Genomic DNA, 55898 nt, shown 5'->3' with positions numbered 1-55898 from the left:
TTCCATTCCGCCACCGGCCCGTCGCCGACGCCGGTGAAGCGCGTGTTCGGCAGGCGGTAATGGAAGGCGGGCCGGGCATTCACCCGATCGTCCTTCACGGCCCGGCGCACGCGTGGACCGTCGATTTGCGCGAAGATCGGCAGCATGTCCAACTCCCGGTTCCGCGTCGCGTTATCGGCCAGATAATCGTCGATCAACGTCGTCATGTCGGGTTTGTAGTCCGGATCGACGATACGCCGCGCATAGCCCCGCGGGAAGGGATCGATGAAGGGCAGAACGCGGCGTGTGAAATCAATGTCGATCGACCGGCGTAGCCAGGCGCTCATCATCACATAGGCGCGCAGCACACGCGCGATCCAATCGGCCTCCAGCGTCGCCGCCTCCGGGTTGAGATGCAGGCCGAGAGCATAGAGCATGCCTTCGTCGGAGCCCGTCGCACCCGCTTCCCGGATCGACCGGAACAACGGCGAAAGCTCGTCCAGCGTCGACCAGGCCATGGGCGGGCTGACGATCTCCATCGGGACGAAATCCTCGCTCAACTGCCCGATCCACTGGCTCGTCGTGGCATCCAACTCGCGCAGCAGGTCGACCAGCCCGGAGAGCCACTCCCCCGTCACCTCCACCCTGTTCCAGCGGGGGGAGGGGTGGGCGAACTGGGTGTCCAGTTCCACCGTGAAGGTGCCGTGACGCGCGCCGCGCAGGCGCAGCCGGTAGGGGTCATCCTCCTCGCGAATGCCGCCGAACAGCGCCTCCACCAGATCGGCGGCGGTCCGCACATCCAGCGCGATGCACTCAATCTCCACGCCGCAACGGCGCGGGGCCCCATCCTCCCGGTCGGGGCGCGGCGGGGCCAGCACCTCGGACCCGGCGATCCGGCGTTCGGTCGCGTCCCCGGCCGAATAGGCGGCGGGATCGGATTCGGTGTTCATGGCGGTCTCGTCCCCTCTTCTGACGCAAGACACGTAGGGAGCGACGGGCCGGATTCCAAACCCCGAACGGGGATGAGGAGCGAACCCGCCGGGATCGTTGAAAGTTCACGCTCCGAACGTCCGACCCGTCCCGCCCAAGAGTGTCTTGAAGGACATGCGAGGTTATCGGCGGCGGAACCGGAGATAGGTGGGAACGCCGGCCAAGGCCTTCTGCTCGTAACGAGTTCCCGGCCAATCATCCTCCCGGCGCGACCAGTCCGACGGTCCCTCATCCAGCCAATCGAAGGACGCGCGGCCCGCCCGGTCCACCGTCAGATGAAACAGCATCCAATCGAGATAACCCGGATGGTCGGTCGCCAGGCGCATCAGCCCCCCCGGTTTCAGGACGCGGGCAAAGGCCGGGATCGTTTCCGGCCCGACGATCCGGCGCATCCAATGGCGCCGCTTCGGCCAGGGATCGGGAAACAGGATGAAGAGCCGGTCGATCGACGCCTCCGGCAAGGCCCGCAGCAACAACCGCGCATCGTCGTCGAAGAGCCGCAAACGGTTGCCCAGTTCGGGCTCCGCCTCGACGGCCTGTAGCACCTTGGCGACGCCGTTGACGAAGGGCTCGCAGCCGATCAGCCCGATATCGGGATTGGCCCGCGCCTGGGCCAGCAGATGCTCGCCCGCGCCGAAACCGATCTCCAGCCAAACCGCCCGCACCTCGGCGTCGAAGCAGGCCGAGGGATCGCCGACCGGCGCATCGGTCGATAGCCGGAAACGCGGCAGCGCCTCCGAAAGGAGGCGCTGCTGGGTCGGCTTCAGCCCCTTGCCCTTCCGTCGGCCGAAGAATTTCGGACGCGACGGGTCGGGCCGGCCGGCGGCCGGGCGGGTGTCGTCACCGCTCACCGTCAGGTGAGGGCGGCCTTCAGCGGCTCGACGAGATCGGTGCGCTCCCAGGAGAAGTGCCCCTCGTCGGTCGGCTGACGGCCGAAGTGACCGTAGGCCGCGCTCGGCGCGTAGATCGGACGGGAGAGCTTGAGATGCTCCCGAATGCCGCGCGGCGACAGGTCCATGACCTCGCGGATCGCGCCGATCAGCTTGGCGTTATCCACGGTGCCGGTACCGAAGGTGTCGACGAAGATCGACAGCGGCTTGGAAACGCCGATCGCATAGGCGACCTGGATCGTGCACTTCTCCGCCAAGCCGGCGGCGACGATGTTCTTCGCGACATAGCGCGCGGCATAGGCGGCCGAACGGTCGACCTTCGTCGGGTCCTTGCCGGAGAAGGCGCCGCCGCCATGCGGGGCCATGCCGCCATAGGTGTCGACGATGATCTTGCGGCCCGTCAGACCGCAGTCGCCGTCCGGCCCGCCGATCACGAAACGGCCGGTCGGGTTGACATAGAATTCGTCGGCCGGACACATCCAGCCCTCGGGCAGGACGCTGGCGACATGCTCGCTGACGATCTCGCGCACGCGGTCCTGATCGACATCCTCGTCATGCTGCGTCGAGACGACGATGGAGGTCGTCTTGACCGGACGGCCGTTCTCGTACTGCAGGGTCACCTGGCTCTTCGAATCGGGGCCGAGGCCGAGAGAAGGATCGGCGTGACGCGCCTCCGCCATGCTCTTCAGGATACGGTGCGAGAAGTGGATCGGCGCCGGCATCAGCGCATCCGTCTCCCGGCAGGCATAGCCGAACATGATGCCCTGGTCGCCCGCGCCCTCGTCCTTGTTGCCGGAAGCGTCGACGCCCTGCGCGATGTCGGAGGACTGCGCGTGCAGCAGCACATCGACCTCGGCCGTCTCCCAGTGGAAGCCATGCTGCTCGTAACCGATGCTCTTCACCGCCTCGCGGGCGAGCTGCTCGATCTTGTCGCGATGCACCTGGCCGTCGGTGACCAGCGAGTCGGGACCCCGCACTTCGCCGGCGATCACGACCCGGTTCGTCGTGGTCAGCGTCTCGCAGGCGACGCGCGCGTTCTCGTCCGCGCCGAGGAAAAGATCGACGACCTCGTCCGAGATCCGATCGCAGACTTTATCGGGGTGTCCCTCGGACACCGATTCGCTTGTGAAAAGATAGGAATCTGCCATGACGTCCCCCAAGTGACCTCCTCTTGCACCGGAGAGCGCGCAAGCGCCCCGGTGGACGCGGATAGCCGCGACAGCGCGGATTCCGCCCCAGACAAGAGCCGCCCCCGCAAATTCCTGGGCGGCCCCCGATCGACCGATACGGCGTCGTTGAATCTTGCGGTGCGCGACGCGGCACCCGAGGTGCAAGACGACCCGGAAAGCGCCGGTTTCTGGCAAGCTTTTCACGCGCCGTCAAGCCACCGCGAGCCGCCCGCGGCAAAAATACATAAAAAAATGGGAAAATCTGGGCTTCCGACAGGAAGCAGGACCTCTCCGATCCGCTTGGAGCATCCCGCCGACGGCCCTTATCACCCCTCGTCGTCGGAGTGCGCCATCGATTTGCACAGATCGAGAATCCGCTTCCGGACCTGGACATCCTTGACCTTGTAATAGGCCCGGATCAGTTCCAGCGTTTCCCGTCGCGCCATCGGATCGGTCTCGCGATAGGGTTCGGGCGCGGACTCGGAGAGACCGGCGCGCAGACGCGGGGACTGGCCCGCCACTTCCGAATCCATGTCCTCGTAGAAGAAGGCGATCGGCACGTCGAGCACCCGGCTCAGATCATAGAGGCGGCTGGCGCCGATCCGGTTGGTGCCGCGCTCGTATTTCTGCACCTGCTGGAAGGTGAGGCCCAGCGCCTCGCCCAACCGTTCCTGACTCATCCCCAGAATGGTGCGGCGCAGGCGCACACGGCCGCCGACATGGATATCGATCGGGTTGGGCACCCCGGGACGTCCGGCGGAGATGCGGACCGGTCGGTCCTCACCCGTCGCGCGCGTGCCGGTCCCGGTATCCGCGTCACTTTCCGTTCCGGTCTTGGCGGACGGGGTGCGGGAATTCGCCGTCTTGCCTCGCGCCTTGGCCATGGCCCTCCCTTTCACGATCGCGTACGGGTTCATACCGCTCGAAATCCCACCGTTCCCGTCCTGAACAGCCACTCGATCATCTCAAGACAACGGGCCCGGGGCGGGCGCGACGAACCGCGTGAACCATCGGTTACAGCATTCGCGCGACAGTACTAGACATACGTGTGTATGCCGGTCAAGCATCCGTTTCAACGGACGGTCGCGCCTGCGCGAGTTTGCCACAACGCGCATGGGTCATGACAGCCCCGAAACATCCCAGGATCAGGAGCACGACGAAGACCCAGTCGCCCAGCAAACGATAGGGCGGAGGATCGGCGAGCGGCGGCGGCAGGCGCAGGTCGATCACCCCCGACCCGCCGAGCGGCAGGCGCGCGATCTCCCGGCCATGGCCGTCGAAGGCGGCGGAGATACCGGTGTTCGCGGCCCGAACGAGCGGCAGGCCCTGTTCGATCGCCCGCAGGCGGGCATGTTGCAGATGCTGATAGGGTCCCGCCGTCTCGCCGTACCAGGCATCGTTGGTAAGGTTGAGCAGCCAGGCCGGCGGCATCGCGGGATCGATCGCCGCCCCGGGGAAGATGACCTCGTAGCAGATCAACGGCGAGACCGGCGGCAGCCCCGGCAGACTCAGCGTGCGCGGGCCGGGGCCGGGGGCGTAGTCTCCCGCCCCACTGGTCACCTTGCCGAAGGTCAGCACCGCCTTGAAGGGCACATATTCGCCGAAGGGCACCAGATGATGCTTGTCATAGGAGGCGACGACCCGCCCGGACCCGTCGATCGCCACCATCGCGTTGCGCAGGCGCGGCGGCACCCCCGCCTGACGCGGCGCGCCCGTCAGCAGCAGGCCGCCCGACGGCAGCATGGCGGCGATATCCGCGCGCGCGGGCGCCGATTCCTCGATATAGAAGGCGGCCGCCGTCTCCGGCCAGATGATCGCGCGCACCCAGTCCGGCCGCCCCTCGCGGGCAAGGCGCAGATGGCGGTCGAAATTGCGCGCGGCGAAGCGGCGTGGCCATTTCTCCCGCTGCGGAATGCCGGCCTGAACGATCCGCAGACCGGGGGCGTTGTCGCTATCCTGTAGCGCGGTCGGGTCCGGCGCGGTAGTGAGCCGCGCGGCGCCGTAGCCCGCGACGGTGATCGGAATGAGCGCCGCCAGCACCAGCGCGACGATCCCGGCGCGCGCGCCATGCCGGTCCGCCGTCGCCACCAGCATGGCCGAGAACAGCACGAGCGCACCCAACGCATAGACCCCGCCGAGCGCCGCGCCCTGGCTCAGCCACGCCGAATCGGCCCAGCCATAGCCCCAGACGTTCCAGGGGAAGCCGGTCAGCAGGTGCCCGCGCAGCCAATCCGCCGCGACGAAGGCGGTTGCGAGGCCCAGCGCACGCGGCAGGCCCGGGCGCAAGACGCGCGCCGCGAGCCCCGCCACGCCGTAATAGAGCGCCATCGCCGCCGGCAGGCCGAGCGCCGCGAAGGGCACCATCCACCAGAGCCTGTCCGAGAACACCAGCAGCGCGTTGGCGATCCAGTACCAACCGACGGCGAAATAGCCGAAGGCGAACCACCAGCCGACCCCGAAGCTGGCGCGCCGCCGCCGCGCGCCGGCCCCATCGGCCATATGGCTCACCAGCCAGAAGACGGGATAGAGGACCGGCCAAGCGCCGACCGGCGGCAGGGACAGCGTGGCCAGCGCCCCGGCCGCGAAGAGCACCCCCCGCGCGCGCCAGCCTGTAAGCGCCGCCGCGCGCGCGCCGAGCGTCCGCGTCCGGGCGAGCAGGGCGGCGGCGCCCCGCGCACCGGCACCCGCCGCGTCCCCCGTCATCCCGCTCACGCCTCCATGACGCTGTCCGGCGGCATGTTGCGCAGACGCATGCGCTTGATCCGCCTCGGATCGGCCTCCAGCACCTCGAATTCGACGCCCGAGGTCTCGTGCATGATCAATTCGCCGCGCACCGGCACCCGGCCCGCCAGGGTGAAGACCAACCCGCCGAGCGTGTCGATATCCTCCTCGCGCTCCTCCTCGCTCAGCATCGGGCCGAAGCGGTCCTCCAGATCCTCGATCGGCATGCGCGCGTCGGCGATATAGGAGCCATCGGGCTTGCGCTCGATCCGGGGGCCGGCATCGACATCATGCTCGTCCTCGATCTCGCCGACGATTTCCTCGACCAGATCCTCGATCGTCACCAGACCGTCGATGCCACCATATTCGTCCACGACCAACGCCATGTGCAGCCGGTCCATGCGCATCTGCAGCAAAAGGTCGAGGACCCGCATGCTGGGCGCGACGAACAGCACACGGCGCATCAGGTCGCGCAGATTGAAGGCCCGCGGGTTCGGATCGACGGTGGCGGCCAGCACATCCTTGATGTGGACCATGCCGATCACGTCGTCGAGGCTCTCGCGATGGATCGGATAGCGCGAATGCGGCTGGCGCGTCATGTGCCGAATCGCCTCGTCGCGCTCGGTATCGACGCCAATCGATACAATATCCGCGCGCGGCACCATGACGTCATAGGCCGTCATCTCGCCGACATTCAGGATATTGTGGATCAGCGCGCGCTCGTCCGGGTCGATCGGCGTCGCCCGATCGTCATGCTCCTCGAGCAATTCCTCGAAGCTGTCGCGCAGATTGGAGTCCCCGTTCCGGCCGAGCAGCTGACGCAGGAAGCTGCGCATGGTGCCCGGCTTGCGAGAACTGGGGTCTATCGACCCCGATGAAGTGCCCGAGCCGTTGGCGTATCCGCTGCTCGAGCCGTTCGTCGATGTATCAGCCATCGGCGTTAAGCCGTCTCCTCCGCATAGGGGTTGGCGACCCCGAACTCACTTTCGAGGATCGCCACTTCCAGGGCCTCCATCGCGGCCGCCTCCGCCGCATCCTCGTGATCGTATCCCATAAGGTGTAGCATGGCGTGCACGACAAGATGTGTCGCGTGGTCGCGCGTGGTTTTTCCCTGCGCCGCCGCCTCGCGCGCAAGCGTTTCCCAGGCCAGCGCCATGTCGCCCCAGAAGAGCGGCATGCCCGGCGGCGGACCCTCGCCATTCTCGAAGGACAGGACATTGGTCGGCTTGTCCTTGCCCCGGAAATCCCGGTTGAGCCGATGCAGCGCCGCGTCGTCGGTCAGCAGGATCGAGACCTCGGCCCCCGCCTCGGGCAGCGTCTCGCCGATCGCCGTCAACACCCGGGCATGGGCGCGGCGCGCGGCCACCTCCGCGACCTCCGCCGCCCAGTCGGGCCAATCGCCCCCGTCCCGCGCGACCTCGACCAGCAGCGGCGGGGATGTGTCGGGCCGGGGGGAATCGGGCCGGGGGGAATCGGGCCCGGGGGAATCGGATGGGGGGGAAGAAGTCATTCCGCGCCTTCCCCCCGTGTCGGATCGGGCGGCGGGCGGCGGTCGTCATAGGCCTTGACGATCTTCGCCACCAGGGGATGGCGCACCACGTCCTTCTCGTCGAAGCGCACCATATCGATGCCCGCGATGCCCCTCAGCGTCTCCACCGCGTCCCGCAGGCCCGATTTCTGACCCGGCGGCAGATCGACCTGGCTGAGATCGCCGGTGATCACCATGCGGCTGTTCTCGCCAAGGCGGGTGAGGAACATCTTCATCTGCATGATGGAGGTGTTCTGCCCCTCGTCCAGCAGCACGAAGGCGTTCTTCAGCGTGCGCCCACGCATGAAGGCGAGCGGGGCGATCTCGATCTCGCCGGATTCGATCTTCCGCGCCACCTGATCGGCCGGCAGCGTATCGTAGAGCGCATCGTAGATCGGCCGCAGATAGGGGTCGATCTTCTCCTTCACGTCGCCGGGCAGGAAGCCCAGGCGCTCCCCCGCCTCGACCGCCGGGCGGGTCAGGACGATGCGCTCCACCTGATTGTTCAGATACATCGCCACCGCGATGCAGACCGCCAGATAGGTCTTGCCCGTGCCGGCCGGCCCCAGGCCGAAGACCAGGTCGTTCCGGCGCACCGCCTCGATATAGGCGCTCTGGGTCGGGGTGCGGGCGCTGATCTGCTTGCGGCGGGTGCGGATGATCGGCTCCTGCTCGCCGAACAGGTTGGCCGGTTGGGTCGCCATGCGCACGGCCGCGTCGACATCGGCCGGATCCACGCGCTGGCCGCCCTTGAGCCGCTGGTAGAGTCGCGACAGCGCGGCCTTGGCGATATCCGCCGCCTCCTCCGGCCCCTCGATCGCCAGCCGGTTGCCCCGGTTGATCAACGAGACACCCAGCGTCTGCTCGATCCGCACCAGATGCTTGTCATGCTCCCCGAACAGTTCCGGCAACAGCTTGTTGTCGTCGAACTGAAGGAAGATCGGGGCGGGGGACGTCCCGCGCGCACTCGGAGGGGCCGTTGGAACCGTGCTCAAGCGACGTTCCTTCTTTCCTGGCGTGCCGCGAGCGGCGTGGCGAAAAGGCTGTAGCGGCGCAATTCGTCGATCCGGCATTCTACGAGCGTGCCGATCGGCGTATCGGCCGCCAGATCGGCGCCATCCAGATGCACCGGCTGGAGATAGGGCGAGCGCCCGACGAGTTGCCCGGGCTTCCGCCCCGCCTTCTCGATCAGCACCGGCAGGGCGCGGCCGACGGTCGCGCGGTTGAAGGCATCCTGCTGCGCCTCCAGAAGCTGTTGCAGCCCGGCCAGACGCTCATCCTTCACGGCCTCCGGGACCTGGCTTTCCGACAGCGCGGCCGGGGTCCCGGGGCGCGGCGAATATTTGAAGGAGAAGGCGCCGGCATAGCCGATCTCGCCCACCAGCTTGAGGGTATCGGCGAAATCCCGGTCGCTCTCACCCGGGAAGCCGACGATGAAATCGCTGGTCAGCGCGATATCCGGCCGCGCCGCGCGCAGCCGGTCGACCAGACGGCGATAGTCGTCGGCCGTGTGCTTGCGATTCATCGCGTCCAGAATGCGGTCGGAGCCGCTCTGCACCGGCAGATGCAGATAGGGCATCAGTTCCGGCACGTCGCGATGCGCCGCGATCAGATCGTCGTCGAGATCGCGCGGATGGCTGGTCGTGTAGCGGATGCGCGCGATCCCATCGATCTCGGCCAGCGCGCGGGCGAGGCGACCCAGCCCCCATTCGCGCCCGTCCGGGCCATCGCCGTGATAGGCGTTCACATTCTGGCCGAGCAGCGTCACCTCCCGCACGCCCGCCGCGGCGAGCGCGCGCGCCTCCGCCAGAACGGCCGCCACCGGACGCGAGGCTTCCGCCCCGCGCGTATAGGGCACGACGCAGAAGGTGCAGAACTTGTCGCACCCTTCCTGAACGGTCAGGAAGGCGGCCACGCCCTTCGCCCCGCGCGCCGACGGCAGGTGATCGAACTTGTCCTCCGCCGGGAAGTCGGTGTCGATCAGCTTCACGCCCGCCGCGCGTTCCGCGCGCGCCACCATCTCCGGCAGGCGGTGATAGGTCTGCGGCCCGAAGACCATATCGACCATCGGCGCGCGGCGCTGAATCTCCTCGCCCTCCGCCTGGGCGACGCAGCCGGCGACGGCGACGATCATGCGCCCGCCCGCATCCGCCTTGTCCTGCTTCAACTGGCGCAGGCGGCCGAGTTCGGAATAGACCTTCTCCGCCGCCTTCTCCCGGATATGGCAGGTATTGAGGATCACCATGTCGGCGCCGTCCGGCGCATCGACCGGCGCGAAGCCGATCCCGGCCAACGCCTCGGCCATGCGCTCGCTGTCATAGACGTTCATCTGACAGCCATAGGTCTTGATGAACAGCCGGCGCGGCGCGCCGCCCTCCTGCCGCGCGGTCGTGTCGGGCGTCTTGTCGGGGGCCGAATGGGTATCGCTCACGGGGTGCCTCGCGCTCGTGCGTCGTCCTCGGGCGATCCGGCCTGTCCGACGTGGCGGATAGGCCGACGGCCGTCGGGGCGAGGGATCGCTCCCCGTCCCGCCGGCGCATGATTGCGTTCGCCCTGCCTCAAATAGCCCGCTCCGACACCACAAGCGACTATGGGAGTCAAGCTATCACTCACCCGGCGTTCGATTCAAGGAATCCCCCGGCCGCCCGCGCAAGGCGCCGGACAGGCCGTCGCTCACCGCCCGCCAGCAATGGTCGGCCAGGTGCTTGCGGCTCTCGAAATCGCTGAGGCGCACCGGCTCGTGGAAGACGAGGTCGATGCCGACGCGGCCGAGCCCCAGCATGGTCCACAAATGCGGCCCCAGATCCATGTCGCCGTACCAGGTGAAGAGCGGGCGAAAGGCCCGTCCCATCGGCATGCCGTCGAGGCGGCTATAGGCGATCGAGACCGGCTGGATCGCCACCGTGTCGCCGCGGTGCATGTCGCTTTCGTGGCTGTTGGCGCGCGCCGCCTCGAACAGCGAACTCTTGAAGGGCAGGACCCGGGCGCCGTCGGTGCTGGTTCCCTCGGGGAAGACGACCATGTGGTCGCCGTCCTCCAACCGCTGCTTCAGGATATCCAATTGCTCGCCCGCGCGGCGCGCGCGGCGTTCGATGAAGACGGTACGCTGCTGGCGCGCCAGCCACCCGAAGACCGGCCAGTCATTCACCTCCGCCTTCGAGACGAAACAGCAGGGCAGCGTCGTGGAAAGCGCGATGATATCGAGATAGGAGGCGTGATTGGAGACATAGAGCACCGCGCGCTCCGTCACCGGCCGGCCATGAACCCGGATGTCCAGCCCGCAGATGCGCGCGACCCGGCCATGCCAGGCGAGCGAGACGCGCGGCGACACGCCCTTGCCGCGCAGCAGGGTGCGCAGATTGGCCAGCGCGATCCACAGGGTCCAGCCGAGGATTCCGAGCGTCCGGCCCGCCGCGAGCCAGGAGGAGGCGCGCATCGCCGCGCGCCCGACGACGGCCTCCCGGCCGGCCCGTGCCTCAGCCCTCGCCGGCACGGCGGGCGTAGTGCTTGAAGTATCGGTCGGTGACACGCTGCGTCTCGACCACGATGCAGACATCCGTGGTATCGAACTGCGGATCGACGACGGCGCCGTCGCCGACATAGCCGCCGAGGCGAAGATAGCCCTTGATCAGGGGCGGAAGCGCCGCCAGCCCCTTCTTGCGGTCGAGATCATCGGCCGGAATCCGATCCATGCTGACATAGCGTTCGGGCACCGCGACCGGACGACGATCCTCCGGCGCCAGATGGTTGTGGTGGAGATAGCTGAGCGGCAGGGCGAGCTCGTCCACATCCGTGCCGGGGATGCTGGCGCAGCCGAACATCACGCCGATATCGTAGTGGAAGACATAGGCGGCGATGCCGCGCCAGAGCAATTCCATCACATGGCGCGTGCGATAATCGGGCGCGACGCAGGAACGGCCGAGCTCCAGCACCTCGTTCTCGCGCTCCAGCAAGGCGGCGATATCATATTCGTCCACCGTGTAGAAGCGACCGAAGGCCTTGGCCTGTAGCCCGCGGAACAGCCGGTAGGTCCCGACGACGCCGTCCGCCCCCTCACCCAGCGAGGTATCGCAGACGAGCAGATGGTCCGCCTGTGGGTCGAACGCGTCGAAATCGCGATGATCGGCGGCCATTTCCGGGCTCGGCTTGGCCGTCATCTCCTCGTAGAAGACGCGGTAGCGCAACCGCTGGGAGGCGAGCAAATCCGCCGCGCTCTCCGCCAGGCGGATACGCAAATTGCCCTCGGTCAACTGGGCGAGATAGCCGTCGAGCTTGGCCCGGCCCGGCTGGGTCTCCGGCTTAAGATCCGGCGTGTCCATGCCGGCACGGGGTGTCCCGGCCGGCTCGTCCGTCGGGGGGTCGGTATCGGTCAAATCCATACCTCTGGCGTGGCCGGCGGCGGGGACGGGGACGTCCCCGGGCCCTCCGGCATGCTGATCCTACTTCCTGCCACGGTCCTTCTTGTCGAGCCGCACGCCGTAGAGTTCCAGACGGTGATCCATCAGTCGATAACCGAGCTTGCGGGCGACCTCCTCCTGCAAGGATTCGATCGCCTCGTTCGTGAACTCGATGACCTCGCCGGAATCGATATCGATCAAATGATCGTGATGTTCCTCCGGCACTTCCTCGTAGCGCGCCCGGCCGTCGCCGAAATCATGGCGGGTGAGGATATCCTCGTCCTCGAACAGCCGCACGGTGCGATAGACCGTGGCGATGCTGATCTTCGGGTCGATCGCGATCGCCCGCGCATGCAACATCTCGACATCGGGGTGATCGTCGCTTTCGGAAAGGACCCGGGCGATGACACGGCGCTGGCCGGTCATCTTCAGGCCCTTCTCCTGGCAGAGACGTTCGATCCGCTCGGGATCGCGCTGCGGCGTGTCGGTCATGCCTGCTCCCTGGTCCCCTGCCCGCGACGCCCGGTCGGCCGCGCCATGGCGGACGGCTCCTTCATTGGCGGGGAGTATAAAGGCGTGCCGCCATCAGGCCAACCGGTTCGCGTCGCACGTACCGCGCCTTCCCACGGCGGCAGTTCACTTTCCCGCGGGAAAATCGCCCCCCGGCCGCCCGTCCCGGAAGGCTGGGTTGCCCCGGCAAACCGTGCCGACGGAACCGGCCTCCAGCCGGTCAGGCCTTGCGCGGGCGCGTTCCGAGACCGATCTGCTTGGCCAGTTTCGAACGTTGCTTGGCATAGTTCGGCGCGACCATCGGGTAGTCCGCCGGCAGATTCCAACGCTCCTTGTACTCCTCGGGAGTCATGTCATAGGCGGTCTTCAGATGCCGCTTCAGCATCTTCAACCGCTTCCCGTCCTCCAGGCAAATGATGTAGTCGGGCGTGATCGACTTCTTGATCGGCACCGCCGGGGTCGGCTTGTCCTGCGCGACCTCGGTGCCCTTACCGACCTGGGAGAGGGTCTTGTAGACCTGTTCGATCAACTGCGGCAGGTCGGCGGTCGCCACCGTGTTGTTCGAGACATGCGCGGCGACAATCTCCGAGGTCAGCCCCAGGATTTCCGTCGACGAAATATCGTTTTCCGATGCTTCGGTCATTGTTTCGTTCCACTTTCCTCTCGTCGGAGCGACCGTCGAAACGGACGCACCCCGTGCAAGATGCCGGATACGGTCCAGGGGGCGCACCCCCGGCCGGCCCGAATCGGGTTGGCCCGGTCGCGGCCAAGCTTGTCGAGACCGGGCTGGGCGGAACGGTCAAGCCGCCCCCCGACCCTTAACCCGGCGACCCTATCCTCCGCGCTTACGACACCAGTTCATCACGATATCTCTTCACGGCGCCGATGATACGATTTCAACATGGCCGAATATCGGAACTAAACATCAAGAAACATCGTCAAGAGACGGTATCGCGCGCCATATAGCCTTGCAAGATAAAGAATTCAATACTGACGGCAATTCACGGTAACCAGGATAAGTCGAATTTCGAAGAGTCCTCGGCTAAAACTCACACTTAAGAATCCTTGCATCGACCCGCCGTCCATCGGCGCGCCTGTAATAGTCGCGACGCAATCCGACTTCGTGAAAGTCCAGCGACAAGTATAGTGCCCGCGCGGACGGATTGTCGGCGCCGACTTCCAGGAACATCGCATCCGCATGTGGCGCGGCGATGGCGATCGCGCGAGTCATCAGGGCACGGGCGAGGCCGGCGCGCCGTTGGGCCGGTACCGTGCCGATGGCCAGGATCTCCGCCTCGCGCGCGATGACGCGGGCCAGGACGAAACCCGCCGGTGTCGCGTCGACCATCGCCACCAAGCCCCAGACGCCGGGGCTGTTCATCAATTCCGCGACGGACGGTTCCGGCCAATCATCCTCGAAGCAGGCGCCGTAGAGCGCGGCGATCACCTTGAAGGCCGCCCCGCCGGCCGGCCGAATTTCGATGGCCGCCTTATGAGTCACGGCCGTCGCCCGGGGCGGCGCGCCAAGCCGGCGGACGCGGCGGAGTGGCGTCGGGCGGGCGGAGATATAGCGGCTCTGGCGGGGTTCCGGGCGGCCCCGCGACACGAGCCGCCTCGGCCAGCGTCGCGAGTGCCTCCGGCGCGGGCAGGGCCGGTCCACCGGCCGGGCGCCAGTGCAGTCCGGCGGCCGTCAACGCCGCGCCGGCCCGGGCCGTGCCGTCGCCGGCGAGCAGGAGACCCTTCCGCCACCCGGCGGCGCCGGTCTTCTCCAACCAGGCCACCGCTTCCTCCGGCGGGCAGGCGACGGGCGCGGAACCGCCCCCCGCCCCGCGGCCCGCCGGAACGAGGGCGAGATAGAGGTCCTGGCGCTTGGTCTCTATCGCGATCAATAGGGGGGCCCCCACCTCCGAACTGGTGGCGCCGACACCCGCCTCCGGCTGGCTCGCCGCGATCGCCTCGGTGGTGGTGAGACCGAAGGCCGGTCGGTCGAGGGCCAGTGCCAATCCCCGCGCCGCCGCGATCCCGATGCGCATGCCGGTGAAGGCGCCCGGCCCCACCGTCACGGCGATCGCATCGAGGGCCGCGGGCCGCGCCCCGGCCTCCGCCATCACGGCGTCGATCATCGGGGCGAGCGCCTCCGCCTGCCCGCGCCGCATCGGCTCGTGCCGGCCGGCGACGAGAACGCCCGACCGGCCCAGGGCGACGGTGCAAGCATCCAGCGCGGTATCGAGGGTGAGGATCAGACTCATCGGCGAAGGGGGCTCCCCGAACGGATGGGACCGGTTACAGGGTTACAGGATGCGACAGAAATCGTCGAAGGCCGGACGCGGCCCGCGCGGCCGAAGGGCCGCGGGATCGCCATGGCCGATATTCATCAGGAAGTTCGATTTCCACCCGGTCCCGGCGAGAAACGCGGCATCCACCTTGTCGTTGTCGAATCCCGACATCGGCCCGCAATCAAGCCCGACCGCCCGGCAGGCGAGCAGCAGATAGGCCCCCTGGAGCGAACCGTTGCGGAACGCGTTCGTTTCCGCCTTCGCCGCATCGCCCGCGAACCAGCTACGCGCGTCGGTATGGGGAAACAACCAGGGCAGTTGCTCGTAAAAGGCCGTGTCATGCGCGACGATCGCGGTAACGGGCGCGGCCATGGTCTTTTCCCGATTGCCCTGGGAAAGGCAGGGATCGAGCTTTTCCTTCTCCGCCTTCGAGCGGATGAAGAGGACGCGCATCGGCTGGCAGTTGGCGCTGGTGGGCGCCATGCGGGCCAATTCATAGGCGCGGCGCAGAAGATCGTCCGACACCTCCCGGTCCAGCCAGACGTTGTGCGTGCGGGCTTCCAGGAACATCTGGTCGAGCGCGGCTTGATCGATCGTTTCGGGCATGCGTCGAAAGTCTCCTCGGTGAATCGGGGAACCGGCGGCTCCTACAAGCGATATCGGAAGCGATATCCGGGGGAATATCGGGGTCCGGGATGCCGTCCGTTCAAAGGTGGCGGGGACGGGCCCGGCTTACAAGCGCGTCATGGGTCGAGCCATCAAGGAGGAAAATAGGGAGCGCTTCATAGGTATCCCTCCCTAGTCCATTGGTTCTTCGTTGTTTCCGCCCGCTCCACAAGGCTAGACTGCGCCCATGAAGTGGAATGAAGGCGTGAAAACGATCGCGACACGAGGCGCGCCGTCGTGGCGCGCCCTGTCGGTGCTCCCCCTGATCCTCCTTGCCCTGGCAATCGGCATGCCGGCCGGTGGCGGGGCGGCGCGCGCGCAATCCGCGGCCGACGGATCGGAAGCCGGGGCGCGCGGTGGGGGGCCGGATGATTCCCAGGCCGCCGTGGTGCTGATCTATCATCGCTTCGGCGAAACCGCGTTTCCGACCACCAATATCCGCCTCGACCAGTTCGAGGCGCATATCGAGGAACTCTCCAAGCCTCGCTATAATGTCGTGCCGCTCTCGACCGTCGTCTCCGCGCTGGCGAAGGGGGAGGCGCTGCCGCCGCGCACGGTGGCGATCACCATCGACGACGCCTATGCCTCGATCTACACGGAGGCTTGGCCCCGGCTCAAGGCTGCGGGCCTGCCCTTCACCGTCTTCGTCTCGACCGATCCGGTCGACCGTGGCCTGGGCGGCATCATGTCCTGGGAGCAGATCCGCGACCTGCATGCCGGAGGGGTCGAGATCGGCAACCACACGGTCGCGCACGCGCACATGCCGACCCTGTCGCCGGTGCGCGCGCGGCGGGAGATCACCCGCGCGGCCGAACGGCTGGAGGAGGAGCTGGGCGCCGCCCCCACGCTCTTCGCTTTTCCCTATGGCGAGGCCAGCGGCCAGTTGATGGAGATGGTGGCCGAGGCCGGCTACAGCCACGCCTTCGGCCAGCATTCCGGGGCCATCGGGCGGCATACACCGCGCTATTACTTGCCGCGTTTTCCGGTGAACGAGAGTTTCGGCGGCATCGACCGTTTCGTGCGCATCGTCAACGCGCTCCCCTTCCCGGCCAGCGACGTGACCCCGGACGATCCCGATCTCGGCGCGCCCGGCGCGGAGAATCCGCCGACCTTCGGCTTCACCCTGGCGGAGCCGGTGGAGTGGCCGAAGGACATCGCCTGCTATCACTCCGCCACCGGCCGGGTGGAGCGGATGGAGCAGTTGGGCCCCCGGGTCGAGCTGCGTTTCGATCAACCCTTCGCGGCCGGGCGCACGCGCATCAACTGCACCGTGCCGACGCCGACGGGACGCTGGCGCTGGTTCGGCATGCAGTATTATCTCGCTGAATAGGGGCGCGCGGAACTACTCGGCCGAGGCAATGAGGACGAGGCAATCGGCCAGCCACGGGTGGTCGTGCTTATAGCCTACGCCCGTTTCCCCTACGCCCCGTTCTCATCGTCCCCGCGCCCTCCAACAATACCTTATTGAAACAAGAGTGAAACAAGGCCGGCGTGGCGATGATACATATCGCCCGACTCCTTTTTGTAATGACACCCCTAGGATTCCCGACAATAGTGATTTTGCTTAAATTGTATTGTTCTAAACGGAGTCGGGGTTCGCATCCATGCCAGCTGACCTTTCCAAGATTCGCTATGTGCTTTTATTCAGTTTAATTTCGGTCGCCGGATGCCTCACGCCAGTGGTGACGGACAGCGGGTATTTCGGTGATTTCAGTCGCCTGGATTCACGGAGCCAGCACGAAAAGGTAATGACCACCCGGAACCGCGATGAGTTGTTCGAGGCGCTGGTTTACGGATTGGTCGCCGATCGGATCGATATCGTATCGGCGGCGCTCGACGGCGGGGCGGACCCGAACCGGGGGCTGAGTTGGGAATTCATCCAGCGCACCCAGTTGTTGAACTACGAGCGTGAGTATAAGGACCCCGTCACGGACGCGGTCTGGGCCGATGGCGGTCCACTCACCGCATATTCCTTCCTGTTGGGCGGATGGTGCGACGACGCGGAGAAGACATCTGGCCGGTGCGTTCTCAAGGGACCGTGGTCGGTATACAGCATCCCGTCGACGCTCTATCCGGTGTTCGCCCTCGTCCACAGCCCGCAGGCCGCCGACCTCATGCTCCAGCACGGCGCGGAAGTGGATCAGGAGCTTTTGGATGGAACCCTGCACACGGCGGCGCGCTTCGGCCGCGCGGCGCTCGTGCGGCGGCTGGCGGAACTGGGGGCCCGGATCGATTCCGTGGGCGTCGATGGGATGCGACCGATGCATCGCGCCGCCCAGTTCGGGCATGCGGAGGTCATTTCCTGGCTGTTGGCACAGGGCCTGGACCCCAATACCGGCGGCGCCTCGGTCGAACCGGTGGCGGCCCCGGTGGGCGGACGCATCTTTCTAAGCCCCGGTGTCGGTCAGGCCGGCGTGACACCGCTGCACATCGTCGCGGTCAACGGATCACGGGACATGGCGATCGACGAGAACGACCTGCTGCCGTTGATCGGAGGTGTCGTCCCGGGCGCTCCGGGGGACCGGGCCGGGCTTCGGGACGGCGACTTGATCGTGGCCGTGAACGGGCGGCCGGTCCACGTATTCGAGGATTTCGCGGCGATCGTCCGGGCGTCGCCTGGGGTTCGTCTTACCGTTCGGATCGAGCGGCAGGGGCAGCTATACGAAACGGTCCTGATTCCGGCCGGCCCGACGGGTGCGGTGGGAACGGCCGGACCGATCGCCATCGGGGCGCAGTCAACCGGCAAGGCTTGGGTTATCCAAGACAGATGGCGGCCGGATTGGCGCGAGCATTACGACTACAAGGACGGATACCAGGCCGCCTTGGAGTTGTTGATCGCCGCCGGCGCCTATGTGGATGCCCGAGCGAACTGGCGGGTGATCCCGAGTTGGTGGAACGCCACCGGCAATCTGGCCGCGTTCGACCAGACGCCAATGCACGTCGCATATGATCACTATTCCTATGAGATCGTCGAAGAATTGATCGAGAACGGCGCCGACGAAAATGCGCGCCTGGCGACGGGGGAGACGCCGAAGCAGGTCGAGGGGAAGCTGGCCCTGGCGATCCAAACGGAGGCTTGGCGTGAGCTGGAGGCGATACGCGTCGCCGAGACCCGCCGGCAGCAGGAGGCCGACAGCGGCTTTGGAATGGAATTCGGTCAAATGATCGCCCTGGGCAGCGCGGCTGCGATAACGGCGTACGGCGCCGGGCAGGGAATGGGTGCCGAGGCCCTTACCCTGGGATCGGGGATGGCCGCGGACATCTTGAGCGATGGCGAGGTGGGCGGTATCGATGCGGCGCGCGGGGCACTGCAGGATCATGCCGCGTCGCAAGGCCAAATCGGATCGCCGGTGATGCCGGTCGAGCCGCAACCCTCATCACCCTCGACGATCCCCATTCCCGGACAGTTGGCGCAAGCCTGCGAGAACACGCTCTCCATAGGGTCGGTGCAGCATTCCTTCCTTCAAATCTCACTGCCTGTTGGGACTCGCCTATCGGTGCAGGCGTCCGTGCTTCCCGCGGAAGGGGGGCGCGCTGTACGGCTAGAGAGTACCGGAGGCGTCGGAAATGCGACCAGAGTCGTGGCTCAAATCATGATCCCCGACAGATATCGTGAGCCGGCCAATATTCCCTTGAACGACGACAACACCATTCCCGGATTGGAAAACGGCGCGGTCGGTACACTCGACATCTATCGTGGCCGGGAATATGCGAACTTCCGCAGCAATTTCGATTTCGGTCGAAACCGCGATATGGGATCCGTCCAATTGCTGGAAGCCGGTTCGCGATTGCGCGGTACCTTCAGCTTCGATGCGGTCGAGGACGGTTATCCCCGGCGCGGAAACCAGTATAAAGCGGACATCGCCGGAAGCTTTTGCGCCTTCTGATATCCGAATGGGGATGAGTTCCGATGGGGGGTCACACCGCCCATCGGAACCCGGGGGTCACTGATACTGGCGCCCGGCGCGAGGGGACGCCGGTTGCGCGGTGGCTGCCCGCGCGGCTCAGTCCGTCAGGAAGGGCCGCAGATGCTGGTGGATGTTCTCTTCCATTTGCCGGTCCAGATCGCGGGCCAGTTTCTCGGTCAGTTGATACCAGACCCGTTCGCGCTCGTTATAGGTCAGGCCCTCGGGCACCGTCTGGCTGCGCGTGACTTCCGCGCGGGTCCGGGCGCCGGTCTGGCTGTCGGTCGCCTCCGCGCTCAGCTCGACCACATAGCGGGCGGTATATTCCGCCGCCTGATCGGTCTTGAACAGACCGGTGACGCCGGTGTCCTTCTCCAGCGGCTTTTCCACCACGCCCGCCTCCAGGATGCGCAGGGTCGCGGTGCCGCTGTCACCGACCGCGCGCAGCCGGTCGTTGGCCCAGCGCGCCGCGGTTTCCAGCGGGCTCACCGGAAATTCGGTCTCGACATTGGGCGGTGTCGCGCGGGGCTTATAGACCCGCACCACCTCGATATCGGCGACGTCGAGCGCGATCGGCTGCTTGTAGGCGAAGGTTATATCCGCATAGCGCGGCACCTCCACATCCGAGGCGCAGGCGCTCAACAGGGCCGTCGCGCCGGCAAGTGCCGCCAATCCCGGAAAAGCGGATCCGAACCGTTGGATGATCGATCGTGCGCGCGTCATTGCGTCTTCTCCTCTTCCGCCGCCTCCCGGGCGACCTCGGCCTCGACCACGTCGAGGTCCGCATCGGTGAACCGTTCGGAGCGATTGCAGAACTGGCAGGTCACCTCGACCGTGCCGTCGTCGAACTTGAGATCGCTCAATTCCTCGCGGCCGAGCGCGATCAGCATCCGCCCCGACCGCTCGCGCGAGCAGCGGCAGCGGTCATCGAGCGCCCGAGGCTCGAACACCCGTACGCCGTCCTCGTGGAACAGCCGGAACAGAAGCTGGTCGGGCGTCAGGTCGGGATCGAGGAGCTCCGCCTCCTTCGCCGTCGCCATCAGCGTCACGGCACGGCGCCAGTCGTCCTCGGTTTCCTCGCGCGCCTGGGCGCCGGTGCCGCCCTCGTCCGGCAGACGCTGAACCGACAGGCAGGCGGCACGCCAACTGCCGTCCCTTCCGGTCCCGGCGGAAAGCTTGATGGCGGAGGAAAATTGCTCCGACTGCTCGAAATAGTGATGGACGCAATCCTCGAGCGTCGCGCCGGAAAGTTCCACCACCCCCTGATACCGGTCCATGTCCCCACCCTGATCCACGGTGAAGGCGAGGTACCCCTCGCCCAGCAGCCGGGGCACGGGCGCGTCGCCGATCGCCTCGGACGCCGGGGTTTCGCCGGTCACCTGGGCGAAGCCGCGCACCGCGCCCTCGGAGGTGACGTCGGCCACCATCATCGGGACCGGCCCGTCGCCCTTGGTCTGGAGGGTGAAGACACCGTCATATTTGAGTGTCGTGGCAAGCCCCGCGCCGAGGGCCAGGAACTCTCCCAACAACCGCTTCACCGGGTCCGGATAGCTGTGCCGCGCCAGGATTCCGTCGATCGCCCCGCCCAGGCGGACCAGCCGGCCGTTGACGCCGCTGGCGTCGATCAGGAAGGGCTGGACGCAATCGTCGGTCAGCGCGGGCGCGGACTGTGCGGACATGGGTTACTTCTTTCCTTTTTCCTTGCTTGCGCGAGCGCGCCTTACCTGCGCGAGGTGGGCGCGCATGGAAACGGGCGCGGTCCTTACGCAGCCCCGCGCGAGATATAGGGACCGGCGCGGAACTTGTCAGCCCGGCGCCGTTCGACGGCCCGACACCGCTATCCTCCGAGGCACCAGAGCAGGATGCCTTTCTGCGCGTGCATGCGGTTCTCCGCCTCGTCCCAGACGACGGATTGCGGACCGTCGATGACGCCGGCGGTCGCCTCCTCGCCGCGATGGGCGGGCAAGCAGTGCATGAAGATGGCCTCCGGCTTGGCCCGGGCCATCAAACGCTCGTCCACCTGATAGGGCTGAAGCTGGTTATGGCGCACCGGCGCGTCCTTGTCCCCCATGGAGACCCAGACGTCCGTCACGACGCAGTCGGCGCCGCTCACCGCCTCGGCCGGATCGTGGGTGATACGCAGGTCGCAACCCTCCGCGATCGCCCAATCGACCACGTCCCGGGGCGGCTCAAGCTCCGGCGGGCAGGCGATCTTGAGCGTGAAGCGGAACCGCGCCGCGGCGTGAATCCAGCTCGTCGCCATGTTGTTGCCGTCGCCGGCCCAGGCGACCGTCTTGCCCGCGATGGGCCCGCGATGCTGCTCATAAGTCATGACATCGGCCATGAGCTGGCAGGGGTGCGTGCGGTCGGTCAGACCGTTGATCACCGGAACCGTCGCATGTTCCGCCAGTTCGAGGAGCTTCTCCTCCTCCGTCGTGCGCAGCATGATCGCATCGACATAGCGCGAGAGCACGCGGGCGGTATCCGCGATGGTCTCTCCCCGGCCCAGTTGCGTTTCCGCCGGGGTCAGCACCACCGTCTCGCCGCCAAGCTGCTTCATTCCGACATCGAAACTGACACGCGTGCGGGTCGAGGGTTTCTCGAAGATACAGGCCAGCACCCGGCCGTCGAGCGGCTTGGCCCCGCCCGGCTTGAAATCGCGCGCGGCATTGCCGCGATTCAGCATGTCGCGCAGCGTGGCCTCGTCGAACTTGTCGAGGTCGAGAAAATGCTTAGGCCGCATCGCGCGTCTCCTCGATCTCGCCGGCGACCGTCTCCAGGATGGAGAGCGCCTCGTCCACATGCGCGTCCTCGATGATCAGCGGCGGCAGCAGCCGGACCACATTGTCCCCCGCGCCGACGGTCAGCAGCCCATGCTCGCGCAGCTTGCTCACCACCTCCGCGTTGACGGTGCCGCTCTCCCCCTCGCAGACGAGGCCCAGCATCAGGCCCGCCCCGCGCACGGAGCGGAAGACGCCCGGATGCGCCTGGCACAGCGCCTCCAGCTTGCGCCACAGATAGCGCCCCACGCGGTCGACGCCGTCGAGGAAGCCTTCCGCCGCCAGCACGTCCATGACCGCGTTGCCCGCCGCCATGGCCAGCGGGTTGCCGCCGAAGGTCGTGCCATGCACGCCCGGCACCATGCCGGAGGCCGCCTCGTCCGTCGCCAGGATCGCGCCCAGCGGGAAGCCGCCGCCGATGCCCTTGGCGGTGGCGACCGCATCCGGCGCGATGCCGGCCCATTCATGCGCCCACATCCGGCCCGTCCGGCCGTTGCCGCATTGCACCTCGTCCAGGATCAGCAGCAGGCCGAATTCGTCGCAGGCCGCGCGCAGATCGCGCATGAACTGAAGATCGGCCGGGCGAATCCCGCCCTCGCCCTGGATCGGCTCCACCAGGATCGCGGCCGTCTCCTCGCCGATGGCGCCGCGCACGGCATTCATATTGCCGAAGGGAACGCTGTCGAAGCCTTCCACCTTCGGACCGAAGCCGTCGAGATATTTCGGATTATTGGCCGCCGAGATCGTCGTCATCGTCCGCCCGTGGAAGGCGCCCTCGCAGGTGACGATGCGGTATTTTCGCGGATTGCCCTTCACGTGATGATAGCGCCGGGCGAGCTTTATCATGCCCTCCAGCGCCTCCGCGCCGGAATTGCAGAAGAAGACGACATCCGCGAAGGACCGCTCGCACAGCCGCGCGGCCAGCCGCTCCCCCTCCGGGATGCGATAGAGATTGGCGACATGGAGGAGCTTCGCCGCCTGCGCCTGCAATGCCTCGACCAGGCCCGGATGGGCATGGCCCAGGGAATTGACCGCGATACCGGCATAGAAGTCGAGATAACGTCGCCCCTCGCGATCCACCAGATAGACGCCCTCGCCGCGCTCGAACGCGATCGCGCTGCGGGCATAGGTGTTCATCAGATGGGTGCCGTCGGGGGCGGTCATCGGTCCCGTTCCTTCTCGCTTTTCTCAATACGCCACGGCCCGGCGCGGGCCCCGGAATTCCGGGAAACGCGGACAGTGCCCAAGCGCCCCGCATTCGTCAATTCGGGAGCGGCGTCGATCCAGGGAAATCGGCCGGGAGTCTGGAAAGAGAGCCCGCCGGGGGCCGTCACGGCTTTATCTTATAGCCACTCTTGAAGATCGCGTGGGCGAGCAGGGTCATCGCGGCCGCGGCGGCGAAGGCGATGAGGGCCGCGGTCGTCGGATCGATCGAGCCCTGGCCGGTGACGCCGTAGCGGAAACCATCCACCAGATAGACGATCGGATTCAACTGGAAGGCCGTGCGCCAGAACCCCTCCGGCACCGCCTCCAGCGGGAAGAAGGTGCCGGACAGGAAGATGAGCGGCACCAGGATGAAGGTCTCCTTGCCGGAGAGGCCGTCCCATTTCTCCGACAGGATGGCGGCGACGATGCCCGCCGCCGCGAACAGCAGGATGGCGCAGCCCCCGAACCAGAGCGTCACCAGCGGATAACGCGGCAATTCCAGCCCGAACAGCATCATCGCCGCCGCCACCGAGACGCCAATCGCGACGCTGATCGCGACGGCCGAGCCGATCCAGCCGGCCAGCACCTCCGCCGCCGTCATCGGCGCGCCGAGCAAGTCGCCGATCGCGGCCTCCAGCTTATCGAACATCAGGGTATAGGCGGTCGCCTCGAAGGCCCGCTGCATGACGGCCGCCAGGACGAGACCGGGAGCCAGGAAGTCGAAGAAGGAAAGCCCGCCCAGATCCGGCACGTCGCGCCCGGCGGCCAGCGTGAAGACGGCGGCGAAGAGGCTGGCCTGAAGCGCGGGGCCCAGGATGGCGACGCCGAAGAAGCGCCATTCCCGCCGCAGCTCGCGCATCAACAGGCTACTCACGCCCAGCCAGTTGACGAGACCGTAGCGCCGAACCCGGGATGTCCGCATCGCCCGTTCCGTTCCCATTGCCCTGTCCCCGCCTTCAGCGCCGCGTCCATCCCGGCCGCGCCACGACCGTCACGCCTTCAGCTTCCACCCGCGCCGAACCAAGCCCCAGGCGATCGCCAACAAGCCCAGATTGATCGACAGCATGACCAATGCGCCCAACCAGGGGCTGGTATCCGACTGATCGATAAAGCCATAGCGGAAGCCATCGATCATATAGAAGAAAGGATTGAAATGCGCGATCTCGTAGAAGGGCGGGGGCAAGCGCTCGATCGAATAGAAGGTGCCGGACAGGAAGGCGAAGGGCGTGATCACGAAGTTGGTGATCGCCGCCATGTGATCGAACTTGTCCGCCCAGATACCGGCGATCATGCCGATCGAGGACAGCATGAGCGATGCGGCGATCGAGAAATAGAGCACCGCCCAGAGATGATGGATCACCACCGGCACGAAGAAGGCCATGACGATCCCGACCGAGGCACCGACGACGATCCCGCGCGTGACGCCCGCGGCGGCATAGGCCACCACGAACTCCGTCGCGTTGATCGGCGGCATCAGGACATCGACGATATTGCCCTGGATCTTGGAGATCACCAGTGAACTCGACGTATTGGCGAAGGCGTTCTGCACCATCGACATCATGATGAGGCCCGGCGCCAGGAACTGGGCGAAGACGACACCGTGCACCGTTTCCACCGACCGGCCGAGAGCCAGGGTGAAGATGGCGAGGAAAAGCAGCGTCGTGATCACCGGCGCGGCCACCGTTTGGGTCGCGACATTGAGGAAGCGCCGCACTTCCTTCAGATAAAGGCTCCACAGGCCGAGCCAGTTGACGGGCCCGAAGCGCCGGGGCCCCAGCGCGCGCGACAAGCGTCTGCGCGTTCCCTTGGGCGGCGCGCCGCGCGCGGCGAGGGTGCTACCACCCGCCGCGCCGGCGGAGGCCGGGTCGGCGGATTCTTGCGAGGTTTCGGAGGAGGGTGCGCTCATGATGGCGACGAAAATACGCCTTCTCGCCGCTTGGACAAGCCGCGAAACTCCTCCGGCGCGCAATCGCCGGCGAACGGGGCAGGGGCGGCGATGCGGGACGTCCCATGCGCGGCGCGATGCCGGCCAGGACCGACAATGCCTAAACCGCGCGGATCAGGCTTTGCCGACCCTGCATATCGGCTTCCAGCGTCTCGAAACGCCTGGGCTTTCCGAACAGATAACCCTGGGCCAGATCGCACCCGTTCTCGGCCAGAATGGCGAATTGCGCTTCGGTCTCGACGCCCTCGACCAGCACCTCGCGCCCGATCGCCCGACACAGATCGATCGTCGCCTTGAGGAGCTTGCGGGCCTCCGGATCGTCCTCGACATCGATCGGCAGCAGCGAGCGGTCCACCTTGATGGTATCGACAGGCAGCCGGACGAGCGCGCCGAGCGAGGAATAGCCCGTGCCGAAGTCATCAAGGCTGATGCCGAAACCCTTCTCCTTGAGCCGACGCAACAGGCCCGAGCCGCGCTCGTAATCCTGCACCGCCCAGCTTTCGGTCACCTCCAGCTCGATGGTCGAGGGGTCGGCCCCGCTATCGGCGCAAATCTTGGCCAGCATGTCCGGCAGGGTACCGCTCTCCATCTGGCGGGGTGACAGGTTGACCGAGATGCGTATCCCGCGTTCCTTGAATTTCTCCCGCGCGGCAAGATCGCAGACCTGCTGGAAGACCCACACGCCGATGGTCCGGATCGTGCCGTTCGCCTCCGCGATTGGGATGAAGACGCCGGGCGGCACCAGTTCTCCGTCCTGCGCCCGCCAACGCAACAGCGCCTCGTAGCCGGCGACGCGCCGGTCCATCCCGACCTTCGGCTGAACCTCGATGAAGAATTCGTCGCGCGCCAGCGCATGGACCAACTCGTTTTCCAGCGCGCGCGCGATGCGCTCCCGCCGGTCGAGCGTCTTGTCGTAATAGACCGCGATATGGTCCCCGTCGGAAATCCGGGCCTCGCGCAGCGCCGTCCGGGCGCGGGCGAAGAAATCCGTGAAGTTCTCCTCCTCGGGTCCGTCATTGCTGTAGGCGGCGCCGCAGGAGAACCGGACATCGATCGACCGACCGCCGACATCGATCTCATAGCCCAGCGCGGCCGCTGTCCGCGCCAGATCGGCCGCGGTTTTCGGCGCCCGGTTGGCGGGCTGGAGGATAGCGAACTCATTCCCATCCACCCGGCCGATCAGCGCCGGGGCACCGAAAATATAATGCAGGCGGAAACCGATCTCGTGCAGGGCGAGATCGCCCGCCTCGTATCCGATCCAATGGTTGATGCGCCCGATGCCCGATACGTTGAGGATACCGATCCAGAGCGGTTCCCCCGCCGCCTTCGCCTCCTTGTGCCGGGTTCGACCCTCGGCGTTGAACCCCTCCCGGTTCAGCAGCTGGGTGATGAAATCGAAGGTGCTTCGATGGTGGAGACTGCGCTGGAATTCCCGCTCCATCGAGACGTCGCGCACGACGGCGATATAATAGTCGCGCTCATTCTCCTGGAAACGAGTGATGTTGACATAGAGTTCAAGCGCGCGCCCCTCCAGGGTGCGTCCGGCGACATAGCGGCCCTTGCCCATGATGTGGGACGGGCCCGCGCTCATTTTTCCGTTAAGGTAATTACCGTGAGTCTCGCGGCTTTCCTCCGGCAGGATCTGACTCAGCGAGCGGCCGACCATCGACCGGCGACCGGCGGCGAACAGCGCCTCGGCCGACGGATTCGCCCACTGAATCCGGCCGTCGGTATCGACCATAAGAATGCCTTCGCCGACCTTCTCCAGGGCGCTCTTATAAAAGCCGCTGTCGAAGCCGGGTCCATCGCGCTCAGTCATCAGTACCTTGCCACCATGTTCCTCGCCAACGCCACATGGACCCCCGTCACATGGGTCAATCACACGCGGACCGTCCTTACGCAGGCGTACATGCGAGGGTAGCGCCATCCAGGGAGGTTATTCTAGGTGGAATGTCTTAATGGGGTGTTATCACGCCCTGGTTTCCACGTCGCCAAAGTGAACGGCGGCGTCTCCCGAGGGAGACGCCGCCGCCTTGAACCGTTAGGCCGGTGCCGGATGGGAGGGGCAGGATTTGGTCACCGACCTTCCGGTTACTCTGAGGATCCCGGGGCCGCGTTCTCGCCGCCCGTCGATCCAACTCGTGCAGAATAGGGCGTGGCCTCCAAGGAATCTGTGATGATCGTCACAGTGCTATGAATTTTCCGGAGGGTTCCCTATAATTTCTTGGTAACCTATTGAAAGATAAAGGATGAACGAGCCCAAAAAAATCAGGGAAGGGACCGATTCCCAGACCCGGCCCGGTCGTGGAACGCCTCGCCCGGCGACGCCCGAGCGTCTGGAGAAGGCGGCCTATCATTATCTGGAGCGGTTCGCGACCAGCGCGGAGAATCTCCGCCGGGTCCTGATGCGGCGGGTCGATCGCTCCGCCCTGCTGCACGACACCGACAGGGCGGAAGGGGCACGGGCGGTGGACCGAATCATCGCGCGCTTCCAGGAAGTCGGGCTGCTCGACGACACGGCCTACGCGCAGGCCCGCGCGGCGAGCCTGCACCGGCAGGGCAAGGGCGTGCGCGCGATCCGCCGTACCCTGATGCAGAAGGGCGTGGAGACGGCGGAGATCGATACCGCGCTCTCCACGCTGGCGGAGGATATCGCGTTGGAGACCGGCGCCGACCCGGGAGCCGGGGAGCGTGCCGATCACCGGACGACCGACATGGCCGCGGCCATCCGCTATGCCCGGCGGCGGCGGATCGGCCCCTATCGCGCCGCGGAAATGCGCGAGGCCAGCCGCGCGCGCGATCTGGCCGCGCTCGGCCGGCAGGGCTTCGACTACGAAACCGCGCGCCGCGTCGTCGAGGCGACCGATCCGGAAACCCTGGAATCGGACATCGCGCCGGACTGAGAGCGTCGGGCCACGCTTGCGGCCGGGCGTCTCTCTCGTTATCGCTTGCGAGGAAGAATCCGGGCCAAGTCCGGATCGCGCATGCAGGGAGACGCACCGCCATGGAGATCAAGAATCTGCCCGCCATCGTCACCGGCTCGGGCTCCGGCCTCGGAGAGGGAACGGCCCGCGCGCTCGCCGCCGCCGGGGCCAAGGTGACGCTGATCGATCTCAACCGCGAGGCATTGGACGCGGTCGCGCGGGATATCGGCGGATTGGCCATCGCCTGCGATGTGACCGACGCCGACGCGTTGGAGTCCGCCGTGGCCGAGGCACGGGCGGCGCACGGACCCTGCGCCGTGGCGGTCAGTTGCGCCGGAATCGCGCCCGCCGCCCGGATCGTCGGCAAGGAGGGGCCGATGGCCCTCGACGCCTTCGCCAAGGTGATCAACGTCAACCTGATCGGCACCTTCAACCTGATGCGGCTCGCCGCGGCCGACATGCAGACGCGCACGCCGAACGCCGACGGAGAGCGCGGCGTCATCGTCAACACGGCCAGCGTCGCGGCCTATGAAGGGCAGATCGGGCAGGCCGCCTATGCCGCCTCGAAGGGCGGGGTCGTCGCGCTGACCCTGCCGGCGGCGCGGGAATTCGCCAAGACCGGGGTGCGGGTCAACGCCATCGCGCCGGGTCTGTTCGGCACGCCGATGCTTCTCGGCATGCCTCAGGGCGTGCAGGACAGTCTCGCCGCCACGCTGCCCTTTCCCTCGCGTTTCGGCACGCCGGCGGAATATGCCAAGCTGGTGCTGCACATGATCGACAACCCGATCCTGAACGGGGAGACCGTGCGCCTGGACAGCGCGTTGCGCATGGCGCCACGCTGAAGCCGCCCGGCCACGGGCACCCCACGCCTCGCTCTTGAGCTTTCAGCGAGCACGTGGAAAGGGCGGGATGACGGGCCCGACCTAACGGCCGGCAGCGATCGCCTTCGGCCGCCCGCCCTTCGGGGCCTCCAGCGCGGCGCTCGCATTCCGCTCGGCCTTGGTCTTGAGGCGCTCCACCTCATTGCGGGCACGGCGCGCGGCGATCTCGTTGTCGCGTGCACGGGCACGAAGCCGGCCGGCCCCGAACCAGGCGATCACCGCGCCCGCGACGAAGCCAACGACCAGCGCGACATAGACGGTCAGCGCGACCGTGGTTTCCGCCTCGAAGGGCAGGGGGAACAGGCTGAGGCGGACCGTCTGCAGGTTCGACCCGGCAAAGGACGCACCGATCAACAGGATCGGCAGACCGATGATAAGTCCGATCAGACGGTGCATGGCCGCTCTCTCATCCTCCGTCGTGACCGTTCAACCGATCGCGAAGCTGCTTTCCCGTCTTGAAGAAGGGGACCGTCTTGGCCTCCACGTCGACCGGCTCGCCGGTGCGCGGATTGCGCCCGGTGCGGGCATCGCGACTCTTCACGGAGAAGGCCCCGAACCCCCGTAACTCGACCCGGTCGCCCCGGGCCAGCGCACCGGCGATCTCGTCGAAGATCGTGGTGACCACGCGCTCCACCTCGCGCTGGTAGAGTTCCGGATAGCGTTGCGAAACACGGGAGATCAGCTCGGACCGCGTCATATCGTTCGAACCCCTTGGTCACGCGCGGCCGGTTCGGCGCCCTGCCCGCCGTCCGCGCGGATGCGTTTCGGTCCGGTGTCCCCGACCGCGCATCCCGCCCCCTTGCGGAAACGCGCCGTCCGAACCGATCCCTGTGCTCCGGCGCCATCTCCGGCCCACCACCCGCGCCCGGCCGTGATGCCGGCGCCGGATGCCGATGCGAATGGCGGATCGTGATCGCGCCGACCGTTTCAGCCCGATACGCGTCCGCGCGTCGGAGCCCCGTTCTGCCCCAATCCTGCGACGATCGGATGCCTTTGGTTAGAGCATTGAAAAGCCTGCCAAACGGCCGTGATACCGTCAAGGTGAAAAGGGCACCGTCCGAGTCGGTCCCATGCGCCATGACGCCGAAACGCAACGAGCCGGGGCCCCGGAGGCCCCGGCTCGCGCGTCTCATGCCCGCGCCCGTTAAGGGGCGGAGTCGGATCGGGCACGTCGCGACGGACCCGATCCGGTCAGGAATCAGGACTCCTCGTTGTCCGAGCCGTCCTTCTGGCTCTTCTCGATATCCTGCTTCTTCTGCTGCAGGGCGGCACCGAGAATGTCGCCGAGCGAGGCACCCGAGTCGGAGGAGCCGTACGTCGCCATGACCTCCTTTTCCTCGGCGGTCTCGTAGGCCTTGATCGAAAGGCTGAGCTTGCGGCTCGCCTTGTCGATCGCGGTGACCTTGGCGTCGACCTTCTCGCCCTCGGCGAAACGGTCGGGGCGCTGCTCGGACCGCTCGCGGCTGAGCTCGGCCTTGCGGATAAAGCCCGGCACGCCGTCCTTCACCGTCACCTCGAGGCCGTTATCGACCACCTTGGTGACCGTGCAGGTCACGACCTGGCCCTTCCTGACATCGCCGAGGGCTTCCTCGAACGGATCGCTCTCGAGCTGCTTGATGCCGAGCGAGATGCGCTCCTTGTCGACGTCGACGTCGAGCACCTTCGCCTTGACCACATCGCCCTTGGTGTAGCGGCCGAGCGCCTCCTCCGGCGCCGTGTTCCAGTCGATGTCGGACATGTGAACCATGCCGTCGATCTCATCGGTGAGACCCACGAACAGACCGAACTCGGTGATGTTCTTGATCTCGCCCTCGATCTCGGCGCCGACCGGGAAGCGATCCAGGAAGTCGTCCCACGGATTGGCCTGCACCTGCTTGATGCCGAGCGAGATGCGGCGCTTCTGCGGATCGACGTCCAACACCATCACCTCGACCTCCTGGGAGGTGGAGACGATCTTGCCCGGGTGGACGTTCTTCTTCGTCCAGCTCATCTCGGAGACGTGGACGAGGCCCTCGATCCCCGGCTCCAGCTCCACGAAGGCGCCGTAGTCGGTAATGTTGGTCACGCGGCCGGTGAAGGTGGCGTTGACCGGATACTTGGCCTCGACGCCCTCCCACGGATCGGCCTCGAGCTGCTTCATGCCGAGGCTAATGCGCTGGGTCTCCGGGTTGAAACGGATGACCTGGACCTTGACGGTCTGGCCGATCGACAGCGCCTCGGACGGGTGGTTGATGCGCCGCCAGGAGATATCCGTGACGTGCAGCAGACCATCGACACCGCCGAGATCGACGAAGGCGCCGTAGTCGGTGATGTTCTTCACCACGCCTTCGAGCACCTGGCCTTCCTTCAGGTTCTCGATCAGCTCGCTGCGCTGCTCGGCGCGCGTTTCCTCCAGCACGGAGCGGCGGGAAACCACGATGTTGCCGCGGCTGCGATCCATCTTGAGAATCTGGAAGGGCTGCGGCGTGTTCATCAGCGGGGTGATGTCACGCACCGGACGGATATCGACCTGGCTGCCCGGCAGGAACGCCACGGCGCCGTTGAGGTCGACGGTGAAACCACCCTTGACCCGGCCGAAGATCGTACCGGTAACGCGCTCGCCGGCATTGAACTGCTTTTCGAGCAGGATCCAGGATTCCTCGCGCTTGGCCTTCTCGCGGCTCAGCATCGCCTCGCCGTTCTTGTCTTCCAGCCGTTCGACGAAGACCTCGACCTCGTCGCCGGGGGCGAGTTCGGCCGGCTGCCCGGGGGCGCCGAATTCCTTGAGCGCGACGCGACCCTCGGCCTTCAGGCCGACGTCGATCAGCGCCATGTCGTTATCCACGGAAACCACGGTCCCCTTGATGACCGTGCCTTCGAGATGATCGCGGTCGCCGAGCGACTCCTCGAGGAGGTCGGCGAAACTTTCCTTACCTGCGGCTTGCGCCATGATGATTGTGTTCCTTTCGTCGTCGATCATATCCCGGCCGACCGGTTGGCTCCGGCGGTCTCACCCCAAATGCGTTCGGGCGGGAAAGCGCGTCGTGGGGCTCGGACGCATCCCGCCGGCAGACCGGAATGGCTGCCTGATACTCTATCGGTCCGGATGGATCCTCGGCACGGAAGTCAGGAACGTCCTTACGGGTCGGTCCCTGTTCCGCTCCTATTCCGCCTCGTCGCCCGATTTCTCGAGCGCCTCGCGCACGGCCGCCTCGATCAGATCGAGCGCCGCGTCGAAGGCCGCGTCCGCCGTCATATCCGACGTGTCCAGCACATGGGCGTCGTCGGCGGGGCGCATCGGCGCGGTTTCCCGGTCGCGGTCGCGCGCGTCGCGCTCCCGCAGATCCTCCAGAACGCGCGCGTATATACTGGCATTGCCACGATCAAGCAACTCCTTGTGGCGGCGGTCCGCGCGCACTTCCACGTCGGCCGTGACGAAGAGCTTCACCGTGGCGTCCGGGCAGATCACCGTGCCGATATCGCGGCCGTCCAGCACCGCCCCCGCCTTGCCCTCCGGCGGAGAGGCCGCGACCCCCCGTTGGAGATCCATGAGGGCCGATCGCACCGCCGGATGCGCGGCCACCTGGCTGGCCGCCCGGGCCGCGTCGTCACGCGCCAGCGCTTCGTCCTCCAGCGCCACGGGATCGAGGGCGCGGGCCGCATCCTCCGCCGCTTCCTCGTCCGCCGGGTCGCCGCCATTGCGCAGAACCGCCATGCCGACCGCGCGATAGAGCTTGCCCGTATCGAGATAGGCGAAATCGAAATGCGTCGCGATCCGGCGCGCGAGCGTCCCCTTGCCCGAGGCGGCCGGGCCGTCGATAGCGATGGTGATCATGGAATCCTTACGGCCCTTAGCGAGTCCGGCGATACCCCGGCCTTTTGGCAAGGAGAAGTGCGGTCGGGCAAGAAAAAAGCGATTCCCGGAGCGGCATGGGCGTCTATTCGGTGACGACGGTCTTCTTGGTCCCTTCGACCACGACGTCGATATGGGAAAGACTGTTGCTTGTCGCATCGGCGAAGCCGATCGTCACGGGCTGCAGCAAATCCCGGTGCGCCCGCGCCCACTCGGCGGCCGAAATCCGCCGACCCACGCTCGCGGGGGCATCGCCGTCCCCGCCTTCGTCCGGGACTTTCGCCTTGCTCATTCCACCCAATCCTCACCCACGGAAACCATCGCATACGGGATGGCACCATACATGGTGACGAACCGTCCGGCGAAAAACCATTCGACGCATCATCCTCGCTCCCCGACCATCGTCGTCGCGACGAGAATCGGAACGACCGCGAACAGACTATACCATATCACGCTTGAAAGCGATGGATGCTCGAACCCGAAATATCCGTTGAGCATGATTGACGAGACACCCGTCAGCAGCGCGCCGAAACCGTAGACCGTGCACCGCACTGCTCCACGGATTTCTTTCCGGACACGCAACAGGAAATCCAGGCGCGCGCGGTATAGCTGGTCATAGGTGCCGATCGTGATCTCCATGCGCAACTCATGCAAGGTGCCGGGCAGGGCCTCGGCCGTCTGAAGATGGGCCGGCAATTGCGTCCGTGCTTCCACCAGCCGCTTCTCGACCTGCGCATCGAAGGTCGAAAGCGGCTCCGCATAAAAGAAATAGCCTTTCCTGGAGTTCCCCCGCCGGGCATCGGATGCGGCCGCCATTGCCGCCGCGATTTTCACCACGGCGAAAATGCTGAACAGCAGGGCACAGAAAACACTGGTGTTGAACCCCATCAGCATGAGCCAGGAAAACCTCGTGATCCGGGAGTTTTCCCCTAGAAGCGCCAGATATCCAACGATATCGCCGTCCTCTAGCCCGGGACTCAGCCCGAAATGGCCGATCCCATCGAAGAAGAGTTGTATGGCCCCGAGCACGAGAAAGGTAATCGATGCGACGATTACGCTAAGCGATCCTGTCGTACCGTTAATCCTGCTCTCGATATCGGCATTCGCGGTCTTGATATAGTCAAGACGAAGATCGTTGATCTTATCGCTGTAATCGATCGGCTCGCGCATCGCCCCGGCCCGAAACAACCACCATGAAGAGCCTTAATCGGGGCATACTATCTAAATCGCCGGAAATTTCTAGGCCAAGCGCGCCCCCAGCCCGGTCATCAAATCCGCGAAGCCCGGAAAGCTCGTGGCGATGGCGCGGCCGTCGTCGATGGCGACCGGGTTCCGCGCGGCGAGGCCCATGACGAGGAAGCTCATCGCGATGCGGTGATCCAGATGGGTTTCCACCGGCGGGCCGCCGCCGGGCACGTCCCCGGCGCCGCGCCCCTCCACGATCAGCCAATCCGCGCCGCTTTCGGTGGCGACGCCATTGGCGGCGAGGCCGGCTTCCATCGCCGCGATGCGGTCGGATTCCTTGACCCGCAGCTCGCCCACGCCGCGCATCACGGTGCGGCCCTCGGCGAAGGCGGCGGCGACGGCCAGGACGGGATATTCGTCGATCATCGAGGGCGCGCGTTCCGGCGGCACCTCGATACCGGTCAGGGCGGAATGGCGGGCGACGATATCGCCCAGCGGCTCGCCCCCCTCCTCGCGCTCGTTCTCGATCGCCAGGTCCGCGCCCATCTCCCGCAGGGTCACGAAGAGACCCGTGCGCGTGGGGTTGAGGCCGACACCCGGGATTCGCACCTCTGAGCCCGGCGTGATCAGGGCCGCCACGATGGGGAAGGCGGCGCTGCTGGGATCGGCCGGCACGGCGATATCGGCGGCGGTCAGTTCCGGTTCCCCCACCACGGTGACGGCCGGGCCTAGGCCGCCATCGCGCGGCTCCACCCGCACCGTGGCACCGAAATGGCCCAGCATCCGCTCGGTATGGTCGCGCGTGGCCGCCGGCTCGAACACCGTGGTCTCGCCGCGCGCCATCAGCCCGGCGAGCAGCACCGCCGACTTCACCTGAGCCGAGGCGACGGGCAGTTCGTAGCGAACCGGCAGAACCGCCATCGCGCCGTCGATCATCAACGGCAGGCGGCCGCCGGAACGGCTCTCGATCCGCGCGCCCATGGCTGTAAGCGGATCGGCCACCCGTTTCATCGGCCGCTTGCGCAGACTGGCATCGCCATTGAGGAAGCAACGGATCGGGTGACCCGCCAACACCCCCAGAAGAAGCCGCGCGGCGGTACCGCTATTACCCATGTCGAGGATGTCCGGCGGCTCCCCCAGCCCGCCGAGCCCGACGCCCGCGATGGTCCAGACGCCGTCTTCCCCGCGCGCCACCCCCGCGCCCATGGCGCGGAAGGCCGCGGCGGTCGCCAGCACGTCCTCCCCCTCCAGCAGGCCGGTCACCCGCGTCTCGCCGACCGCGAGCGCGCCCAACATCACCGCCCGGTGGGAAATCGATTTGTCGCCCGGAACCCGCGCGATACCGGAAAGCCTGGCCCCCGAATGCGCCGTTATGGGGGTGGCGGCCATGTCCCCGGGGGCGGAATGAGAAGAGGCGGACATAAGAACACGATCCTTCCGGGAGCGCGCGACCGTCGGGCGGTCCCAGCCGACGGCGGGGAGGAAACCTTCGGGGCGCATCCCGCGACGCACCCTCTCTCCTCGCGGTCATAGCATGCGGGTCGGGCGGCGCAAGCCCGCCCTCCTCGCCCAAGCCAGGGTCCAAGTTCAGGGCCCAAGTTCAGGGCCGGGGCCGGAACCACGCGGAAGGGGTTACGTGAAGGGGTTTGGGGGCGTTCGGCCGTGCGCGGAAGCGGGCGCGGCATCGGCCTCGCCGGATGTCTCAGGTGGTGCCTCGGGTCCAGCGGCACGATCGTCGAACAAGGCCGCCATGAGCGCCGCATCGAGCCGCCCAAGCTGGCCGCCGGGGCGGACGGTGGACGCGTTCTCGCGCGCCTCCGCCCGATCCTCTCCAACGGTGTCGTCACCACGCTCGGCCGCCGCGCGCTCGGCGATCTTCTGCTCGACCAGCGCCTCGATGCGCGCACGAGCCTCGCCATCCATCTCGGCCAGCTTATCGGGGGTCAGCCCCATCTCGGCCAAGATTCGCTCGCGCAATTCCTCGCGCTTGCGCGCCTGCATCTCCTCCAGCCATTGGCCGAAGCCAACATCGGCGATGCGCTCCGCCGCGCTTCCATCGCCACCCTGGCGCGGGTCGACTCCCGGCGATCTCGAACCGCTCGCGCTGGCGCCCGGGGAATGAGCGGTCGAGGAAAGAGGATCCATGATCATGTCCGAACCGGTGAGCCCATTGTGCAAAACCCGTCGAAGATCAGGCAAGCAAGTGCCGGGCCAACCGGGATAGGTAGCGGTGCCTCCACCCACTTTTTTCCGTGGCGCGTGGTTTTCCTGCCCGGGGCCGGTTTTAAGCTTTGACACCGAGGCGCGTTTTTGGCATTGCGCCGCGCATTGTCGGACAGTGGCCAATTGCGGCCTTGTTCGGGCGCTGGGTTTGGAGGATCGGATACGTGTCGAAACCGGAATGGGGTTTGAAGCGCACCTGCCTGTCTTGTGGCGCCAAGTTCTACGATATGCGGAACGATCCGATCGTCTGTCCGAAGTGCGAGACGGTCTTCGATCCGGAGGCGGCGACGAAGCTGAAGCGCAGCCGTCAAGCGCCGGAGGACAAGAGCAAGGCGAAGGTCAAGGAAGCCGAATCGGACGATAAGGACACGCTGGAGGATAGCGAGAACGACGACGACGATTCGGTTCTCGAGGATACCAGCGATCTGGACGATGACGGCGACGTGCCCGGTGTCGCCGGCGAGGATGACGACGACGACAGCTGACCGATACGCGCGAACGCGAATAGCGCTTGCGCGTGCCCGGTCGAGGGTTATATAGACGGCGCGTCCAATTCAGGAAGCCCTTCCGGGGCGGGACGCACCGCGATCAGGGGCCGTAGCTCAGCTGGGAGAGCGCTACACTGGCAGTGTAGAGGTCAGGGGTTCGATTCCCCTCGGCTCCACCACCGAAACCCCCGGGGAAACCCGGGGGTTTCGTCGTTCCGGACCCCGGCCCTCACCGCACCTGACGGTAGCGTTCGCGAATATAGGGCGCGATCAGGGCCAGCAAATCATCGGTGTCGAGGGACGGTGGGATGATTCCGGCGACGCCCTGCGTGCGGGCCATGGCGACATAGTCGATGGACTGCCCCGAACCGATCCCTCCCAACCGTCCCCTCCGAGATCCGGTCGGCGTCGCGGCCGGATCCGTTTCCATGGCGGGCAGGGCGAGCAGCACCCCGATCGCGCCGCCATCGGGCCGGGCGCGGACCAGACGCAGGATTTCAAAGATATCGGTTTCACCGAATTTCAGATCGGCGACCACCACCGCCAACTCGGGATGCCCGAGACCGCGCAGCAAGGAGGCGGTATCGTGAGCGGTGACGATGCGGGCGCCACCGAAATGCGCGCACGCGGCTTCCAGTCGCCGCTCGACGGCGGCGTCCCGCAGACCGCATAATATCGCCGCGCGCATCCCCTGCATGCCGACCTAAACCGTTGTTTATTTTCCACAAGCTAGTTGTATCAACCAAGGGTAACAAGTCCAGCAAATCATATGCATCCTATGCGGGATATTCCCTGGCCATTTCCGTGTCACCCAGCATATGGCCGCGCCCGATGAAAACCCGCCATGGCCACTGGAGGCGCCTCCTCGACAGGCGGGGCCGCATTCACGACTGACAGGGTGATCGACCCCTGATAGGGTCCGCGCCATGCGTACCCGGCCGCCGCCACCGGGGCAAATGAAGCAAGCGCGGCACGGTCCCGACATGCCGTCATCCGATCGTCATGGCCGGGCCGTTCGACCCGAATGAGAACCCGAGCAGGACGGGGGCAAATATGTCCAAGGTAAAGAACGCGCACCGCACCGACGGTGCCGAGAGCGGGGGCGGAGACGATCCGTTCCATATTCCGACCCATGCTGGCGGCGAGAAGATCGGCATCATGGTCTGCGGCCATGGCAGCCGGGACGAGGGCGCGGTCCGGGAATTCGAGGCGATCGCCGCGACGCTGAAGGCGCGCTGGCCGCATCTGCCGGTCGATTACGGCTTCCTGGAATTCGCGACGCCGATCATCCGCACCGGCCTCGACAATCTGCGCGCGGCGGGCGCGACGCGTATCTTGGCGGTGCCGGGCATGTTGTTCGCCGCCGGCCATGCCAAGAACGATATCCCCAGTGTCCTCAATACCTATGCCGCCCAGCATGGCGACGTCACGATCACCTATGGGCGCGAGCTGGCGGTCGACCTGAAGATGCTGAAGGCGGCCAGTGCCCGGGTGCAAGAGGCGGTCGACGCCGCCAACGAAAGCCACGGGGCGCTGGCGAACGAGGAGGTCTGCCTCGTCGTCATCGGCCGCGGCGCCTCCGACCCGGACGCCAATTCCAACGTCGCCAAGATGGCGCGCATGCTATGGGAGGGGATGGGATTCGGCTGGTGCGAGGTCGGCTATTCCGGCGTGACCTTCCCGCTGGTCCAGCCGACCCTGGAGCATACCGCGCGCCTCGGCTACAAGCGTGTGATCGTCTTTCCCTATTTCCTCTTCACCGGAATCCTGGTGCAGCGGATCTACGATCATGCCGACGCGGTGGCGGCGCGCCATCCCGACCTGCAAATCCTCAAGGCCGGCTATCTCAACGATCATCCGATGGTGATGGAGACCTTCGCGGAACGCGTGCGCGAGATCCTCGAAGGCACCAACATGATGAATTGCCAGATGTGCAAATACCGCGCCCAGGTCCTCGGCTTCGAGGACGAGGTGGGCCTCGCCCAGGAAAGCCATCACCATCACGTCGAGGGGATCGGCACCGGTCCGGGCCATGATCACGATCATGGGCATGAGCATGAGCACGACCATCACGAACACGGCCATCACCATGAGCATCACCATGGGCACGATCATGATGGGCACGGCCATGACCATCACCACCACCCCTATCCGCGCGCGGATCATCCGCACGGACCCCGGTCGATGACGGAAGGCGTGCGGATGCCCGGCGACCCCTCCGGCGCCGGGTGAGCACCGAAGCCGCTTTCCACCCGTCTCCCGCCCATCCGACAACCGCCCGACCGCCAGCCATGCGACGGACCATGACCGCGCCGCTCTTCGATCACTATATCGCCGTGGACTGGTCGGCAGCGTCCAGGCCGGTCCGGGGAAAGGATTCCATATGGATCGGCGTGGTGGATCGCGGCGCCGACGAGCGCGGGGAAGCCCGGGCCACGCTTTCGGTTCTGGAGAATCCGCCGACACGCGCGGCAGCGACACGGCGGTTGATCGCGCTGGCGGGGGAGCGTCTGGCGCGCGGCGGGCGGACCGTGATCGGCTTCGATTTCCCCTTCGGCTATCCGGCCGGGACGGCGGCGGCGCTGGGCCTCGCGGGCGGGCTGGAATGGCGTAAGCTCTGGGCGCGGATCGATGCGCTGTTGAGCGACGGGGAGAATAACGCCAATAATCGTTTCGATGTCGGATCGACCCTCAACGCCGCGATGACGGGGGAGGCCTTTCCCTTCTGGGGCTGCCCGGCGGGCCGGGAGGGGCCGACCCTGGCCGCGCGCGGCCGCCGGGCGCGGCGCGCGGGCGAACCGGCGGAGCGTCGCGCGACGGAACGGCGCGTGCCCAGCACCCAGCCGGTCTGGAAGCTGGCCTATGCCGGATCGGCCGGGGGTCAGGCGCTGACCGGCATTCCGCGCGTCTGGCAAATCCGCACCGACCCCGCGCTTGCCTTCGCGACACAGATCTGGCCGTTCGAAACCGGGCTGACCGACGCCCCGGCGGGCACGATCATCCTGGCGGAGCTTTATCCGAGCCTGGTCGCGCCGGAAGCGATCCCGGGGAAGCCGAAGGACGCCGGCCAGGTCGCCGCCGTCGCCAAGGCGCTCGCCGCGCGCGACGGGGAAGGCGCGCTCGCCCCGCTGTTCCTCGGCGATCCGGGGCTGGACGCGGCGGCCCGCGCGGATGTGGAGCGGGAGGAAGCCTGGATTCTGGGCGTCACGGACCGGCCCGCCCTGACCCCGGGCGATCCCGGCGCGGAAAGGGAAAACCACGCGGCATGACCCGATCCTTCGACTATATCCGCGACCCGCAGGCGATCTATGCGGAGAGTTTCCGCCGTATCCGGGCGGCCGCCGACCTCTCCGCCCTGCCCGAGGCGCTGCATCCGATGGCGCTCAGGCTGATCCATGCGGTCGGGCGACCGGAAATCGCCGCCGATCTGCGCTGGTCGGACGGGGCGCCGGCGGCGGGGCGCGCCGCGCTCGACGCCGGGGCGCCGGTGCTGTGCGACGCGAAAATGGTGGCGGCCGGGGTGATGCGTGCGCGCCTGCCGGGGGAGAACGACCTGATCTGCCTGATCGACGCGCCGGGCGTGGCGGGCCGGGCCGCGCGGCTGGGCACCACGCGCTCGGCCGCGCAGGTCGCGCTGTGGGAGCCTTGGCTGGCCGGCGCCGTGGTGGCCATCGGCAATGCGCCGACGGCGCTTTTCGCGCTGTTGGAGGCAGTCGCGGCCGGCGCGCCGAAACCCGCCCTGATCCTGGGCTTTCCCGTCGGTTTCGTCGGCGCGGCGGAATCCAAGGCGGCGCTGGTCGAGGCGGCCGCCGACCTCGGCCTCGCCCATATCACATTGACCGGGCGGGAAGGCGGCAGCGCGCTGGCGGCGGCGGCGGTCAACGCGCTGGCCGCCGGCAATCCGGAGGAGACACGGGCATGAGCGACGGGCCGGAACCTTCCCCACCCGCCCCCTGGCTCTCGATCGTCGGGATTGGAGAAGACGGGCTGGACGGGTTGGCGGCGGCGCCGCGCCAACTCGTTTCGGATGCGGAATTGGTTGTCGGCGGCGCGCGGCATCTGGCGATGCTGCCGGCGGATCACCCGGCGGAGCGCATGGGTTGGAAAAGCCCATTGTCCGAGACCGTCGCGGATATCCGCGCGGCGGCGGGGCGGCGGGTCTGCGTTTTGGCGACCGGCGATCCGATGAGCTACGGCATCGGCGTGACGCTGGGCCGGGTCTTCGGACATGCGGCGCTGTCGGTGCATCCGGTGGCCGGTGCCTTCGCCCTGGCGGCCGCGCGGCTCGGCTGGCCATTGGAGGAGGTGACGCGGCTGACGCTCCATGGCCGGCCGCTCTCGCTGCTCTCGCTTCATCTGCAGCCGGGGGCGCGGCTCCTCATCCTGTCGGAGGATGGCGACACCCCGGCCCGGGTGGCGGACGCGCTGCGCGTGGCCGGATGGGGGCCCAGCGCGATGACCGTCCTATCCCATCTGGGTGGCGCGGCCGAAAGCCGGGTCGAGGGCACGGCCGAAGGCTGGACCCACGACCGCCAACCGGACCTCAACACCATCGCGGTCGCCTTGTCGCCCGCGCCCGGAACGTCTTGGCAGCCGCGCGTGCCCGGCCTGCCGGACGCGGTCTTCCGCCATGACGGGCAGCTCACCAAGCGGGAGGTGCGCGCGGCCACCCTGGCGGCGCTGGCGCCGGCGCCGGGCGCGTTGCTGTGGGACGTGGGGGCGGGGTGCGGCTCCGTCGCGATCGAATGGATGCGCGCGGGCGGGCGCGCCGTCGCCATTGAGCGATCGGCGGAACGGCGGACCCTGATCGCGGAGAACGCGGCGCGCCTCGGCACCCCCACCCTGGCCATCCGGGCGGGGGAGGCGCCGGGGGCGCTCGACGATCCGGCGGGCGGGGACGAGCGCCCCGACGCCATCTTCATCGGCGGGGGGCTGACCACGCCGGGGCTGGTCGCGGCGTGCCGCGCGGCGCTCGCCCCCGACGGGCGGCTGGTGGCGAACGCCGTGACGCTGGAGGGGGAGGCCGCGCTGACCGCCCTCCACCGGGAGCAGGGGGGGGAGATGAGCCGGATCGCGGTCTCCCACCTGGTCCCGGTCGGACCCTATCACGGCTGGCGGCCGCTGATGCCGGTCACGCAGTATCACTGGACCAAGCCCCATGCGTAGGAATAGGAAGCGAAATCCGTCATGAGCGCGCGCGACAAGCCCGCCGGCACACTCTTCGGCCTTGGCGTCGGGCCCGGCGATCCGGAGCTGTTGACCCTGAAGGCCGCGCGCATCCTGCGCGAGGCGCCGGTGATCGCCTATCCCGCGCCGCTGGAGGGGGACTCCATGGCCCGGCGCATCGCCGCCCCGCACATCCCCGAGGGGCGGGAGGAAATCGCCATCCGCATGCCGATGGTGCCCGCGCGCTTCCCCGCCCAGGCCGTCTATGACGAGGCGGCGGAGACGATCGGCGCGCATCTGACGGCGGGTCGGGACGTCGCCGTGCTGTGCGAGGGCGATCCCTTCTTCTATGGCAGCTTCATGTATCTTTTCGCCCGGTTGGCCGAGCGATTCCGCACGGAGGTGGTGCCCGGCGTCTCCGCCCTGACCGCCACGGCGGCAGCGGCGCATGCCCCGCTGGCCGCGCGCAACGACGTACTCACGGTCCTGCCCGGCCCGCTGGAGGAAACGGCGCTGGTCGAATGCCTCGCCCGGGCGGAGGCCGTCGCCATCATCAAGGTCGGCCGCCATCTCGCCAAGGTGAAGCGGGCCTTGGCCGAAACCGGGCTGGCCGAGCATGCGCGCTATATCAGCCATGCCAGCATGGCGGAACAACGGGTCCTGCCGCTCGCCGATCTGGTGGAGGATACGGCGCCTTATTTCTCGATGATCCTCGCCCACCGGCGCGGAACAGTATGGTCGAAAACGCAATGATCGATGAATCGGACGATCCCGTCATCCTGGCCCTGACGGCGGGCGGTGAAGCGCTGGCCCATCGGCTCGTCGCCGCGCTGGGCGGCGGCACGGTGCATGGCCGGGTGGGCCGTGTCGGCCGCGCCGATTATCATTTCGATAAGACAACGAAATATCTGGCCGACCTGTTCCGGGAAGGCCGTCCGATCGTCGCGCTTTGCGCCGCCGGGATCGTGATCCGCGCGCTGGCCCCCCATCTCGGCGACAAGCGGGCGGAACCGCCGGTCCTGGCCCTGTCCGAGGATGGGGCGAGCGTGGTGCCGCTTCTGGGCGGGCATCGCGGCGCCAATCGGTTGGCCCGGCGCATCGCCGACCTGCTGGGCGGGCATGCCGCCGTGACGACGGCGGGGGAGGTGGCGCTGGGTCTCGCGCTCGACGATCCGCCGCCGGGTTGGCATGTCGCCAATCCGGAAGCCGCTAAGGATATCGCCGCCGCCCTGCTGGCGGGCGAATCGGTCCGCCTGACGCGCGCGGCGGGCCCGGGGGATTGGCCCATCCTGCCCGATGGCGGGACGACCGACGACGCCCCCTACCACATCGCGATCAGCGACCACCGCCCGGCGGAGGACGCATCCGCCACCCTGCACATCCATCCGCCCAGCCTTGCGATCGGCGTGGGGTGCGAGCGGCTGGCCCCGGCCCAGGGGTTGGTCGATCTGGCGCGCGAGACGCTGGCGGAGGCGGGACTCGCCGACGCCGCCGTCGCCGCCATCGGCAGCATCGATTTGAAGGCGGACGAACCCGCGATGGCGGCGCTTTCCCGGGCGCTGGATCGTCCATTGCGGCTTTTCCCGGCGGCGGCGCTGGAGGCGGAGACCCCACGCCTCGCCAATCCCTCCGAGACCGTCTTCCGCGAGGTCGGATGCCATGGGGTGGCGGAGGCCTCGGCCCTGGCGCTCGCCGGGCCCGGCGCATCGCTTGTTGTTCCGAAAGTGAAACGAGATGGCTACACCCTGGCCATCGCCCGCGCCGCCGACGGGATGGCCGTCGATCCGGCGCGCGGCCGGGCCCGTGGACATCTCAGCGTGGTCGGCATCGGCCCCGGCGACGCGGCATGGCGAACGGCGGAGGCGGTCTCGGCCCTGCGCCGGGCGGAGGTGGTGGTCGGCTATGGCCTTTATCTCGACCTCGCGCGCGATCTGATCGGCGGCAAGCCGACCCATGAAAGCGCGCTGGGCGCGGAAGAGGCACGGGCCGCCAAGGCATTGGCGCTGGCCGCGGAGGGACGGGACGTCGCGCTGGTCTGTTCCGGCGATCCGGGGATCTATGCGCTCGCCACCCTGGTGATGGAGCTGGTGGAGAAGAGCGGGAGCCGGGCGGAACGCGCCGTGGCCTTGACCGTCGTCCCCGGCATCAGCGCCTTCCAGGCGGCGGCCGCGCGCCTGGGCGCGCCGATGGGGCATGATTTCTGCCTGATCAGCCTTTCCGATCTGCTGACCCCGCGCGACACGATCATGCAACGGTTGGAAGCCGCCGCGACCGGGGATTTCGTCACCGCCTTCTACAATCCCCAGAGCCAGCGCCGCCGAACCCTTCTGCCGGAGGCGAAGCGCATCCTGGCCACCCACCGCCCGCCGGAGACCCCGGTCGCGATCTGCCGGTCCCTCGGCCGGCCGGAGGAGGCGATCGATCTCGTGACGCTCTCCGATTTCGATCCCGAAACGGTCGATATGCTGACCCTTGTCCTGATCGGCAACAGCCAGAGCCGCGCCTTCGATCAGGCGGGCACGCCACGCCTTTTCACGCCCCGGGGCTATGCGCGCAAACGGGGCGAGGCCAACCCTTGAAGGCAAGTCGTCCGGATCGGTCACCACGCCGCCTGGATTTTATCGTTACAAAGAGGATCGGAACGTCATGACCGTCCATTTCATCGGCGCCGGCCCCGGCGCCCCGGACCTGATTACCGTGCGCGGGCTAAAGCTGGTGCAGCGGTGCCCGGTCTGTCTCTATGCCGGCTCCCTCGTCCCGGCGGAGGTGGTGGCGGAGGCGCCGACGGGCGCGCGCGTGATCGACACGGCCCCCATGGACCTCGATGCCATCATGGCGGAAATCGAGGCCGCACATGATAAGGGCCAGGATGTCGCGCGCGTCCATTCCGGCGACCCGTCGCTTTATGGCGCGATCCAGGAGCAGATTCGGCGGCTGGAACCGCTGGGCATTCCCTATGCGATCTGCCCGGGCGTGCCGGCCTATGCCGGGATGGCCGCGTCGCTGGGGCAGGAGTTGACGCTGGCCGGCGTCTCGCAATCCATCGTGCTGACCCGCACGGCGGTGCGCGCCTCCGCCATGCCGAACCGGGAGGATCTGGCGACCTTCGCCGCCAGCGGCGCGACGCTGGCCATCCATCTCTCGGTCAACAATCTCGCCAAGCTGGTGCGGGAGTTGACGCCCTTCTACGGCGCGGACTGTCCGGTCGCCGTCGGCTATCGGGTCACCTGGCCGGACGAGATGATCCTGCGCGGCACGCTGGCCGATATCCGGGACAAGGTGAAGAAGACGGGCATCACCCGCACGGCATTGATCCTGGTCGGCCGGACGCTCGACCCCGACGGACTGTCGGCGGCGTTCGAGGATAGCCGCCTCTATGCCGCCGACCATCATCACGTGCTGCGACCGAAGGCGGAGTGAGGCGCCCGCCTATCCCTCCAGCTTGCGCAGCAGCGCCGCGATCTCCTCCCGATCCAGGTGTCGGATACGCTGGGCGAGGCGGTTGGCGAGCGCCGTCGCCTCCGGCGAGAGGCCGGCGGTATCGATGGTGACGCGCGGGTTGGAGAGGCGGGCGAGATCCTTGAGCGCCTCCGCCTCGTCCCAGATGACCCCGAAATAGGCGCAAATCTGGTCGAGGCGCGCGGGCGTCGGGCGCGGGCGCCTGCCATGCTCCAGCGCGGAGAGATAAGCCGCGGAAACACCGAGGGCCTCCGCCATCTCGCTCAAGGACGTGCCCCGCGCCTCCCGCATTTCGCGCAGCTTTCGGCCGAAGGGCGTCATCGGCGGTCACTCCCCGGACCCGCGCGATCCCGCCGACGCTTCAACAGGACATAGAGCGCGCCGTCCCCGCCATGTTCGGGCCGCGTCGTGTCGAAGGCGATGATGCGCTGGCGCAGCGGCGGCAGGTTCAGCCAATGCGGCACGCTTTCCTTCAGGATGCCGCGCCCCTTGCCCGTGACGACGACGACACAGCGCTTTCCGGCGGCCTCGGCGGCCAGGATGAAATCCATGAGCGCGGTCTGGGCCGCCTCCCGGCTCATCCCATGCAGGTCGAGCCGCCCGTCGATCGAAAGCTTGCCGCGTTTCAGGCGGCTGGCCGTGCGGCGGTCGAGGCCGGGGCTCTCCCCCGCCGATAGCGGGGGAGCCACCGCCCCCGCGCGCGGCGCGGCGCGGCCCTGGGCCGCGGCCTCGGCGGCGGCGCGCAGGATGCGTTCCCGCGCGACGGCCTGACGCTCCGCCCGCTTCGGGTCGGCGCGATGCTTGGGGGAAGGGGCTTCCTCATCCCCCTCGCCGTGATCATCGAGGCCGAGGGCGGCGCGGGGACGGTCGTGGAGCGGCTGGACCGTGGCGGTCACGGCGGCCCAGAGATCGCGATCCTCGTCCGATTTCCTCGATGCCATGGTCGGGGCCCTTCCGGCGGGTCGCGAATTCTCGGCCGATCGCCTCAAAGATCGTCCAGGATCAGGATATGCAGGCGAAGCGGTCCGTGCGCGCCGAGCTCGATCTTCTGCTCGATATCGCCGGTACGTGACGGGCCGGTGATCAGATTGACCGCGCGCGGCATGCTGCCGGCCTCCGCGTTGCGGGCGCGCAGATGCGTCCAGATATCCTCATAGGGGCCGACGATCCGGCTGCGGCGCAGCAGGACGATCTCCGTCTCGGGCAGGAAATTCAGCGTCGTCGGCGTCCCTGGACCCGAGACCAGGGCGAGCGTCCCCGTCTCCGCCGCGCCGACGAAGGCGGTGGAAAGGGAGACGGCATCCCCCCCGTCGCTGGGCCCGCGCGAGACGGTCAGGACGGGACGCCTGTCGAAGGGAATGGCGGCGAGGTCCGGGTGGTCGCCCGTGCGGACCGTCGCCGGAAGGTTCTCGGAGGCGAGATACTCCGCGATCGCGTCCGGCACGGCCTCCAGCGAATCCACCGTCGCGCAGGTGCAATTGGCGGCGAGCGCCTTCTCCATGAAGAGGCGGCCCAACTCTTCCGCCTCCCGGCCGCGCACCCGCGCGGGGATCAGGCCGCGCGGCGGCTCCTTCAGCCGGGCGTCGACCGCATCGCGCGCGCGGGCATCGTCCGTCCCTTCCGCGCGGCCGAGGGCACGGCGGACCTGGCCCATGATCTGGTCGCGCGCGCCGCTCATCGCGCCCCTCCCATCGCGTCCCAACGATCTTGGAAGGTGCGCCCCTCCGGCGCCGGAAGGTCGCGATGCCGGGTCCAGCCGTCGGCCAGCGGCAGTTTAGCGAGCCGCCCGCGCGCCCGGCCGAGCCGCCCCAGCAGCCCGACCGCGAGGCGCGTCGCCAAACGATAGAGCCGGGGCTTGGTCGCGACGAACCCCCAGATATCGAGGCCGAAGCGGGTCGCCGGCGGAGCCAGCCCCTGTTCATATTCCCGCGCCCGATAGTGCCGCATCATCTTCGGCAACGGAATATGCATCGGACAGACGGATTCGCACCGCCCGCAGAAGGTGGAGGCATTGGGAAGTTGCCCCCCCTGATCGACACCGATGAAGCTGGGGGTCAGCACCGCGCCCATCGGCCCGGGATAGACCCAGCCATAGGCATGCCCGCCGACCGCGCCATAGACCGGACAATGGTTCATGCAGGCACCGCAACGGATACAGCGCAGCATATCCTGGAATTCGGTGCCCAGCATGGCACTGCGTCCGTTGTCGAGCAGGATGACGTGATACGCTTCCGGCCCGTCGGGGTCGCCCTCCCGGCGCGGACCGGTGGAAAAGGTCGTGTAGGCGGTGAATTCCTGACCCGTGGCCGAGCGCGCGAGGACGCGCAGGATCGCGGCCGCGTCGTCCAGCGTCGGCACCACCTTCTCCAGCGAGGCGATGACCACATGGATCTTCGGCAGGGTCTGGGTCAGGTCGCCATTGCCTTCATTGGTGACGATGACGCTGGTCCCGGTCTCCGCGATCAGGAAGTTGGCGCCGGTGATGCCGACATCGCTTTCGAGATATTTCCGGCGCAGCACCTGGCGCGCCTCGGAAATAAGCTCGCGCGGTTCGTTCAGCGGCCGGGCCTTGTCGAACTGCACATGATGCAGGCGAAAATCGTCGGCCACCTGTTCCTTCAGAACATGGATGGCGGGCGCGATGATATGGCTCGGCGCTTCCCTGCGAAGCTGGATGATATATTCGCCGAGATCGGTCTCGACCACCTCCAGCCCGTCTTCCTCCAACGCGTCGTTTAGGGCGATCTCCTCCGAGATCATGCTCTTGCCCTTGGTGACCGTGCGGGCGCCGACGGACCGGCAGATTTCCTGTATCCGCTCGCGCGCCTCGGCCGCGTTGCGCGCCCAATGCACATGGCCGCCATTGGCGGTCACATTCGCCTCGAACCGCTCCAGATAGAGGTCGAGATGTTCGATCGTGTGGTTCTTGATGTCGCGCGCCTGATCGCGCAGCGCGTCGAATTCCGGCAGGTCGGCGCGCGCCCTGGCCCGGCGCTCGACGAAACCGGCCTTCATCTTGGTCAGCGCCTGCTGAAGCTGGGGATCGTCCAGCGCCTCGCGGGCGTTCTGCTTGAAGCGCGTGCTGGTGGCCTGCATCGCCGTTACCGCCCCTTTCCGTCGGCGGGCACCGTACCGGCGGCGTCGAGGGCGCGCGCGCCCTCGGCCTCCGCCCGGCCGATGCCAGGGCCGTTCGCCATGCCGGCCAGCACCTCCGCCACGTGATAGACGCGGACCGATGCGTCCATGCGCGTCAGCTTGCCCGCCATGTTCATCAGGCAGCCCATATCGCCCGCCAGCAGCGCATCCGCCCCGGTGGCCACGATGTCCTCGGCCTTGTCGCCCACCATCTTGTTGGAGATATCGGGATATTTGACGCAGAAGGTGCCGCCGAAACCGCAGCAGATTTCCGCCGACGGCAATTCGTCGAGCCTGATACCCTCCACCGCCGAGAGCAGGGCGCGCGGCTGCTGCTTGATGTCGAGTTCGCGCAGGCCCGAGCAACTGTCGTGATAGGTGACGGTGCCGTCGAAGCGCGCCTCGATCCGGTCCAGCGGCATCTCCATGATATCGGTCAGGAAGCTGACGAGCTCATAGGAGCGTTTGGCGAGCGCGCTCGCCTTCAGATGAAGCTCCGGCTCGTCCTCGAACAGGGCCGGATAATGTTCCCGGATCATCCCGGCGCAGGACCCGGACGGCGCGACGAGATAATCCACATCCTCGAACGCCTCGATCACGCCGCGCGCGACCCGGCGCGCGTGAGAATTGTCGCCGGAATTATAGGCGGGCTGACCGCAACAGGTCTGGGCGCGCGGCACCACCACCATCGCCCCCGCCGCCTCCAGCAGCTTGACCGCGGCGAAGCCCACATTGGGCCGGAACAGATCGACGAGACAGGTGACGAAAAGGCCGACCTTCGGCGCATCGGGAGGAAAGTCTGTCGGGCGGGTCATCGGGGCCGGTCCTGCTTCGGCTGATGGAAATACTGACTGCCACCTAGCATGGTCGGCGTCCGGCGGCAAAGCAACAGGACGTCGGTCAGCTTGACGGCGCGGCGCGGCGCCGGGTCGCGGCGGCCTCCGGCAGAAGAAGATAGTAAGCACCCCGGCTGCGCATGCGCCCGGCCTCGGCCAACGCGGCGTCGCCGTGTCCCCAGAAGTAATCCCCACGCACGGCGCCCTTGATGGCCCCGCCGGTATCCTGCGCGACCATCAGCCGGCGCAGCGGCGCGTCGCTCTCCCCTGGCCGGGTCGTATCCAGCCAGACCGGCAGGCCGAGCGGGATCAACCCGCGATCCACCGCCAGCGAACGGCCGGGTGTCAACGGCACGCCCTGCGCGCCGATGGGCCCGTCCGGTTGACCGGGGCCGGTGCGTGCCGGCACCTCCCGGAAGAAGACGAAGCGCGGATTCTCCGCGAAGAGGGCGCGTGCCTTCTCCGGATTCTCCGTGATCCAGCCGCGAATGCCGTCCCAACTGGCGGCATGGGGCGCCAGATCCCCGCGTTCGATCAATACCCGACCGATCGATCGATAGGGGCGCCCGTTATGCCCGGCGAAGCCGACGCGCACGACCTCCCCGTCCGGCAGGATCACCCGGCCGGAGCCCTGCACCTGCAACAGGAAGACATCGACCGGATCGTCGATCCAGAGCAATTCCAGATCGCGTTCGGCGAGATATCCCCCCTCGATCGCGCCCCGGTCGGGATAGGGCACGAACCGGCCGCCCTCGACCCGGCCGACGATTCGCTCCCCGGCGAGATCGTCCGAGAAACGGCCAAGATCGGCCACGATCAAATCCTCGGGCAAACCGTAGATCGGGGTGTCGTAGGTATCGGTCCGCATCCGCGAACCCATCAGTTCGGCTTCGAAATAACCGGTGAAGAGGCCCTCCGCCCCCTCGGGGCCAAGCACGCGGTAGGGCACGAAATGATCCTGGAAGAAATGCCGCACGGCCCCGGCATCCGCGCCCGGACCGGGGGCGGTGTCGGGCAACCCGGCGCAGGCCGTGGCGAAATCGCCCGCGGTGAGCGCGATCGCCTCCGTGCCGATGGCGCGGTCCTCGGGCTGGCCGTCGACCCGGGCGCAACTCGCACGCAGCGCCATCAGGGCACCTTCGAAATCCTCCGCGCGCCAGCCGGGCAAGTCCTCGAACCCGACCCGTTCCAGGCGCAGCGGCGGTACCGCCGCGCCCGGGGCGCCCGTCTGTCCGCCCGCCGACTGCTCGCCCCGCTTATCGGTGGAATCGCCGCACCCCCCGAGCGCGAGGACGAGCGCAAGGGCGAGCGGCACCGCCCCAAAGGCCCAAGTGGCACGCGGTCCGGAAGAAACGAGGCGGGAAAGACGCATTATTCGACCCGATCAAATATCCGGCAAGGACCCGATACGGAAGGGAGGGGAGCGCCCCTTGATCCCATCCCTACTTCCGCGTCCGCGATCCGATCAGGTTGCGTCGGAAGGACCGCCGGTGGATTTCCCGCCGGCCGTGCCTTGCGCGTCGTCATCGCCGGACTCCTCGTCCGGGCTGCTGGTCTCCGCCAGCTCCCAATTCGGATCACGCGACTTCACGTTTCGCTGGAAGGTCCAGATATCGGTCACCGTGACGACCTCGCTCGGATCGCCGGCGATCACGCGGCCCTCGCTGTCATAGGTGACATTGATCTGCTGGCTGACGAACTCGACGGTGACGCTCGCGGTGCTGCCTTGCATGCCGGCCTCGACGATCTCGGCGCTGTCGATACCGTAGAGCGTGTCCTCCATCCGCTGTCCCGCCTTCTCGCGCTCGCGGATGGCGCCGGCGAAATTCTCGTAGACCTCCTTGGAAAGGAGCTGCTTCAGCGTCTTGCCCTCGCCTTCGGCGAAGGCCTGCACGATCATTTCAAACGCCTGACGCGCACCGTCGAGGAACCCGTCCGGATCGAAATCCGGATCGGCGACCTTGATCTGGGTTAAGCCGGAGCCGGCCTTGCCGGTGAATTCGTCCGAGGAATCCCTTGCGCCGTCCGCACGCTCCGGCTGGCGGGCACCCGGCATGCGGATGACATTCTCGTCCTCGGCATCCTCGCGCTCCCCGCTGCGGTCGCGCGCGCCCTCGGACTGCCGGTCCCGGAACAGGTCCGTCGGCTTCTGGTGGCCCGTGCGCTTGCCCAGGACACTGCCCAACCGAAAGATCAGGAACAGCGCCAGCGCCGCGAACAAAATCAGATCAAGAGGGAATCCGCCGCCCATCGAAAGGCCTCTTATCCGTCGGTCGGCGCCCTTCGCATGGGCTCGCCGACATGTCCGTCCGGCCCCCGAACGGGCCCGAACACCGGCCCGACCTTGCCGCGCGCGGCCGGACTGCCTACCTTCGACCCGTTGAACCACGCCACCGAACACCGAGCCTATTGACCCGAGAGACATAGGCTTTCAGCCCGAAAAGAGCAAGATGCCCCTCCTCCTCCTTCTCTTCATCGCGGTCCCGATCGCCGAAATCGCCCTCTTCATCGAAGTCGGCGACTGGATCGGGCTCTGGCCCACCATCGCGACCATCCTGGTGACCGCCCTGATCGGCACGACGCTGGTGCGCCAACAAGGCCTTGCCGCGCTGGAGCGGGCCCGCACGGCGCTCGCCGAGGACCGGCTGCCGGTAGCGGAGGTGCTGACCGGCGCCTGCCTTCTGGTGGCCGGCGCGCTGCTGCTGACACCCGGTTTCCTGACGGACGCAATCGGACTCACGCTGCTGATCCCCCCACTGCGCAACGCGATCGGCCGCGCCGTCGCCGGCTATGCGGCGCGCAACGGCCGCTTCACCGTCCATACGACCGGTGGAGGCCATCCCGGCGGGATGGGTGGCCATCCGGGGGGCGGCCCCGGCCCGCGCCGGGGGCGCGGCGGCGCGCCCATCATCGAGGGCGATTATGTCGAGGTCGATCCGGACTCCCCCGATCCAGGAGACCCGCCCCATGACGGCGGACACACCGATCCGGATCGCGGGTCCGGCCGATGATCCTGGTCCGGCACGGGGAGAGCGAATTCAACGTCCGTTTCGCCAAGACACGCACCGACCCGGGATTGCGCGATCCCGGCCTGACGGCGCGTGGACGCACGCAGATCGCTGAGGCGGCCGGCTTTATCGCCGACATGCCCGCGGCGGAACGGCCCGCGCGCATCGTCACCTCCCCCTATACCCGCGCGCTTCAATCGGCGGAAATCCTGGCGGCGCATCTGACCTTGCCGGTCGAGGTCGATGTCCAGGTGCGCGAGCATGCGCATTTCACCTGCGATATCGGCACGGCGCGCAGCGCGCTCGCCCGCGCCTGGCCGGCCATCGTCTTCGACCATCTGGAGGAGGAATGGTGGCCGGATCATGAGGATGCGGAGTCCGTCTCCCGCCGCGCCGCCGGATTTCGCGGGTTCGCCGCCGACCTGCCCGACTGGCCGCGCACGCTGGTCGTCAGCCACTGGGGATTCATCCGGGGTCTGACACGCCTGGAAGTACCGAACGCCGCCGTCATACGATTCGACCCGATGGCGCCCCATCCCCGGGGCGGCGCCCTGTTGCGTCCAGTGCCCGCGCCCGATCAGAGCAGCGCACCGGGCGCGGACTTCGAACGGACGCGCGGGCAATATTTGCCAGCCCCGCCCGCCCATGCTACCCGACCGGCCGGATCGTCCTGACCCGCATCGGACCCGCCCGCAGCAAACCCGTCGGAGACACGGATTACACTCATGAGCGACGACACCGCCAACGCGCCGGAGAACGGCGCCCAATCCGCCAATTCGCAGAGCGGCGCGAACCCGGCCAGCGACGCCCAAGGTGGTGACGCCACCCGGCGCGAGCCGCCCTATCGCATCCACGCGCAATATGTGAAGGATCTCTCGGTCGAGAATCCGCGCGCGCCCGAATGCTTCATGGACCCGCAGATCCGCCAGGCCCGCTCCCAGATCGAGGTCGATATCACGACCCGCTCGCTCGGCAAGCGCCTGGCGGAAGTCCTGGTCGTCGCCACCGTCAAGGCTCGGATCGAGCCGGATACGCCGAACGAGCGGCTGGTCTATCTGGTCGAGCTGAGTTACGGCGCGGCGGTCGAGATCGGCGCCGTCCCGGAAGAGACCGTCGAGCCGCTGCTGCATGTCGAGGTGCCGCGTCTCCTCTTCCCCTATATCCGCCAGATTCTGAGCGTCGCGAGCCAGGACATGGGCCAGAACCTATTGCAGGTCCCGGTGATCGACTTCCTCGGCCTCTATCGCTGGAAGAAGCAGGAAGGCACCATCGACGGCGCGGTCGCCCGGCAAGTGGCCGCAGAAACGGCAAGCGGCGCGCCGGCCAGCGTCTGACCGGCGTCGGAAGCGGCGTCCAATCCGGAAAATGGGACCGAATCGGCCATGATCGGCGCGTGAACGCGGTTTCCGGCGTGTTCCGGCCGGATCGGCGGCGTGGATCGTTCATCGTCGGAACATGGCGGTTTCCATGCCGTCCGTCCCGGTTAGGACGCGGGATTCAGGCGCGCCAGATCGGTTCGGAAATCTTTTCCAGGAAGGCCGCGTGACGCGCCTCCTCCTCCGCGCTCGGCGCGTGGGGACGCGGCGGCCGGACCGGGCGATCGCGATGAAGTGGCCCGGCGCCCTTGTCGCCCGGGACGGCACCGGCGCCGGCGCCGCCACTACCCCTTGGATCGGCGGCCAGTTCGAGCCCGGCCTGCCGCCCGCCCATCAGTTCCAGATAGACTTCCGCCAGCAATTCGGAATCGAGCAGCGCGCCATGCTTCGTGCGCTTGGCATTGTCGATTCCGAACCGCTTGCAAAGCGCGTCCAGGCTGGCCGCCGCGCCGGGGAAGCGGCTGCGCGCGATGGCGACCGTATCGACGGCCTGGCTCATCGGCAGGGGTTTGAAACCGCAGGACTTAAGTTCGGCATTCAGGAACTTCATGTCGAAGGCGGCATTGTGGATGACGATCGGCGCATCGCCGACGAAATCCACGAAGCGTTGCGCGATCGCCGCGAAGACCGGCTTATCGGCCAGGAAGGCTTCCGACAGGCCGTGGACCTCGAAGGCCTCGGTCGGCATGTCGCGCTCGGGATTGATATATTCCCAGAAGGTCTCGCCGGTGGGTACGCGGTTGTGCAGCTCGACGCAGCCGATCTCGACGATCCGATGGCCACCATTCGGGTCGAGGCCGGTGGTTTCCGTGTCGAGCACGATTTCACGCATGGCGGCGGTCTCTCCCTATCGGTATCGGTCCCGGCGGCGCGCGGTCAGAAGCGGGGTTCCGGCCCGGGCGGCCAATGGCGGCCACCCCGTGCCCGGGCGAGTTTGAGCGCCCGGCGAAGCTGGCGCAAGACCGGCCGCCGGCCGAGCCCGGTCCGGATCACGATATCGGCGCGCCGTTGCTTCTCCGCGTCCGGCATCTGGCGCGCGCGGATATCGCGCAGCTTCTCCACCGTCATGCCGGGACGCTTCAGGACGCGGGCCCGCTGGACGAAGGGCGGCGCGGTGACCAGCAGCGTCAGATCGCAGCGCCGGTCCAGTCCCGTCTCGAACAACAACGGCACGTCGAGCGCGACGATCCCCACCCGCTCCCGCGCGGCCCGTTTCAGGAACCGGTCGCGTTCCGCGGCCACGAGGGGATGCAGGATCGCCTCCAGCCGCTTGAGCGCCGCCGGATCGCCGAAGATGCTGGCGCCCAGCTTCCGGCGGTCCAGTCCCCCCGGTCCCGTCACGCCCGGAAAGGCGGCCTCGATCGCGGGCAGTGCCGCCCCGCCCGGACCGGTCAGCCGGTGAACGGCCGCATCCGCGTCGTCGGTGCGCACGCCGAGCCGGCGCAGCATCGCCGCCGCCGTGCTCTTGCCCATGCCGATCGAGCCGGTAAGGCCGAGGATGATCATGCCGCCAGCGCCCTCAGGACGACATCGCGCAAACTCGTGTCCACGACCGGCGATTCCGGTGGCTCGAACCAGGCCCGGAAGCCGGGCGCCGCCTGATGCAGCAACATGCCGAGCCCGTCCACCGTCGGGTTGCCGCGCGCGCGCGCCGCCGCGAGAAGCGGCGTTTCCAGGGGATTATAGACGATATCGGTGACGAAGGCCCCGGTCGGCAAGGGCCCGAGATCGAGGGCGAGCGCCGGCTGCCCGCGCATGCCGAGGCTGGTCGTATTGACCAGAAGCGCCGCGTCCGCCAGCACCGATGGCGCGCGATCGAGCGCCCCCGCCGCGACGGGCGCCGATGGCATGGAGAGCAGATCGGCCAGTGCCTCCGCCTTACCGGGTGATCTGTTCAGCACATGAACCAGTGGAAACCCGAGGTCCTGCAAGGCCGCGACGACGGCGCGCGCCGCCCCGCCCGCGCCGATCACCACGGCGGCCCCCCGGCCTGGCAGGTCGGCGGACCATGCCGCCGCCGTTTCGAGATTGCGCCGGAATCCATGCAGGTCGGTATTCCGTCCCTCGACCCCGCCGTCGGGCAGGCGCACCAAGGTATTGACCGCGCCCAGGCGTTCGGCGGCCGCGTCCCGCCGATCGACCCATCGAAAGGCCGCCTCCTTATGCGGCACGGTCACATTGCAGCCGCGCCAATCCGGTTCCGCGAAAAGACGCGCCATCTCGCTCTCGAAGCTATCCGGTGGGATTTCGACCGGATCGTACCGGCCCGCGATCCCATAACGCGCCAGCCAGTGGCGGTGCAGTACCGGCGAAAGGGAATGGCCGATCGGATAGCCGACGACACCGGCCCGAGGCAGGGTTTCCGTGGCGTTCATGCGGCGAGCGCCCCATGTTGGCGCAGGAAGCCGAGGAGCGGCAGCAAC

The 55898-nt window shown here is 67.5% G+C and carries 58 protein-coding genes and 1 tRNA gene (2 of these 59 only partly in view); 16 read left to right on the top strand and 43 right to left on the bottom strand.

The features are described 5' to 3' along the window. The 16 genes from KAJ83_RS14470 to KAJ83_RS14395 all read right to left on the bottom strand — a co-directional run. A protein-coding gene (locus KAJ83_RS14470) for an amidoligase family protein (RefSeq protein WP_210682783.1) crosses the window boundary here: on the bottom strand, window positions 1–929 show its 5' portion. Its footprint begins 160 nt before the window's first position; the window shows 929 of its 1089 coding nt (coding positions 1–929); it begins with the start codon at window positions 927–929; its stop codon lies beyond the left edge, outside the window. 162 nt (window positions 930–1091) lie between these two features. Beyond that, window positions 1092–1820: a tRNA (guanine(46)-N(7))-methyltransferase TrmB gene (gene trmB, locus KAJ83_RS14465; protein ID WP_210682782.1), complete on the bottom strand. Its 729-nt coding sequence runs from the start codon at window positions 1818–1820 to the stop codon at window positions 1092–1094. A gap of 2 nt (window positions 1821–1822) precedes the next feature. Beyond that, on the bottom strand, window positions 1823–3007 hold the full coding sequence (gene metK, locus KAJ83_RS14460) for a methionine adenosyltransferase (protein ID WP_210682781.1): 1185 nt from the start codon (window positions 3005–3007) through the stop codon (window positions 1823–1825). Between the two features lie 347 nt (window positions 3008–3354). Continuing rightward, window positions 3355–3912: a helix-turn-helix domain-containing protein gene (locus KAJ83_RS14455; RefSeq protein WP_210682780.1), complete on the bottom strand. Its 558-nt coding sequence runs from the start codon at window positions 3910–3912 to the stop codon at window positions 3355–3357. A 175-nt stretch (window positions 3913–4087) separates the two neighbouring features. Next, window positions 4088–5731, bottom strand: a complete 1644-nt coding sequence (lnt, locus tag KAJ83_RS14450; RefSeq protein ID WP_210682779.1) for an apolipoprotein N-acyltransferase — start codon at window positions 5729–5731, stop codon at window positions 4088–4090. Window positions 5732–5736: 5 nt separating this feature from the next. Beyond that, a complete protein-coding gene (locus tag KAJ83_RS14445; protein ID WP_210682778.1) occupies window positions 5737–6684 on the bottom strand; it encodes a hemolysin family protein in 948 nt (315 codons plus the stop codon). A gap of 5 nt (window positions 6685–6689) precedes the next feature. Then, a complete protein-coding gene (gene ybeY, locus KAJ83_RS14440; RefSeq protein ID WP_210682777.1) occupies window positions 6690–7259 on the bottom strand; it encodes an rRNA maturation RNase YbeY in 570 nt (189 codons plus the stop codon). Next, window positions 7256–8272, bottom strand: a complete 1017-nt coding sequence (locus KAJ83_RS14435) for a PhoH family protein (RefSeq protein ID WP_246484584.1) — start codon at window positions 8270–8272, stop codon at window positions 7256–7258. The genes ybeY and KAJ83_RS14435 overlap by 4 nt, the downstream gene beginning before the upstream one ends. Next, a complete protein-coding gene (miaB, locus tag KAJ83_RS14430) occupies window positions 8269–9633 on the bottom strand; it encodes a tRNA (N6-isopentenyl adenosine(37)-C2)-methylthiotransferase MiaB (protein ID WP_281413157.1) in 1365 nt (454 codons plus the stop codon). Before miaB ends, KAJ83_RS14435 begins: the two co-directional genes overlap by 4 nt. 249 nt (window positions 9634–9882) lie before the next feature. Further along, a complete protein-coding gene (locus tag KAJ83_RS14425; protein ID WP_210682775.1) occupies window positions 9883–10770 on the bottom strand; it encodes a lysophospholipid acyltransferase family protein in 888 nt (295 codons plus the stop codon). Next, window positions 10754–11650: a GNAT family N-acetyltransferase gene (locus tag KAJ83_RS14420; RefSeq protein ID WP_246484573.1), complete on the bottom strand. Its 897-nt coding sequence runs from the start codon at window positions 11648–11650 to the stop codon at window positions 10754–10756. Before KAJ83_RS14420 ends, KAJ83_RS14425 begins: the two co-directional genes overlap by 17 nt. Before the next feature lie 66 nt (window positions 11651–11716). Beyond that, a complete protein-coding gene (locus KAJ83_RS14415; RefSeq protein WP_210682774.1) occupies window positions 11717–12166 on the bottom strand; it encodes a Fur family transcriptional regulator in 450 nt (149 codons plus the stop codon). A 238-nt stretch (window positions 12167–12404) separates the two neighbouring features. Further along, window positions 12405–12827, bottom strand: coding sequence for a Ros/MucR family transcriptional regulator (locus KAJ83_RS14410; protein ID WP_210682773.1), 423 nt, complete (start codon window positions 12825–12827; stop codon window positions 12405–12407). 399 nt (window positions 12828–13226) lie between these two features. Next, complete coding sequence (locus KAJ83_RS14405) at window positions 13227–13685, bottom strand: GNAT family N-acetyltransferase (protein WP_343222016.1); 459 nt, start codon at window positions 13683–13685, stop codon at window positions 13227–13229. Further along, complete coding sequence (tsaB, locus tag KAJ83_RS14400; protein WP_210682772.1) at window positions 13675–14433, bottom strand: tRNA (adenosine(37)-N6)-threonylcarbamoyltransferase complex dimerization subunit type 1 TsaB; 759 nt, start codon at window positions 14431–14433, stop codon at window positions 13675–13677. The genes KAJ83_RS14405 and tsaB overlap by 11 nt, the downstream gene beginning before the upstream one ends. A gap of 42 nt (window positions 14434–14475) precedes the next feature. Continuing rightward, the gene (locus tag KAJ83_RS14395; RefSeq protein ID WP_210682771.1) at window positions 14476–15066 is read right to left on the bottom strand and encodes a malonic semialdehyde reductase; all 591 of its coding nucleotides are present in this window, start codon (window positions 15064–15066) and stop codon (window positions 14476–14478) included. A gap of 265 nt (window positions 15067–15331) precedes the next feature. Between KAJ83_RS14395 and KAJ83_RS14390 the strand changes: the two genes are divergently transcribed. Both KAJ83_RS14390 and KAJ83_RS14385 read left to right on the top strand, forming a co-directional pair. Next, entirely contained in the window at window positions 15332–16456 is a 1125-nt protein-coding gene (locus KAJ83_RS14390; RefSeq protein WP_210682770.1) for a polysaccharide deacetylase family protein, read from the top strand. A 274-nt stretch (window positions 16457–16730) separates the two neighbouring features. After that, the gene (locus KAJ83_RS14385) at window positions 16731–19013 is read left to right on the top strand and encodes an ankyrin repeat domain-containing protein (protein ID WP_343222015.1); all 2283 of its coding nucleotides are present in this window, start codon (window positions 16731–16733) and stop codon (window positions 19011–19013) included. A gap of 117 nt (window positions 19014–19130) precedes the next feature. On the opposite strand, the gene KAJ83_RS14380 is transcribed toward KAJ83_RS14385, so the two are convergent. From KAJ83_RS14380 to KAJ83_RS14350, 7 genes are all read right to left on the bottom strand, one after another. Then, window positions 19131–19754, bottom strand: a complete 624-nt coding sequence (locus KAJ83_RS14380) for a hypothetical protein (RefSeq protein ID WP_210682768.1) — start codon at window positions 19752–19754, stop codon at window positions 19131–19133. Continuing rightward, entirely contained in the window at window positions 19751–20710 is a 960-nt protein-coding gene (gene hslO, locus KAJ83_RS14375; protein WP_210682767.1) for an Hsp33 family molecular chaperone HslO, read from the bottom strand. Before hslO ends, KAJ83_RS14380 begins: the two co-directional genes overlap by 4 nt. Before the next feature lie 158 nt (window positions 20711–20868). Further along, window positions 20869–21774, bottom strand: coding sequence for an ornithine carbamoyltransferase (gene argF / locus KAJ83_RS14370; protein ID WP_210682766.1), 906 nt, complete (start codon window positions 21772–21774; stop codon window positions 20869–20871). Beyond that, entirely contained in the window at window positions 21764–22975 is a 1212-nt protein-coding gene (locus tag KAJ83_RS14365; protein WP_246484571.1) for an aspartate aminotransferase family protein, read from the bottom strand. Before KAJ83_RS14365 ends, argF begins: the two co-directional genes overlap by 11 nt. 166 nt (window positions 22976–23141) lie before the next feature. Further along, window positions 23142–23939: an ABC transporter permease gene (locus KAJ83_RS14360; RefSeq protein WP_210682765.1), complete on the bottom strand. Its 798-nt coding sequence runs from the start codon at window positions 23937–23939 to the stop codon at window positions 23142–23144. A 69-nt stretch (window positions 23940–24008) separates the two neighbouring features. After that, window positions 24009–24923 carry an ABC transporter permease gene (locus KAJ83_RS14355; RefSeq protein ID WP_210682764.1) on the bottom strand — a complete coding sequence of 305 codons (915 nt, stop codon included), beginning with the start codon at window positions 24921–24923 and terminating at the stop codon, window positions 24009–24011. A 139-nt stretch (window positions 24924–25062) separates the two neighbouring features. After that, a complete protein-coding gene (locus KAJ83_RS14350) occupies window positions 25063–26781 on the bottom strand; it encodes a putative bifunctional diguanylate cyclase/phosphodiesterase (protein ID WP_210682763.1) in 1719 nt (572 codons plus the stop codon). A gap of 430 nt (window positions 26782–27211) precedes the next feature. Between KAJ83_RS14350 and KAJ83_RS14345 the strand changes: the two genes are divergently transcribed. Together KAJ83_RS14345 and KAJ83_RS14340 are read left to right on the top strand one after the other, a co-directional pair. Next, window positions 27212–27865, top strand: a complete 654-nt coding sequence (locus KAJ83_RS14345) for a regulatory protein RecX (RefSeq protein ID WP_210682762.1) — start codon at window positions 27212–27214, stop codon at window positions 27863–27865. A gap of 101 nt (window positions 27866–27966) precedes the next feature. Beyond that, window positions 27967–28728, top strand: a complete 762-nt coding sequence (locus KAJ83_RS14340; RefSeq protein ID WP_210682761.1) for an SDR family NAD(P)-dependent oxidoreductase — start codon at window positions 27967–27969, stop codon at window positions 28726–28728. A gap of 81 nt (window positions 28729–28809) precedes the next feature. Here KAJ83_RS14340 and KAJ83_RS14335 read toward each other — a convergent pair whose 3' ends face one another. The 8 genes from KAJ83_RS14335 to KAJ83_RS14300 form a co-directional block, all read right to left on the bottom strand. After that, a complete protein-coding gene (locus KAJ83_RS14335; protein WP_210682760.1) occupies window positions 28810–29163 on the bottom strand; it encodes a lipopolysaccharide assembly protein LapA domain-containing protein in 354 nt (117 codons plus the stop codon). Window positions 29164–29173: 10 nt separating this feature from the next. Next, entirely contained in the window at window positions 29174–29464 is a 291-nt protein-coding gene (ihfB, locus tag KAJ83_RS14330; protein ID WP_210682759.1) for an integration host factor subunit beta, read from the bottom strand. Window positions 29465–29965: 501 nt separating this feature from the next. Further along, on the bottom strand, window positions 29966–31696 hold the full coding sequence (gene rpsA, locus KAJ83_RS14325) for a 30S ribosomal protein S1 (protein ID WP_210682758.1): 1731 nt from the start codon (window positions 31694–31696) through the stop codon (window positions 29966–29968). A 213-nt stretch (window positions 31697–31909) separates the two neighbouring features. Then, complete coding sequence (cmk, locus tag KAJ83_RS14320) at window positions 31910–32581, bottom strand: (d)CMP kinase (protein WP_246484569.1); 672 nt, start codon at window positions 32579–32581, stop codon at window positions 31910–31912. Window positions 32582–32684: 103 nt separating this feature from the next. Continuing rightward, the gene (locus KAJ83_RS14315) at window positions 32685–32891 is read right to left on the bottom strand and encodes a hypothetical protein (RefSeq protein WP_210682757.1); all 207 of its coding nucleotides are present in this window, start codon (window positions 32889–32891) and stop codon (window positions 32685–32687) included. A gap of 89 nt (window positions 32892–32980) precedes the next feature. Continuing rightward, window positions 32981–33769: a hypothetical protein gene (locus tag KAJ83_RS14310; RefSeq protein ID WP_210682756.1), complete on the bottom strand. Its 789-nt coding sequence runs from the start codon at window positions 33767–33769 to the stop codon at window positions 32981–32983. Window positions 33770–33838: 69 nt separating this feature from the next. Continuing rightward, entirely contained in the window at window positions 33839–35173 is a 1335-nt protein-coding gene (gene aroA, locus KAJ83_RS14305) for a 3-phosphoshikimate 1-carboxyvinyltransferase (protein WP_210682830.1), read from the bottom strand. 243 nt (window positions 35174–35416) lie between these two features. Next, window positions 35417–35935, bottom strand: a complete 519-nt coding sequence (locus KAJ83_RS14300) for a hypothetical protein (RefSeq protein WP_210682755.1) — start codon at window positions 35933–35935, stop codon at window positions 35417–35419. A gap of 236 nt (window positions 35936–36171) precedes the next feature. Here KAJ83_RS14300 and KAJ83_RS14295 point away from each other — a divergent pair, with 236 nt between their 5' ends. Then, a complete protein-coding gene (locus tag KAJ83_RS14295; protein WP_210682754.1) occupies window positions 36172–36492 on the top strand; it encodes a TIGR02300 family protein in 321 nt (106 codons plus the stop codon). Between the two features lie 106 nt (window positions 36493–36598). Next, window positions 36599–36674: transfer RNA gene (locus tag KAJ83_RS14290), tRNA-Ala, on the top strand. A gap of 50 nt (window positions 36675–36724) precedes the next feature. Here KAJ83_RS14290 and KAJ83_RS14285 read toward each other — a convergent pair. After that, window positions 36725–37192, bottom strand: a complete 468-nt coding sequence (locus KAJ83_RS14285; protein ID WP_210682753.1) for a hypothetical protein — start codon at window positions 37190–37192, stop codon at window positions 36725–36727. A gap of 356 nt (window positions 37193–37548) precedes the next feature. Here KAJ83_RS14285 and KAJ83_RS14280 point away from each other — a divergent pair, with 356 nt between their 5' ends. From KAJ83_RS14280 to cobM, 7 genes are all read left to right on the top strand, one after another. After that, complete coding sequence (locus tag KAJ83_RS14280; RefSeq protein WP_343222014.1) at window positions 37549–38727, top strand: sirohydrochlorin chelatase; 1179 nt, start codon at window positions 37549–37551, stop codon at window positions 38725–38727. 71 nt (window positions 38728–38798) lie between these two features. Continuing rightward, window positions 38799–39764 carry a hypothetical protein gene (locus tag KAJ83_RS14275; RefSeq protein ID WP_210682752.1) on the top strand — a complete coding sequence of 322 codons (966 nt, stop codon included), beginning with the start codon at window positions 38799–38801 and terminating at the stop codon, window positions 39762–39764. Further along, on the top strand, window positions 39761–40417 hold the full coding sequence (locus KAJ83_RS14270; protein ID WP_210682751.1) for a precorrin-8X methylmutase: 657 nt from the start codon (window positions 39761–39763) through the stop codon (window positions 40415–40417). Before KAJ83_RS14275 ends, KAJ83_RS14270 begins: the two co-directional genes overlap by 4 nt. Then, window positions 40414–41661 carry a precorrin-6y C5,15-methyltransferase (decarboxylating) subunit CbiE gene (gene cbiE / locus KAJ83_RS14265; protein ID WP_210682750.1) on the top strand — a complete coding sequence of 416 codons (1248 nt, stop codon included), beginning with the start codon at window positions 40414–40416 and terminating at the stop codon, window positions 41659–41661. The genes KAJ83_RS14270 and cbiE overlap by 4 nt, the downstream gene beginning before the upstream one ends. A 21-nt stretch (window positions 41662–41682) precedes the next feature. Beyond that, complete coding sequence (gene cobI, locus KAJ83_RS14260; protein WP_210682749.1) at window positions 41683–42414, top strand: precorrin-2 C(20)-methyltransferase; 732 nt, start codon at window positions 41683–41685, stop codon at window positions 42412–42414. After that, the gene (cobJ, locus tag KAJ83_RS14255) at window positions 42411–44240 is read left to right on the top strand and encodes a precorrin-3B C(17)-methyltransferase (protein ID WP_210682748.1); all 1830 of its coding nucleotides are present in this window, start codon (window positions 42411–42413) and stop codon (window positions 44238–44240) included. Before cobI ends, cobJ begins: the two co-directional genes overlap by 4 nt. A gap of 67 nt (window positions 44241–44307) precedes the next feature. Next, window positions 44308–45081 (top strand): precorrin-4 C(11)-methyltransferase, encoded by a 774-nt coding sequence (gene cobM, locus KAJ83_RS14250; RefSeq protein WP_210682747.1) that lies wholly within the window; start codon window positions 44308–44310, stop codon window positions 45079–45081. 9 nt (window positions 45082–45090) lie between these two features. Here the strand turns inward: cobM and KAJ83_RS14245 are convergent, their stop codons facing one another. From KAJ83_RS14245 to KAJ83_RS14215, 7 genes are all read right to left on the bottom strand, one after another. Beyond that, window positions 45091–45441 carry a helix-turn-helix domain-containing protein gene (locus KAJ83_RS14245; protein WP_210682746.1) on the bottom strand — a complete coding sequence of 117 codons (351 nt, stop codon included), beginning with the start codon at window positions 45439–45441 and terminating at the stop codon, window positions 45091–45093. Next, the gene (locus KAJ83_RS14240; protein WP_210682745.1) at window positions 45438–46061 is read right to left on the bottom strand and encodes a Smr/MutS family protein; all 624 of its coding nucleotides are present in this window, start codon (window positions 46059–46061) and stop codon (window positions 45438–45440) included. The genes KAJ83_RS14245 and KAJ83_RS14240 overlap by 4 nt, the downstream gene beginning before the upstream one ends. Before the next feature lie 44 nt (window positions 46062–46105). Further along, a complete protein-coding gene (locus tag KAJ83_RS14235; RefSeq protein WP_210682744.1) occupies window positions 46106–46798 on the bottom strand; it encodes a LutC/YkgG family protein in 693 nt (230 codons plus the stop codon). After that, window positions 46795–48216: a LutB/LldF family L-lactate oxidation iron-sulfur protein gene (locus KAJ83_RS14230; RefSeq protein WP_210682743.1), complete on the bottom strand. Its 1422-nt coding sequence runs from the start codon at window positions 48214–48216 to the stop codon at window positions 46795–46797. The genes KAJ83_RS14235 and KAJ83_RS14230 overlap by 4 nt, the downstream gene beginning before the upstream one ends. Before the next feature lie 5 nt (window positions 48217–48221). After that, a complete protein-coding gene (locus tag KAJ83_RS14225) occupies window positions 48222–49070 on the bottom strand; it encodes a (Fe-S)-binding protein (RefSeq protein ID WP_210682742.1) in 849 nt (282 codons plus the stop codon). An 85-nt stretch (window positions 49071–49155) separates the two neighbouring features. Further along, window positions 49156–50406: a murein transglycosylase A gene (gene mltA / locus KAJ83_RS14220; protein WP_343222013.1), complete on the bottom strand. Its 1251-nt coding sequence runs from the start codon at window positions 50404–50406 to the stop codon at window positions 49156–49158. Window positions 50407–50556: 150 nt separating this feature from the next. Beyond that, window positions 50557–51342 carry a Tim44/TimA family putative adaptor protein gene (locus KAJ83_RS14215; protein WP_210682740.1) on the bottom strand — a complete coding sequence of 262 codons (786 nt, stop codon included), beginning with the start codon at window positions 51340–51342 and terminating at the stop codon, window positions 50557–50559. 199 nt (window positions 51343–51541) lie between these two features. Between KAJ83_RS14215 and KAJ83_RS14210 the strand changes: the two genes are divergently transcribed. Genes KAJ83_RS14210 through KAJ83_RS14200 form a run of 3 tightly spaced genes read left to right on the top strand, consistent with a single transcriptional unit; the run spans window position 51542 to window position 53433 of the window. Beyond that, window positions 51542–52102 (top strand): FxsA family protein, encoded by a 561-nt coding sequence (locus KAJ83_RS14210; protein ID WP_210682739.1) that lies wholly within the window; start codon window positions 51542–51544, stop codon window positions 52100–52102. Continuing rightward, window positions 52099–52773, top strand: a complete 675-nt coding sequence (locus tag KAJ83_RS14205; protein ID WP_210682738.1) for a histidine phosphatase family protein — start codon at window positions 52099–52101, stop codon at window positions 52771–52773. The genes KAJ83_RS14210 and KAJ83_RS14205 overlap by 4 nt, the downstream gene beginning before the upstream one ends. Window positions 52774–52824: 51 nt before the next feature. Beyond that, window positions 52825–53433, top strand: a complete 609-nt coding sequence (locus tag KAJ83_RS14200; protein ID WP_210682737.1) for a protein-export chaperone SecB — start codon at window positions 52825–52827, stop codon at window positions 53431–53433. Between the two features lie 163 nt (window positions 53434–53596). Here the strand turns inward: KAJ83_RS14200 and dnaQ are convergent, their stop codons facing one another. The 4 genes in view from dnaQ to KAJ83_RS14180 are tightly spaced (at most 44 nt apart) and all read right to left on the bottom strand, a layout consistent with a single transcriptional unit that may run on beyond the window. Further along, the gene (dnaQ, locus tag KAJ83_RS14195) at window positions 53597–54307 is read right to left on the bottom strand and encodes a DNA polymerase III subunit epsilon (RefSeq protein WP_210682736.1); all 711 of its coding nucleotides are present in this window, start codon (window positions 54305–54307) and stop codon (window positions 53597–53599) included. 44 nt (window positions 54308–54351) lie between these two features. Then, a complete protein-coding gene (gene coaE / locus KAJ83_RS14190) occupies window positions 54352–54981 on the bottom strand; it encodes a dephospho-CoA kinase (RefSeq protein WP_210682735.1) in 630 nt (209 codons plus the stop codon). Beyond that, window positions 54978–55850 carry a shikimate dehydrogenase gene (locus KAJ83_RS14185; protein ID WP_210682734.1) on the bottom strand — a complete coding sequence of 291 codons (873 nt, stop codon included), beginning with the start codon at window positions 55848–55850 and terminating at the stop codon, window positions 54978–54980. Before KAJ83_RS14185 ends, coaE begins: the two co-directional genes overlap by 4 nt. Continuing rightward, window positions 55847–55898: the final stretch of a Maf family nucleotide pyrophosphatase gene (locus KAJ83_RS14180; RefSeq protein ID WP_343222012.1), read on the bottom strand. 545 nt of this gene lie beyond the right edge of the window; 52 of the gene's 597 nt are visible here — the last part of the coding sequence; the start codon falls outside the window, past its right edge; the stop codon is at window positions 55847–55849. Before KAJ83_RS14180 ends, KAJ83_RS14185 begins: the two co-directional genes overlap by 4 nt.

Origin of the sequence: Marivibrio halodurans (assembly GCF_017963645.1) — a bacterium.
GTDB classification, from domain to species: Bacteria; Pseudomonadota; Alphaproteobacteria; order UBA8366; family Aestuariispiraceae; genus Marivibrio; species Marivibrio halodurans.
This window is presented reverse-complemented; position numbering and strand designations above follow the sequence as displayed.

Coding starts and splice junctions, on each gene's coding strand:
- metK (WP_210682781.1), bottom strand. CDS start 3,007: ATGGCAGATTCCTATCTTTTCACAAGCGAATCGGTGTCCGAGGGACAC.
- KAJ83_RS14455 (WP_210682780.1), bottom strand. CDS start 3,912: ATGGCCAAGGCGCGAGGCAAGACGGCGAATTCCCGCACCCCGTCCGCC.
- lnt (WP_210682779.1), bottom strand. CDS start 5,731: ATGACGGGGGACGCGGCGGGTGCCGGTGCGCGGGGCGCCGCCGCCCTG.
- KAJ83_RS14445 (WP_210682778.1), bottom strand. CDS start 6,684: ATGGCTGATACATCGACGAACGGCTCGAGCAGCGGATACGCCAACGGC.
- ybeY (WP_210682777.1), bottom strand. CDS start 7,259: ATGACTTCTTCCCCCCCATCCGATTCCCCCGGGCCCGATTCCCCCCGG.
- KAJ83_RS14415 (WP_210682774.1), bottom strand. CDS start 12,166: ATGACCGACACGCCGCAGCGCGATCCCGAGCGGATCGAACGTCTCTGC.
- KAJ83_RS14410 (WP_210682773.1), bottom strand. CDS start 12,827: ATGACCGAAGCATCGGAAAACGATATTTCGTCGACGGAAATCCTGGGG.
- tsaB (WP_210682772.1), bottom strand. CDS start 14,433: ATGAGTCTGATCCTCACCCTCGATACCGCGCTGGATGCTTGCACCGTC.
- KAJ83_RS14395 (WP_210682771.1), bottom strand. CDS start 15,066: ATGCCCGAAACGATCGATCAAGCCGCGCTCGACCAGATGTTCCTGGAA.
- KAJ83_RS14385 (WP_343222015.1), top strand. CDS start 16,731: ATGCCAGCTGACCTTTCCAAGATTCGCTATGTGCTTTTATTCAGTTTA.
- KAJ83_RS14380 (WP_210682768.1), bottom strand. CDS start 19,754: ATGACGCGCGCACGATCGATCATCCAACGGTTCGGATCCGCTTTTCCG.
- hslO (WP_210682767.1), bottom strand. CDS start 20,710: ATGTCCGCACAGTCCGCGCCCGCGCTGACCGACGATTGCGTCCAGCCC.
- argF (WP_210682766.1), bottom strand. CDS start 21,774: ATGCGGCCTAAGCATTTTCTCGACCTCGACAAGTTCGACGAGGCCACG.
- KAJ83_RS14365 (WP_246484571.1), bottom strand. CDS start 22,975: ATGACCGCCCCCGACGGCACCCATCTGATGAACACCTATGCCCGCAGC.
- KAJ83_RS14360 (WP_210682765.1), bottom strand. CDS start 23,939: ATGCGGACATCCCGGGTTCGGCGCTACGGTCTCGTCAACTGGCTGGGC.
- KAJ83_RS14355 (WP_210682764.1), bottom strand. CDS start 24,923: ATGAGCGCACCCTCCTCCGAAACCTCGCAAGAATCCGCCGACCCGGCC.
- KAJ83_RS14350 (WP_210682763.1), bottom strand. CDS start 26,781: ATGACTGAGCGCGATGGACCCGGCTTCGACAGCGGCTTTTATAAGAGC.
- KAJ83_RS14345 (WP_210682762.1), top strand. CDS start 27,212: ATGAACGAGCCCAAAAAAATCAGGGAAGGGACCGATTCCCAGACCCGG.
- KAJ83_RS14340 (WP_210682761.1), top strand. CDS start 27,967: ATGGAGATCAAGAATCTGCCCGCCATCGTCACCGGCTCGGGCTCCGGC.
- KAJ83_RS14335 (WP_210682760.1), bottom strand. CDS start 29,163: ATGCACCGTCTGATCGGACTTATCATCGGTCTGCCGATCCTGTTGATC.
- ihfB (WP_210682759.1), bottom strand. CDS start 29,464: ATGACGCGGTCCGAGCTGATCTCCCGTGTTTCGCAACGCTATCCGGAA.
- rpsA (WP_210682758.1), bottom strand. CDS start 31,696: ATGGCGCAAGCCGCAGGTAAGGAAAGTTTCGCCGACCTCCTCGAGGAG.
- cmk (WP_246484569.1), bottom strand. CDS start 32,581: ATGATCACCATCGCTATCGACGGCCCGGCCGCCTCGGGCAAGGGGACG.
- KAJ83_RS14315 (WP_210682757.1), bottom strand. CDS start 32,891: ATGAGCAAGGCGAAAGTCCCGGACGAAGGCGGGGACGGCGATGCCCCC.
- KAJ83_RS14310 (WP_210682756.1), bottom strand. CDS start 33,769: ATGCGCGAGCCGATCGATTACAGCGATAAGATCAACGATCTTCGTCTT.
- aroA (WP_210682830.1), bottom strand. CDS start 35,173: ATGGCCGCCACCCCCATAACGGCGCATTCGGGGGCCAGGCTTTCCGGT.
- KAJ83_RS14300 (WP_210682755.1), bottom strand. CDS start 35,935: ATGATCATGGATCCTCTTTCCTCGACCGCTCATTCCCCGGGCGCCAGC.
- KAJ83_RS14285 (WP_210682753.1), bottom strand. CDS start 37,192: ATGCAGGGGATGCGCGCGGCGATATTATGCGGTCTGCGGGACGCCGCC.
- KAJ83_RS14280 (WP_343222014.1), top strand. CDS start 37,549: ATGTCCAAGGTAAAGAACGCGCACCGCACCGACGGTGCCGAGAGCGGG.
- KAJ83_RS14275 (WP_210682752.1), top strand. CDS start 38,799: ATGACCGCGCCGCTCTTCGATCACTATATCGCCGTGGACTGGTCGGCA.
- KAJ83_RS14270 (WP_210682751.1), top strand. CDS start 39,761: ATGACCCGATCCTTCGACTATATCCGCGACCCGCAGGCGATCTATGCG.
- cbiE (WP_210682750.1), top strand. CDS start 40,414: ATGAGCGACGGGCCGGAACCTTCCCCACCCGCCCCCTGGCTCTCGATC.
- cobI (WP_210682749.1), top strand. CDS start 41,683: ATGAGCGCGCGCGACAAGCCCGCCGGCACACTCTTCGGCCTTGGCGTC.
- cobJ (WP_210682748.1), top strand. CDS start 42,411: ATGATCGATGAATCGGACGATCCCGTCATCCTGGCCCTGACGGCGGGC.
- cobM (WP_210682747.1), top strand. CDS start 44,308: ATGACCGTCCATTTCATCGGCGCCGGCCCCGGCGCCCCGGACCTGATT.
- KAJ83_RS14245 (WP_210682746.1), bottom strand. CDS start 45,441: ATGACGCCCTTCGGCCGAAAGCTGCGCGAAATGCGGGAGGCGCGGGGC.
- KAJ83_RS14240 (WP_210682745.1), bottom strand. CDS start 46,061: ATGGCATCGAGGAAATCGGACGAGGATCGCGATCTCTGGGCCGCCGTG.
- KAJ83_RS14235 (WP_210682744.1), bottom strand. CDS start 46,798: ATGAGCGGCGCGCGCGACCAGATCATGGGCCAGGTCCGCCGTGCCCTC.
- KAJ83_RS14230 (WP_210682743.1), bottom strand. CDS start 48,216: ATGCAGGCCACCAGCACGCGCTTCAAGCAGAACGCCCGCGAGGCGCTG.
- KAJ83_RS14225 (WP_210682742.1), bottom strand. CDS start 49,070: ATGACCCGCCCGACAGACTTTCCTCCCGATGCGCCGAAGGTCGGCCTT.
- KAJ83_RS14215 (WP_210682740.1), bottom strand. CDS start 51,342: ATGGGCGGCGGATTCCCTCTTGATCTGATTTTGTTCGCGGCGCTGGCG.
- KAJ83_RS14210 (WP_210682739.1), top strand. CDS start 51,542: ATGCCCCTCCTCCTCCTTCTCTTCATCGCGGTCCCGATCGCCGAAATC.
- KAJ83_RS14205 (WP_210682738.1), top strand. CDS start 52,099: ATGATCCTGGTCCGGCACGGGGAGAGCGAATTCAACGTCCGTTTCGCC.
- KAJ83_RS14200 (WP_210682737.1), top strand. CDS start 52,825: ATGAGCGACGACACCGCCAACGCGCCGGAGAACGGCGCCCAATCCGCC.
- dnaQ (WP_210682736.1), bottom strand. CDS start 54,307: ATGCGTGAAATCGTGCTCGACACGGAAACCACCGGCCTCGACCCGAAT.
- coaE (WP_210682735.1), bottom strand. CDS start 54,981: ATGATCATCCTCGGCCTTACCGGCTCGATCGGCATGGGCAAGAGCACG.
- KAJ83_RS14185 (WP_210682734.1), bottom strand. CDS start 55,850: ATGAACGCCACGGAAACCCTGCCTCGGGCCGGTGTCGTCGGCTATCCG.